57 protein-coding genes and 1 tRNA gene (1 of these 58 running past the window's edge) are annotated in these 57,671 nt (G+C 49.3%); 53 read left to right on the forward strand and 5 right to left on the reverse strand.

The annotated features are described in order from the left end of the window. Positions 1 to 229 precede the first annotated feature (229 nt). From H7U36_RS00005 to H7U36_RS00035, 8 genes are all read left to right on the forward strand, one after another. Positions 230 to 1,102 (forward strand): sulfite exporter TauE/SafE family protein, encoded by an 873-nt coding sequence (locus tag H7U36_RS00005; protein WP_033124594.1) that lies wholly within the window; start codon positions 230 to 232, stop codon positions 1,100 to 1,102. 189 nt (positions 1,103 to 1,291) lie between these two features. Continuing rightward, positions 1,292 to 2,089 (forward strand): PDDEXK nuclease domain-containing protein, encoded by a 798-nt coding sequence (locus tag H7U36_RS00010; protein ID WP_330636981.1) that lies wholly within the window; start codon positions 1,292 to 1,294, stop codon positions 2,087 to 2,089. After that, positions 2,082 to 2,516, forward strand: a complete 435-nt coding sequence (locus tag H7U36_RS00015) for a hypothetical protein (RefSeq protein ID WP_138305011.1) — start codon at positions 2,082 to 2,084, stop codon at positions 2,514 to 2,516. The genes H7U36_RS00010 and H7U36_RS00015 overlap by 8 nt, the downstream gene beginning before the upstream one ends. Before the next feature lie 79 nt (positions 2,517 to 2,595). Further along, positions 2,596 to 2,724, forward strand: coding sequence for a hypothetical protein (locus H7U36_RS15275; RefSeq protein WP_275951594.1), 129 nt, complete (start codon positions 2,596 to 2,598; stop codon positions 2,722 to 2,724). Continuing rightward, positions 2,712 to 3,785 carry an ABC transporter permease gene (locus H7U36_RS00020; protein ID WP_205155588.1) on the forward strand — a complete coding sequence of 358 codons (1,074 nt, stop codon included), beginning with the start codon at positions 2,712 to 2,714 and terminating at the stop codon, positions 3,783 to 3,785. The genes H7U36_RS15275 and H7U36_RS00020 overlap by 13 nt, the downstream gene beginning before the upstream one ends. Then, complete coding sequence (locus H7U36_RS00025) at positions 3,734 to 4,291, forward strand: FtsX-like permease family protein (protein WP_138305015.1); 558 nt, start codon at positions 3,734 to 3,736, stop codon at positions 4,289 to 4,291. Before H7U36_RS00020 ends, H7U36_RS00025 begins: the two co-directional genes overlap by 52 nt. Before the next feature lie 91 nt (positions 4,292 to 4,382). After that, on the forward strand, positions 4,383 to 5,075 hold the full coding sequence (locus H7U36_RS00030) for a response regulator transcription factor (RefSeq protein ID WP_138305017.1): 693 nt from the start codon (positions 4,383 to 4,385) through the stop codon (positions 5,073 to 5,075). Beyond that, positions 5,047 to 5,709 (forward strand): site-specific integrase, encoded by a 663-nt coding sequence (locus tag H7U36_RS00035; protein ID WP_330636983.1) that lies wholly within the window; start codon positions 5,047 to 5,049, stop codon positions 5,707 to 5,709. Before H7U36_RS00030 ends, H7U36_RS00035 begins: the two co-directional genes overlap by 29 nt. 37 nt (positions 5,710 to 5,746) lie before the next feature. On the opposite strand, the gene H7U36_RS00040 is transcribed toward H7U36_RS00035, so the two are convergent. Continuing rightward, positions 5,747 to 5,831: transfer RNA gene (locus H7U36_RS00040), tRNA-Leu, on the reverse strand. A 359-nt stretch (positions 5,832 to 6,190) separates the two neighbouring features. Here H7U36_RS00040 and polA point away from each other — a divergent pair. Genes polA through H7U36_RS00070 form a run of 6 tightly spaced genes read left to right on the forward strand, consistent with a single transcriptional unit; the run spans position 6,191 to position 12,842 of the window. Then, complete coding sequence (gene polA / locus H7U36_RS00045) at positions 6,191 to 8,806, forward strand: DNA polymerase I (protein WP_138303068.1); 2,616 nt, start codon at positions 6,191 to 6,193, stop codon at positions 8,804 to 8,806. Between the two features lie 12 nt (positions 8,807 to 8,818). After that, positions 8,819 to 9,430, forward strand: coding sequence for a dephospho-CoA kinase (coaE, locus tag H7U36_RS00050; protein ID WP_033124605.1), 612 nt, complete (start codon positions 8,819 to 8,821; stop codon positions 9,428 to 9,430). Positions 9,431 to 9,452: 22 nt separating this feature from the next. Beyond that, a complete protein-coding gene (locus tag H7U36_RS00055; RefSeq protein ID WP_033124606.1) occupies positions 9,453 to 10,250 on the forward strand; it encodes an MBL fold metallo-hydrolase in 798 nt (265 codons plus the stop codon). A 26-nt stretch (positions 10,251 to 10,276) separates the two neighbouring features. After that, the gene (locus tag H7U36_RS00060; protein ID WP_033124647.1) at positions 10,277 to 10,549 is read left to right on the forward strand and encodes an ACT domain-containing protein; all 273 of its coding nucleotides are present in this window, start codon (positions 10,277 to 10,279) and stop codon (positions 10,547 to 10,549) included. A 16-nt stretch (positions 10,550 to 10,565) separates the two neighbouring features. Beyond that, on the forward strand, positions 10,566 to 11,930 hold the full coding sequence (locus H7U36_RS00065; RefSeq protein WP_138303067.1) for a PFL family protein: 1,365 nt from the start codon (positions 10,566 to 10,568) through the stop codon (positions 11,928 to 11,930). Between the two features lie 54 nt (positions 11,931 to 11,984). Then, positions 11,985 to 12,842 carry a DegV family protein gene (locus H7U36_RS00070; RefSeq protein ID WP_033124608.1) on the forward strand — a complete coding sequence of 286 codons (858 nt, stop codon included), beginning with the start codon at positions 11,985 to 11,987 and terminating at the stop codon, positions 12,840 to 12,842. 69 nt (positions 12,843 to 12,911) lie between these two features. On the opposite strand, the gene H7U36_RS00075 is transcribed toward H7U36_RS00070, so the two are convergent. Further along, on the reverse strand, positions 12,912 to 14,192 hold the full coding sequence (locus H7U36_RS00075) for a nucleotidyltransferase (protein ID WP_033124609.1): 1,281 nt from the start codon (positions 14,190 to 14,192) through the stop codon (positions 12,912 to 12,914). A gap of 196 nt (positions 14,193 to 14,388) precedes the next feature. Here H7U36_RS00075 and mgtE point away from each other — a divergent pair, with 196 nt between their 5' ends. The 16 genes from mgtE to ilvA all read left to right on the forward strand — a co-directional run bounded on the left by mgtE (position 14,389) and on the right by ilvA (position 32,342). Continuing rightward, positions 14,389 to 15,723: a magnesium transporter gene (gene mgtE / locus H7U36_RS00080; protein WP_033124648.1), complete on the forward strand. Its 1,335-nt coding sequence runs from the start codon at positions 14,389 to 14,391 to the stop codon at positions 15,721 to 15,723. Positions 15,724 to 15,844: 121 nt separating this feature from the next. Beyond that, positions 15,845 to 16,861, forward strand: a complete 1,017-nt coding sequence (gene pta, locus H7U36_RS00085) for a phosphate acetyltransferase (protein WP_255349842.1) — start codon at positions 15,845 to 15,847, stop codon at positions 16,859 to 16,861. Between the two features lie 51 nt (positions 16,862 to 16,912). After that, positions 16,913 to 18,118, forward strand: a complete 1,206-nt coding sequence (locus H7U36_RS00090; RefSeq protein WP_033124611.1) for an acetate kinase — start codon at positions 16,913 to 16,915, stop codon at positions 18,116 to 18,118. 44 nt (positions 18,119 to 18,162) lie between these two features. Next, entirely contained in the window at positions 18,163 to 18,690 is a 528-nt protein-coding gene (locus H7U36_RS00095; protein WP_033124612.1) for a YceD family protein, read from the forward strand. A 3-nt stretch (positions 18,691 to 18,693) separates the two neighbouring features. Continuing rightward, positions 18,694 to 18,873: a 50S ribosomal protein L32 gene (gene rpmF, locus H7U36_RS00100; RefSeq protein ID WP_033124613.1), complete on the forward strand. Its 180-nt coding sequence runs from the start codon at positions 18,694 to 18,696 to the stop codon at positions 18,871 to 18,873. A gap of 171 nt (positions 18,874 to 19,044) precedes the next feature. After that, on the forward strand, positions 19,045 to 19,791 hold the full coding sequence (locus H7U36_RS00105; RefSeq protein ID WP_033124614.1) for a DeoR/GlpR family DNA-binding transcription regulator: 747 nt from the start codon (positions 19,045 to 19,047) through the stop codon (positions 19,789 to 19,791). 3 nt (positions 19,792 to 19,794) lie between these two features. Then, the gene (gene pfkB / locus H7U36_RS00110; RefSeq protein ID WP_033124615.1) at positions 19,795 to 20,715 is read left to right on the forward strand and encodes a 1-phosphofructokinase; all 921 of its coding nucleotides are present in this window, start codon (positions 19,795 to 19,797) and stop codon (positions 20,713 to 20,715) included. A gap of 15 nt (positions 20,716 to 20,730) precedes the next feature. Then, positions 20,731 to 22,662, forward strand: coding sequence for a PTS fructose transporter subunit IIABC (locus H7U36_RS00115; RefSeq protein ID WP_033124616.1), 1,932 nt, complete (start codon positions 20,731 to 20,733; stop codon positions 22,660 to 22,662). Between the two features lie 387 nt (positions 22,663 to 23,049). Continuing rightward, complete coding sequence (locus tag H7U36_RS00120) at positions 23,050 to 23,283, forward strand: hypothetical protein (RefSeq protein ID WP_033124617.1); 234 nt, start codon at positions 23,050 to 23,052, stop codon at positions 23,281 to 23,283. A gap of 167 nt (positions 23,284 to 23,450) precedes the next feature. Continuing rightward, positions 23,451 to 24,350 carry a tyrosine-type recombinase/integrase gene (locus tag H7U36_RS00125; RefSeq protein ID WP_138303066.1) on the forward strand — a complete coding sequence of 300 codons (900 nt, stop codon included), beginning with the start codon at positions 23,451 to 23,453 and terminating at the stop codon, positions 24,348 to 24,350. 96 nt (positions 24,351 to 24,446) lie between these two features. Next, entirely contained in the window at positions 24,447 to 25,469 is a 1,023-nt protein-coding gene (gene plsX / locus H7U36_RS00130; protein WP_138303065.1) for a phosphate acyltransferase PlsX, read from the forward strand. Positions 25,470 to 25,499: 30 nt separating this feature from the next. Further along, a complete protein-coding gene (gene acpP / locus H7U36_RS00135; RefSeq protein ID WP_033124620.1) occupies positions 25,500 to 25,730 on the forward strand; it encodes an acyl carrier protein in 231 nt (76 codons plus the stop codon). A gap of 52 nt (positions 25,731 to 25,782) precedes the next feature. Further along, positions 25,783 to 26,478: a ribonuclease III gene (gene rnc / locus H7U36_RS00140; protein WP_138303064.1), complete on the forward strand. Its 696-nt coding sequence runs from the start codon at positions 25,783 to 25,785 to the stop codon at positions 26,476 to 26,478. A gap of 7 nt (positions 26,479 to 26,485) precedes the next feature. Beyond that, entirely contained in the window at positions 26,486 to 30,067 is a 3,582-nt protein-coding gene (gene smc, locus H7U36_RS00145; protein WP_138303063.1) for a chromosome segregation protein SMC, read from the forward strand. A gap of 37 nt (positions 30,068 to 30,104) precedes the next feature. After that, positions 30,105 to 31,052 (forward strand): signal recognition particle-docking protein FtsY, encoded by a 948-nt coding sequence (gene ftsY, locus H7U36_RS00150; protein ID WP_138303062.1) that lies wholly within the window; start codon positions 30,105 to 30,107, stop codon positions 31,050 to 31,052. Between the two features lie 69 nt (positions 31,053 to 31,121). Then, complete coding sequence (gene ilvA / locus H7U36_RS00155) at positions 31,122 to 32,342, forward strand: threonine ammonia-lyase (protein WP_033124622.1); 1,221 nt, start codon at positions 31,122 to 31,124, stop codon at positions 32,340 to 32,342. A gap of 61 nt (positions 32,343 to 32,403) precedes the next feature. Here the strand turns inward: ilvA and H7U36_RS00160 are convergent, their stop codons facing one another. Then, a complete protein-coding gene (locus H7U36_RS00160; protein WP_081957938.1) occupies positions 32,404 to 32,628 on the reverse strand; it encodes a helix-turn-helix domain-containing protein in 225 nt (74 codons plus the stop codon). A gap of 186 nt (positions 32,629 to 32,814) precedes the next feature. On the opposite strand from H7U36_RS00160, the gene H7U36_RS00165 reads away from it, so the two are divergent. Further along, positions 32,815 to 34,230 (forward strand): sugar transferase, encoded by a 1,416-nt coding sequence (locus H7U36_RS00165; protein ID WP_330636998.1) that lies wholly within the window; start codon positions 32,815 to 32,817, stop codon positions 34,228 to 34,230. Between the two features lie 24 nt (positions 34,231 to 34,254). Further along, a complete protein-coding gene (locus tag H7U36_RS00170) occupies positions 34,255 to 34,875 on the forward strand; it encodes an immunoglobulin-like domain-containing protein (protein ID WP_033124820.1) in 621 nt (206 codons plus the stop codon). On the opposite strand, the gene H7U36_RS00175 is transcribed toward H7U36_RS00170, so the two are convergent. After that, complete coding sequence (locus H7U36_RS00175; RefSeq protein WP_033124821.1) at positions 34,870 to 35,964, reverse strand: acyltransferase; 1,095 nt, start codon at positions 35,962 to 35,964, stop codon at positions 34,870 to 34,872. The genes H7U36_RS00170 and H7U36_RS00175 overlap by 6 nt on opposite strands. A gap of 77 nt (positions 35,965 to 36,041) precedes the next feature. Between H7U36_RS00175 and H7U36_RS00180 the strand changes: the two genes are divergently transcribed. Genes H7U36_RS00180 through H7U36_RS00260 form a run of 17 tightly spaced genes read left to right on the forward strand, consistent with a single transcriptional unit; the run spans position 36,042 to position 52,944 of the window. Further along, positions 36,042 to 36,761 (forward strand): CpsB/CapC family capsule biosynthesis tyrosine phosphatase, encoded by a 720-nt coding sequence (locus H7U36_RS00180; RefSeq protein ID WP_033124822.1) that lies wholly within the window; start codon positions 36,042 to 36,044, stop codon positions 36,759 to 36,761. Between the two features lie 9 nt (positions 36,762 to 36,770). After that, entirely contained in the window at positions 36,771 to 37,472 is a 702-nt protein-coding gene (locus tag H7U36_RS00185) for a YveK family protein (RefSeq protein ID WP_033124823.1), read from the forward strand. A gap of 1 nt (position 37,473) precedes the next feature. Then, entirely contained in the window at positions 37,474 to 38,175 is a 702-nt protein-coding gene (locus tag H7U36_RS00190; RefSeq protein ID WP_243426663.1) for a CpsD/CapB family tyrosine-protein kinase, read from the forward strand. After that, positions 38,172 to 39,371, forward strand: a complete 1,200-nt coding sequence (locus tag H7U36_RS00195) for a glycosyltransferase family 4 protein (protein WP_138303058.1) — start codon at positions 38,172 to 38,174, stop codon at positions 39,369 to 39,371. The genes H7U36_RS00190 and H7U36_RS00195 overlap by 4 nt, the downstream gene beginning before the upstream one ends. 12 nt (positions 39,372 to 39,383) lie before the next feature. Continuing rightward, complete coding sequence (locus tag H7U36_RS00200) at positions 39,384 to 40,481, forward strand: glycosyltransferase family 4 protein (protein WP_033124825.1); 1,098 nt, start codon at positions 39,384 to 39,386, stop codon at positions 40,479 to 40,481. Next, on the forward strand, positions 40,468 to 41,508 hold the full coding sequence (locus tag H7U36_RS00205; protein WP_033124826.1) for a glycosyltransferase: 1,041 nt from the start codon (positions 40,468 to 40,470) through the stop codon (positions 41,506 to 41,508). The genes H7U36_RS00200 and H7U36_RS00205 overlap by 14 nt, the downstream gene beginning before the upstream one ends. Then, the gene (locus H7U36_RS00210; protein ID WP_205155590.1) at positions 41,489 to 42,904 is read left to right on the forward strand and encodes a hypothetical protein; all 1,416 of its coding nucleotides are present in this window, start codon (positions 41,489 to 41,491) and stop codon (positions 42,902 to 42,904) included. Before H7U36_RS00205 ends, H7U36_RS00210 begins: the two co-directional genes overlap by 20 nt. Then, on the forward strand, positions 42,879 to 43,940 hold the full coding sequence (locus tag H7U36_RS00215; protein ID WP_052083860.1) for a glycosyltransferase: 1,062 nt from the start codon (positions 42,879 to 42,881) through the stop codon (positions 43,938 to 43,940). The genes H7U36_RS00210 and H7U36_RS00215 overlap by 26 nt, the downstream gene beginning before the upstream one ends. A 2-nt stretch (positions 43,941 to 43,942) precedes the next feature. Beyond that, positions 43,943 to 44,512, forward strand: a complete 570-nt coding sequence (locus H7U36_RS00220) for an LbetaH domain-containing protein (protein WP_033124828.1) — start codon at positions 43,943 to 43,945, stop codon at positions 44,510 to 44,512. Next, on the forward strand, positions 44,497 to 45,471 hold the full coding sequence (locus tag H7U36_RS00225; protein WP_052083862.1) for a glycosyltransferase family 2 protein: 975 nt from the start codon (positions 44,497 to 44,499) through the stop codon (positions 45,469 to 45,471). The genes H7U36_RS00220 and H7U36_RS00225 overlap by 16 nt, the downstream gene beginning before the upstream one ends. A gap of 4 nt (positions 45,472 to 45,475) precedes the next feature. Beyond that, entirely contained in the window at positions 45,476 to 46,492 is a 1,017-nt protein-coding gene (locus H7U36_RS00230; protein ID WP_033124829.1) for a glycosyltransferase family 2 protein, read from the forward strand. Continuing rightward, a complete protein-coding gene (locus tag H7U36_RS00235; RefSeq protein ID WP_033124830.1) occupies positions 46,489 to 47,514 on the forward strand; it encodes a glycosyltransferase family 2 protein in 1,026 nt (341 codons plus the stop codon). Before H7U36_RS00230 ends, H7U36_RS00235 begins: the two co-directional genes overlap by 4 nt. 3 nt (positions 47,515 to 47,517) lie before the next feature. Further along, positions 47,518 to 48,585 (forward strand): polysaccharide pyruvyl transferase family protein, encoded by a 1,068-nt coding sequence (locus H7U36_RS00240; protein ID WP_033124831.1) that lies wholly within the window; start codon positions 47,518 to 47,520, stop codon positions 48,583 to 48,585. Then, entirely contained in the window at positions 48,578 to 50,131 is a 1,554-nt protein-coding gene (locus tag H7U36_RS00245; protein ID WP_052083864.1) for a lipopolysaccharide biosynthesis protein, read from the forward strand. Before H7U36_RS00240 ends, H7U36_RS00245 begins: the two co-directional genes overlap by 8 nt. Next, positions 50,115 to 51,269: a Coenzyme F420 hydrogenase/dehydrogenase, beta subunit C-terminal domain gene (locus H7U36_RS00250; RefSeq protein ID WP_138303056.1), complete on the forward strand. Its 1,155-nt coding sequence runs from the start codon at positions 50,115 to 50,117 to the stop codon at positions 51,267 to 51,269. The genes H7U36_RS00245 and H7U36_RS00250 overlap by 17 nt, the downstream gene beginning before the upstream one ends. Then, positions 51,215 to 52,255 carry an acyltransferase family protein gene (locus tag H7U36_RS00255; RefSeq protein WP_081957953.1) on the forward strand — a complete coding sequence of 347 codons (1,041 nt, stop codon included), beginning with the start codon at positions 51,215 to 51,217 and terminating at the stop codon, positions 52,253 to 52,255. The genes H7U36_RS00250 and H7U36_RS00255 overlap by 55 nt, the downstream gene beginning before the upstream one ends. Continuing rightward, on the forward strand, positions 52,252 to 52,944 hold the full coding sequence (locus H7U36_RS00260) for a YveK family protein (protein WP_138303055.1): 693 nt from the start codon (positions 52,252 to 52,254) through the stop codon (positions 52,942 to 52,944). Before H7U36_RS00255 ends, H7U36_RS00260 begins: the two co-directional genes overlap by 4 nt. Here the strand turns inward: H7U36_RS00260 and H7U36_RS00265 are convergent. Beyond that, positions 52,926 to 53,900, reverse strand: coding sequence for an O-fucosyltransferase family protein (locus H7U36_RS00265; RefSeq protein ID WP_033124839.1), 975 nt, complete (start codon positions 53,898 to 53,900; stop codon positions 52,926 to 52,928). The two genes, H7U36_RS00260 and H7U36_RS00265, sit on opposite strands and share 19 nt — an antisense overlap. Before the next feature lie 114 nt (positions 53,901 to 54,014). Between H7U36_RS00265 and H7U36_RS00270 the strand changes: the two genes are divergently transcribed. The 4 genes from H7U36_RS00270 to H7U36_RS00285 all read left to right on the forward strand — a co-directional run. Next, positions 54,015 to 54,884, forward strand: coding sequence for a metallophosphoesterase (locus H7U36_RS00270; protein WP_171031509.1), 870 nt, complete (start codon positions 54,015 to 54,017; stop codon positions 54,882 to 54,884). Positions 54,885 to 55,319: 435 nt separating this feature from the next. Further along, positions 55,320 to 56,723, forward strand: coding sequence for a hydroxymethylglutaryl-CoA lyase-like TIM-barrel protein (locus H7U36_RS00275; protein ID WP_033124841.1), 1,404 nt, complete (start codon positions 55,320 to 55,322; stop codon positions 56,721 to 56,723). A gap of 5 nt (positions 56,724 to 56,728) precedes the next feature. Continuing rightward, the gene (locus H7U36_RS00280) at positions 56,729 to 57,397 is read left to right on the forward strand and encodes a GntR family transcriptional regulator (RefSeq protein WP_033124842.1); all 669 of its coding nucleotides are present in this window, start codon (positions 56,729 to 56,731) and stop codon (positions 57,395 to 57,397) included. 46 nt (positions 57,398 to 57,443) lie between these two features. Beyond that, positions 57,444 to 57,671, forward strand: the 5' portion of a protein-coding gene (locus H7U36_RS00285; protein WP_033124843.1) for an NADP-dependent isocitrate dehydrogenase. It continues 972 nt past the right edge of the window; 228 of the gene's 1,200 nt are visible here — the first part of the coding sequence; the start codon lies at positions 57,444 to 57,446; the stop codon falls past the right edge of the window.

A 57,671-nucleotide genomic window follows, 5' to 3' on the forward strand; every position in this document is an offset into this window, starting at 1 on the left:
GGAGATTGTGAAGGGAGTGTTGCAGCCATAATAAAAACTGTGCGAATATAACAAGACTAATCTGACAAATGAAGTAAATATTGAGTTGTAAGAGGAATATAATCTGTCAAAATTGCATATATAAAAATAAAAACTAAAAATTTTCTTGACTAATTTTTGACAAAGAACTATAATACTTTCATGCATTAGTTAGTTACAATGCACAAAAAGGTTTTTGGAGGGAAAAAGTATGAGCGCATCAACAATATTACTCATTATCATGTGGATCTTTGCCGCAGTATTTTTTGTGGTGCTGGTCAGGGATATTCTGGCCCACAGAGATGAACTGGACAAGAGCAAAATGGGGTACAATGTAATTGTCAGCATGGTGGCAAACTTTTTTGACACACTGGGGATAGGAAGCTATGCTATTGCCACATCGGCCTGGAAATTTAATAAATCTGTGCGGGACGATCTGATTCCGGGGACTCTGAACGTGGCATTTGGTATTCCGATCTGCGTGGAGGCGACGATCACAATGACCAGAATCGAGATGGACTCCCTCACGCTTGTTCTTATGATCGCGGCGGCCATCATCGGATCTATCCTGGGCGCAAAGATCATTTCCAGACTGGACATTATGAAGATAAGGGTTGTCATGGGCGTAGCTCTCATTCTTGTGGCTCTCATCACCCTGTGCAAGATAAATGCTGTGGGGCCCTTTGGTATCCTGGGAACAGCGAGAGGGCTGGAGGGCGGCATGCTGGCTCTGGGCGTGATCGCGAACTTTATCCTCGGCATCTTGATGACGGCCGGCATTGGGCTGTATGCTCCCTGTATGGCTATTGTCCTTCTGCTGGGAATGAGTGCGGACGTGGCTTTCCCGGTCATGATGGGATCCTGCGCATACCTCTGTCCGGCCTGTGGCATTACATTTATCAAGGAAGGAAAATACAACCGGGCCTCAACAATACCCATGATCATAAGCGGAGCTATTGGCGTTTTGATCGCGGGCTTTATCGTTACATCTCTTCCTCTTACTGTGCTTACATACCTGGTGTGCGTTGTCATGGTGATCTGTGCGGTGATGTTCTTCCACGATGCGAGAAAGCAGAAGGGCTAGAGCGACGGAAACAAAAAACAGAAAGATGGAATCATGAGAGAAAATTGAATAGAGAGGATAAAGGCCTGCGGGTATCACCGCAGACCTTTTCCGCTTTTACTCCTGATAAATGCGATAGGTTTCTAGCAACTCCTGCGTGCCTTTGATTTCAGCAGCTACAATAGCGCTCATGCGCTGGAGATTTGCCACATGATATGGATGCGGCGCTTTTATCAGACCTACTCAATTCAACAGACAGTGTCTGTTAAATTGTCCTGGTCCCACTACTGCGAACTTTTAAGCATCTCTGACGCTAACAAACGCAGCTTTTATGAAAAGGAAGCCGTCAATTCCAACTGGTCTGTCCGAGAACTGAAACGGCAGATCGACAGCTCTCTTTATGAGCGCCTGTTGCTGTCCAACGGAGACGCCAATAAAGAAAAGGTCCTTTCTCTGGCGCAGAAAGGAATTGAGATCAACCAGCCAGCCGATATTATCCGCGATCCGTATGTATTTGAATTTTTAGGTGTGCCGGAAAACAAGCCCATGTTGGAAAGCGACTTGGAGAAGGCTCTGGTAGCGCAGATCGAAAAGTTCCTGCTGGAGCTGGGGCGCGGTTTTATGTTTGTGGGAACACAGCAGCGGGTTACATTGAACAATACCCACTATTATGTGGACATGGTGTTCTACAACAAAATTCTGCGGGCGTATGTTTTGATTGAGCTGAAAACCACAAAGCTGACGCCGGAAGCCGCCGGACAGCTCAATATGTACCTGAACTACTATGCGGCCGAAGTCAACGACCCTGATGATAACCCGCCTATCGGCATCATTCTCTGCACCGAGAAAGACAGTGTGGCGGCGGAATATGCGTTGGGCGGTCTTTCCAACAACATTTTTGCATCCCGCTATGTTCTCTATATGCCGGACAAGGAGCAATTGATTGCCCAGGTGGAAGCTGTCTTGAAAAACTGGCATGAGAAAAATGATGGTTCCTCCCATGAATGAGAAAGAGCTGATTGGAAAAGTCCATTCGTCGGTTTACCACCAATGCCAGCGGCGAGGTTACGCCACCCCGGTAGATGTGTTGATGGACATTGGCGTCCTGCCAAAGCAGAAGTATGAGGATTGGCGGTTTGGAAAGGTAGATTACCTGGAACGGGTCTGCACGGTCAATCTACGAAAGCTTTCTTTCATCATGCACCAGATGCGGGTGTATGCACAGAAAACCGGCTTAAAGCCTTCTTTCTGTTACTACAAGCGATGGGGCGTGAAGAAGAAAACCAGCCAGGGACGTAAGCCGGTTATCCCGCTGCGGTTCAGCAAAAGCGGCAACCCAGAAGTTGAAAAGTGGTATGCGACCCACTTTGTAGACAGCAAGCGGACCGCAGAACTGAAAACACAGCAGCAATCGAATATAGACCACGTTCAATGAAACAAGGACAGCTTTTACAGAGCCGTCCTTTTTCTTTTGCTTGTTGCTATCTTATTTTTTGAGGAAGGAGGTCGTCCACATGGCCACCACCCGCATCATCCCACTGCACGCTGGCAAGGGCCGCACCGTTGGCAAGGCCATCAGCGACATCATCGACTATGTAAAAAATCCAGACAAAGCAGAACTTACACGGTGGTGGGCTTTGTAGAACAACCGTTTTTTGAAAGTACCGACAGCGGTATTTATACCGGAATTACTTTGTTTCACGGAGATTCAGCTCACTTTAATGCTTCTTTGCAGTTGAATTTAAATCATACCCCGTCCAATTATCATGCAGAGTTGCGTGATTTGGCTGGGAGCCGAAAAATCGAGTTTAATGACAGCCTTTTGATCTTTACCGGAAATTCCTCAAATGGAACATTGGATCTTCTGGTAAATGCAGTTATGATTTTCGGCCTGATATTTATAGCAGGTGCATCTATCATACTGATTTACAATGTCTTTAATCTGTCTTTCCGGGAGCGGAGTATGTACCTGGGAATGCTTTCTTCTATTGGAGCGACGGGTAAACAGAAAAGAAGCAGTGTATATTATGAGGCTGGAATGCTTCTGATCTTTGCGCTTCCAGTAGGAATCCTGGCGGGATTATTTGCGGTCAAGATAGGAATCGGAGGGTTAATGCCCTATTTGATGAGGTTTTCAGGAATTGTGGGCATTTCTCTATCTGGACAGACGAGTTCATTAAAAGTCACTCCAGAGTCGATTCTGTTCATCGTTTTGGTGAGCGTGGGAACGGTGTTTATTTCCGCTTCTCTCCCGGCATATAAGGTAGGGAAAATAGGTGCTGTCGAAAGCATTCGAGGAAATCTGCAAAGCAAAGAGAAACAATATAGGACAAAATGGAAAAATTCCAAAAAACAAAATGCGGAAGTTTTCCTGGCTGAAAAATTTATTCACAGACAAAACAAACGTACAGCGGGAATTCGGCGCGCAGTGACAGTTTTCCTCGTTTTGCTGTTGGTTACAGCTGCTGGAACATCTATGTTAGTGCAGGTGGCAGAAAAAAAGGCGCAGGGGGATGGAGCCATCGGTACTGTAGCCATGAAGCAGGATGAATCAGGCGTCCTGTTTGTCCGAGGCACTGAAGGGGCCGAGGAGGAATATAAGGCTATTGTATCAGATTTGAAGAACAGTACGGGCGTAAATTGGATGGAACAATGGGAATCCGTCTGGCAGTCATTATATGTGCCAATGGGAATACACTTTTGACACAGCTGAAAAATTTGAACGAAGGAAGTCAAAATTTGTATTTTATAGACGCCGGTTCACTTGCCAATATGATGGATTTTAAGAATATTGCAGTGGGAATGCTGCGGCTTCTGGCAGGATGTTTTGTTGTGCTGGTTTCTTTAATCTGTCTGTTGAATCTATACAATTCTATCAGCGGATATATGCAGGGCCGTCGTCAGGAAATGGCGGCATTGATTTCCGTAGGTATGACCAAAAAACAGCTGGCTCAAATGGTGTGTTTAGAGGGGATATTGCTTCTGGGCCGAAGCCTGCTCTGGGGTATATTGTTCTCTGCCATCCTTATATATGGAATCCAAAAGGGTATTGTCTTATTGTTTGGAGGTATTCAGTTTCAAATTCCGATTGTACTGGAAATAGTGTCTGTAATACTCACCTTTGGAGCGGTGCTGTTCATGATGTGGTATGCTTTCAGAAAAATACGGATGACGAACATCCTTGAGAATATTCGTCAGGACAGTATATAATAAATAATCTGGGGGCATGAGATATAGGGGCCAGTACCCATCCAGCTATGAAACAACCCCTGATAAACAGCGAAAATGGAAGGTGAGTAATATGCGGATATTGATTGTAGAGGATGATGAAATTATTGCAGAGGGGTTGGAGTATTCCCTGATGAGTGAAGGCTATGAGGTCTCTGTAGCTGGAACGGTGAAGGCTGCCCTTGAATTTGTTCAGGAAAAACCATCGTTTGACTTTTGCCTCTTAGATGTGATTCTTCCTGACGGAAATGGCTTCGATATATGTCAAAAAATACGGGAAACAAGTCAGGTTCCCATCCTCTTTCTGACATCCTGTGATGATGAAGTGAGTACAGTCAGGGCACTGGATTTAGGAGCTGACGATTATATTGCGAACCCTTTTCGTGTCCGTGAATTACTGGCGAGAATGAAAGCTATTTTGCGGCGATACGGAATTGGAGAAACAAATCTCCAGCCCAAGATTGTGGCGGTAGGAAAGAATCAAGTGAATCTTAGCACTGGAAAAGTTTACTGTGGGAATGAAGAAGTAATTCTGACTGCTATGGAGTATAAGCTTTTGCTCATCTTTCTCAATAACCGTGGGCAAATCCTCACAAGGGATCAGATATTGAACAACATCTGGAAAGGGGCCGGCGAATTTGTCAATGAAAACACTCTGAGTGTTTATGTGGGAAGGCTCAGAAAAAAGCTGGGTGATACAGCATCAGAAGAAGCTGTGATTGAAACGATCCGAGGTGTTGGCTATCTACAATCAAGACGAGCTTGAAACTCTTTTCAATGTGGTGCGCGGCGATCCGATTGAACTGGCTGTTATTCTGGCCGCATTTTACGGCCTGCGCCGCAGCGAAGTTGTCGGTCTGAAATGGGACGCCATTGACTTTGAGAAAAAGACGTTCACAATCAAGCACACGGTTACACAGGTCACAGTAGACGGCAAGGAAGTCACGATCCAGAAAGACCGAACCAAGACGAAATCCAGCTATCGCACACTGCCGCTGGTTCCGCCCTTTGAAGAATTGCTGCACCGTCTCAAACAGGAACAGCTGGTCAATCAGAAGGTATGCGGAAACGCTTATTGCCAGAAGTATCTGGATTATATCTATGTCAACGCGATAGGCGAGCTTGTGAAGCCGAACTTCATCACCCAGCATTTTGAGACTGTGCTAAAAAAGAACGGTCTGAAAAAGATTCGTTTCCATGACCTTCGTCACAGCTGTGCCAGCCTGCTTTACGCAAACGGCGTCAGTCTGAAAGAAATCCAGGAATGGCTGGGACACAGTGATATTGGAACGACTTCCAACATCTACACCCACCTGGATTACAGCAGCAAGGTTTCGTCTGCAAATGCGATCCTTGCCTTTTATCCTGAGAATACTGGGGTACAGACCATCGGGCAGTAAAAAAGCCCTGAACCGTGAAGCTCAGGGCTGAAAATTCTGGTGCCGGTGGTGGGACTCGAACCCACACGGATTTCTCCACACGATTTTGAGTCGCGGTCGTCTGCCAATTCCGACACACCGGCATTTATATTTTAATTTCCCTTGTATCCCGCACATCTCAGATTTTGGAGGGATGTGCGGGAGGGATATTAAAATCAAATGAATTTATGAAGTTGTGAAAGTGCCGATTTATCAAGGGGTTTGCCAGGGTACTCAACATTCTACGAAGTAGATTTTGAGTCGTATGCGTCTGCCAATTCCGCCACAGCGGCGCACATAACAGGGTCCTGGGCGCACCAGGACTGAAATAAATTATATCATATGGAAAACCGGATTACAATCATTTTTTGAGTTATGCCTTTCAAAAAATGTCAGTTTGTTGTATAGTAAATAGCAGCAGCGTCTGAATAGACAGGGGCTGACAGAAAAATGGAGAGAAAGAATGGCTGAAAAGATAGTATTGATTGATGGACACAGTATATTGAACCGGGCATTTTTCGGACTCCCGGATCTGACTAACGCCGAGGGGCTCCACACAAATGCCATCTACGGCTTCCTCAACATTATGCTGAAGATACTGGAGGAGGAGAAGCCGGAATATCTGACTGTGGCATTTGACGTACACGCCCCCACCTTCCGCCACGAGATGTACGCGGACTACAAAGGGACGAGAAAGCCCATGGCAGAGGAGCTGCGCCAGCAGGTGCCGGTGATGAAGGAGGTCCTGACGGCTATGGGCATCCGGATCATCGAAAAGGCTGGCCTGGAGGCGGACGACCTGCTGGGCACCATCGCAGGAAGATGCGAGGCCTCGGGGATGGAAGTCTCCGTCATCAGCGGGGACAGGGATCTTCTGCAGCTTGCCACGGAGCACACCAAGATCCGCATCCCCAAGACGAAAAGAGGGGGAACACAGATCGAGGACTACTACGCGGCGGACGTGAAGGAGAAGTACGGCGTGACGCCCCATGAGTTTATCGACATGAAGTCCCTGATGGGAGATACCTCCGACAATATTCCGGGAGTTCCCAGCATTGGCGAGAAGACGGCGGCCAAGATCATAGCGGAGTATCATTCCATAGAAAACGCCTATGAGCACGTGGATGAGCTGAAGCCTCCCAGAGCTTCCAGAGCTCTGAAGGAGCACTGGGACATGGCGGTCATGAGCAAGACTCTGGCCACTATCTGTGTGGACGCAGATATAGACTACGACATTGAGGGGGCAAGGCTGGGAAATATTTTTACCGAGCAGGCCTATCCTCTTTTCCAGCGGCTTCAGTTCAAGAACCTTCTCGGCAGATTTGAGGTGGAAGGGCCCAAAAACGAGGTGGAGGATCACTTTCGTATAATATCCTCCAGAGCCGAGGCCGAAACCGTCTTTGAAAGGGCCCGGAAGGCGGAAAGAGTGGGAGCCGCCATCCTGAAGAATACAGCGGATGTGCCGCCTCTTTTTGCCTCCCAGGCGAAGGCCGGGGGCGCGGCGCTGTGCTTTGGAGAGGAGGAGATCTACTGCATCTGTGCCGGGGAGGAGCTTGCGGCAAAGGAGATTCTGGAAAAGCTGGGACAGACGGCGGCCGGGGCCGGCTGCTTTGCCATCTTTGGGCTGAAGGAGGCCATGGCCAGCTTTACGCCAGGCCGGCAGGACAACTGCTTTGACGGGATCATAGCGGCCTACCTTCTCAATCCCTTAAAAAGTGACTACACCTTTGAGGATGTGGCCAGGGAGCAGCTCTCCCTTCTCCTGGACGAGAAGCAGGAGGATGAGGCTCGGGCCTGCTACGAGGCCTACTGTGCCTGGAAATCCCAGCCCATCCTTGCGGATAAGCTTGAGGAGGCGGGGATGCTCCGGCTCTTTGAGGAGATAGAGATGCCTCTTGTGTTCACCCTGTTCGACATGGAGAGGAACGGAGTGAAGGTGGAGGCAGCCGAGCTGAAGGACTACGGCGACAGGCTGGCCGTCCAGATCGAAAAGCTGGAGCAGGAGATCTACCAGGAGTCCGGGGAGGTGTTCAACATCAACTCTCCCAAGCAGCTGGGCGTGATCCTCTTTGAGAAGATGGGGCTGAAGGGCGGAAAGAAGACCAAGACCGGCTACTCCACAGCGGCGGATGTGCTGGAGAAGCTGGCGCCGGATTATCCCTTTGTGGCGAAGATCCTGGAGTACCGCCAGCTGGCTAAGCTGAAATCCACCTACGCAGACGGGCTTGCCGTCTTCATAGGGGAGGACGGCAGGATACACGGAAAGTTCAATCAGACCATCACCGCCACGGGAAGGATCAGCAGCACAGAACCCAACCTGCAGAACATCCCGGTGCGGATGGAGCTGGGCAGGCTGATCCGGAAGGTGTTCGTGCCCGAGGAGGGCTATGTGTTTGTGGACGCGGACTACTCTCAGATCGAGCTGAGAGTCCTGGCCCACTGTTCCGGCGACCGGCAGCTCATAGAGGCCTACCGGGAGGAGAAGGACATCCACCGGATTACAGCTTCCCAGGTGTTCCACACACCCTTTGACCAGGTGACGGACCTGCAGCGCCGGAACGCCAAGGCGGTCAACTTCGGTATCGTCTACGGCATCAGCTCCTTTGGGCTGAGCCAGGACCTGAGCATCACGAGGAAAGAGGCAGCCCAGTATATAGAGCAGTACTTCAAGACTTACCCGGGCATCAAGGTGTTTCTGGACAACGCGGTGGCCCAGGCAAAGGAGAAGGGCTATGTGACCACTCTCTTTGGCAGGAGGCGCCCGGTGCCGGAGCTCTCCTCCAGCAATTTCGCCCAGCGCTCCTTCGGGGAGCGGGTGGCCATGAACTCGCCCATCCAGGGGACGGCGGCAGATATCATGAAGATCGCCATGATCGGCGTGGAGAGGCAGATGAAGGAGAGGGGCATGCGCTCCCGGCTTGTGCTTCAGGTCCACGACGAGCTCCTTGTGGAGGCCTGGGAGCCTGAAGTAGAGGAAGTCAGGAAGATACTGAAGAATGAAATGGAGCATGCGGCGTCCCTGGAGGTGCCGCTGGAGGTAGATATGCATACTGGCATGAGCTGGTATGAAGCAAAATAGGAGTGACAGAAGATGAAGATCATAGGAATTACCGGGGGGATCGGATCAGGAAAAAGCCAGGTGCTCACGTACCTGGAGAAGACTTATGGCGCCGCCTGCTGTCAGGCGGACCAGGTGGCAAAGAGGCTCCAGAAAAAGGGCACGAAGTGCTATAGAAGGATCGTGGATCACTTTGGAGAGGGCATACTGGACGGGGAGGGCAGGCTGGACCGGGCCGCGCTGGGGAACATTGTCTTTTCCAACAAGGCCCAGCTGCGCATCCTGAACGAGATCGTGCACCCTGCGGTGAAGGAGAAGATCCGGGAGATCATCCGGAAGGAGGAAAAGAAGGGAACTTCTGTCTTTGTTCTGGAGGCGGCGCTTTTTATAGAAGAAAATTATAATGCCATGTGCGATGAAGTGTGGTATATTTATGCAGATGAGGAGACGAGAAAAAGGCGTCTGACAGCCTCCCGGGGCTACAGTGAGGAGAAGATCGAAGGGATCTTTGCCTCCCAGATGTCCTCCTCGGACTTCTTTGCCGGCTGTGACAGAGCCATTGACAACTGCAACTCCTTCCAGGAGGCCTGCGGTGAGATCGACGATGTCATGGCGCAGATTGGCATTAAAAAAATACATGAATAACAGGCAGGAGAGATGACAGACAATGAGACTATGCAGCATAGCAAGCGGCAGCAGCGGCAACTGCATTTATGTGGGCAGCGATCACACCCACCTTCTGGTGGACACCGGCATCAGCAAAAAGAGGATCGATGAGGGGCTCCACACCCTGGGCATCAAAGGGGAGGAGCTGTCCGGCATCCTGATCACCCACGAGCATTCGGACCACATCCAGGGGCTTGGGGTGTTCAGCAGAAAGTATGGAATTCCGGTGTACGCCACAAAGGGAACGCTGAAGGGCATCATGGAGTACAGAAGTCTTGGAAAGATGCCTGAGGGGCTGCTCCACGAGATACAGACAGACACGGATTTCCTTCTGGGAGACCTCTGTGTCCACCCCTTTGCCATATCCCACGACGCCTACGAGCCGTCCGGATACCGGATCGTCTGCGGGGAGAAGTCGGTGGCGGTGGCTACGGACCTGGGAATATACGACGAGTACACGGTGGAGAACCTGAAAAATCTGGACGCGGTGCTTCTGGAGGCCAACCACGATATACATATGCTGGAGGTGGGCCCCTACCCCTATCCGCTGAAGCGCCGGGTCATGGGGGATAAGGGACATCTCTCAAATGAATTGTCAGGACAGCTTCTCTGTGATATACTGCACGATAAGCTGCAGCATGTCATACTGGGACATCTGAGCAAGGAAAATAACTATGCGGAGCTGGCCTACGAGACAGTAAAGCTGGAGGTGACGGTGGGGGACAACCCCTATAAAGGGGAGGACATTCCCATCATGGTCGCCGGGCGTGACGCTGTGTCAGAGGCAGTGACAGTGTAAGAGACTAAGGTATGGAGGACAGAAGAATGAGAAAATGTATTATCACAGTTGTGGGAAAAGACCAGGTTGGCATCATTGCGAAGGTGTGCAACTACCTTGCGGAGGCGAATATCAACGTTCTGGACATCTCCCAGACCATCGTGGACGGGTACTTCAATATGATGATGGTGGTGGACGTGTCGGCGGCAGACAGGGATTTCTCCGTGTACGCGGAGGATCTGGACAAGCTGGGCGAGAGCATGGGCCTTAATATCCGCTGCCAGAGATCAGAGATATTTGAGAAGATGCACAGACTGTAAGAAAGGACACCGGACTATGATCAATATATACGAAGTAAACGAGACAAATCAGATGATAGAGGAGGAAAATCTGGACGTCCGCACTATCACCCTTGGCATCAGCCTTCTGGACTGCGTTGACACAGATCTGGACAGACTCAACGAGAAGATCTATAAAAAGATCACCACGCTGGCGGAAAATCTCGTGTCCACCGGGGAGGAAATCGAGAAGGAGTTCGGCATTCCCATTGTCAACAAGCGGATCTCTGTGACTCCCATCGCGCTTGTGGGGGCTTCCGCCTGCAAGAGCCCGGAGGACTTTGTGACCATCGCAAAGACTCTGGACCGGGCAGCCCTGAAGGTGGGCGTGAATTTTATCGGCGGCTACTCCGCCCTTGTGTCCAAGGCCATGACAAAGAGCGACGAGGATCTGATCCGCTCCATACCGGAGGCTCTGGCCTGCACGGAGAGAATCTGCAGCTCCGTCAATGTGGGCTCTACCCGCACAGGCATCAACATGGATGCGGTGCGCCTCTGCGGCCAGATCGTGAAGGCTACGGCTGAGGCCACAAAGGAGAGAGACTCTCTGGGGTGTGCCAAGCTGGTAGTGTTCTGTAACGCGCCGGATGACAACCCCTTCATGGCGGGAGCTTTCCTTGGCGTGACGGAGGGGGACGCAGTCATCAACGTGGGAGTCAGCGGCCCCGGCGTTGTGAAGCACGCCATCGAGAAGGTGAGAGGGAAGGGCTTTGAGGAGCTCTGCGAGACCATCAAGAAGACAGCCTTCAAGATCACCAGAGTGGGACAGCTTGTGGCCGGTGAGGCATCAAAGAGGATGGGGATCCCCTTTGGCATCATCGATCTGTCTCTGGCGCCTACACCGGCGGTGGGGGACAGCGTGGCTGAGATACTGGAGGAGATCGGCCTCTCCCAGGTGGGTGCGCCAGGCACCACAGCGGCCCTTGCCATGCTCAACGACCAGGTGAAAAAGGGCGGCGTCATGGCATCCTCCTATGTGGGCGGATTAAGCGGAGCCTTCATACCGGTCAGCGAGGACAAGGGTATGATCGACGCGGTGCAGGCGGGAACCCTCACTATTGAGAAGCTGGAGGCCATGACCTGCGTCTGCTCCGTGGGACTGGATATGATTGCCATACCCGGAAAGACAAGCGCGGCCACCATCTCCGGCATCATCGCGGACGAGATGGCTATCGGCATGGTGAACCAGAAGACGACGGCTGTGCGCCTGATCCCGGTGATCGGAAAGGACGTAGGGGAGACTGCCCAGTTCGGCGGACTTTTAGGCTACGCACCTATTATTCCGGTAAACGAGGCGGACTGCACCGCCTTTATCAGCAGACAGGGACGGATCCCCGCGCCCATACACAGCTTTAAGAACTAGGCGGGTACACTCCCGCGGCGACAGCTCACAGAAGCAGAAAGGGAAGAATTCAGTATGAAGAAAGTGGCGGTCATGACAGACAGCAACAGCGGCATTACCCAGAAGGAGGCCCGTAAGCTGGGAATCCGGGTGGTGCCCATGCCGTTTTATATTGACGGTGAATTATATTACGAGGATATCACGCTTACACAGAAGGAATTTTATGAGAAGCTCTCCGGGGACGCGGATATTTCCACCTCCCAGCCATCCCCGGCGGATGTGATGGAGATCTGGGAGGAGCTGCTGGACGAGTACGATGAGGTGGTCCACATTCCCATGTCCAGCGGGCTCTCCACCTCCTGCGAGACAGCCATGATGCTGGCCAAGGATTTTGACGGGAGGGTGTTTGTGGTGAACAACCAGCGCATCTCCGTCACTCAGCGCCAGGCGGTACTGGACGCTCTGGAGCTTGCGGCGGCCGGGCGGTCCGGCCAGGAGATCCATGACATACTGATGAGGGAAAAGCTGGAGGCCAGTATCTATATCACTGTGGACACCCTGAAGTATCTGAAAAAGGGCGGACGGGTGACGCCTGCGGCGGCGGCACTGGGGACTGTGCTGAACCTGAAGCCGGTGCTCACCATCCAGGGGGAGAAGCTGGACGCCTTTGCCAAGGTGCGTGGGCTGAAGTCCGCGAAAAAGGTGATGAAGGAAGCCATGGAGAAAGATATCAAAGAGCGCTTCAGAGGAAAAAGGGTACACCTTGAGGCGGCCCACACCTGCACGGAAGAGGAGGCGGCCCAGTGGAAGAAGGAGCTGGAGGAATATTTCCCCGGCTATGACATCCACATGGATGCCCTCTCCCTGAGCGTTGCCTGCCATATCGGCCCGGGGGCCATGGCGGTGGCCTGCAGCAGGTACGTGGAATATTGATATAGGAAGCAAGGTATAGAACAGACCGGACAAAAAACAGACGGGAACAAAAAATGAGGGCAGCAGGCGTCAGACGATGACGACCTGCTGTCTGTATTCAGAGACAAAGGCGCGATGAAATTTCTCCGTGACCACTGACTCATACAGATCCGCGGCCAGAATGTCCGCCCTGAGCATGTCCCCGGCAAGCCCGCTCCAGGCTTTTGCGCTCTGGCCGGTTCCGGCCCTGGACCCGGTGCGGGGCAGCTTTGTGACAAGAGGGATGGAGCTGCTCTTTTTTATGGCGCCAAGGAGGGAGGATGCGTCCTTTCGAAAGCCGAGAAGGCGGGCGTAGCCGCAGCCCCCCTCCCCCTTGAAGCGGTCCATGTCCTCCCCTGTGATGCCGAGGAGGATGTGGAGCAGGGCACGGCTGATCCGGGAGTAGGTCATCTCCTTTGTCTTCAGGAGGCTGCAGAACTGGTCAAAGGAGAGAAAATCGTTCCGGCTTCCCATGATGCGGTTTGCCAGCTCCCGGCTGACGTCCGCATACCTGGTCAGGCTCTCCTTTGTCTCCTGAAGAAGCCGGTATTTGAGGAGCAGAGAAAGATCGTCTGCCCACACAGGGTACCTTGCCCGGTACGTCTCCTGCAGGATCTGTGCGGAGGAGGGGGGCATCTGTCCCTCCGGGAGGGACAGGCCCGAAGCCGCGGATGAGCAGCCTTCCTTTTCCAGCAGAAGCCGGCGGATGGCGGTGGCGGAGCTGTACCGGCCGGACAGCTCCTGGTCGTGATAGCCCGACTCCCGCCGCCGGATGGTGCAGAACTGAAGGGGGCTCCTCCGGCACAGGATGGCCTTGATATATTCCACACCCAGGATGTTGTTGGGCTCCTCCAGGACGCACCCGGCCTCCTCGTCTCCGAGAAAGGAGGAGAGGGCCTGCTGTCTGGCTCCTGGGAAGGAGAGGCCGCGGCGCAGCCCCTCTTTTAAAAGAGACTTGTAGGGCTCCGGTTCCAGGGCGGTGACCCGGGCGGCCTTCTCCAGAAGGCGGATGTCCCCGCACTCGCTCCCGAAGCAGACTGTGTCCACACATCCCAGGCGGTCCAGCAGGGAGATGGCGCCGGCGGCAAAGTATTCGGCGCTGCCGCAGGCACACCAGAGGGGCAGCTCGATGACAGCGGAGACGCCGGCCTCCAGGGCCATGCGGGCCCGCAGGTGCTTGGGCAGGAGGGCAGGGGCTCCCCGCTGCACGAAATCGCCGCTCATGACAGCAATCACAGCGTCCGCTTTGGTGGCTCTGACTGCCTCCTGCATATGGTATAGATGTCCGTTGTGAAAGGGATTGTACTCGGTGATCAGTCCGACAATTTTCATGGAAATCTCCTTGTATATCTTTTTGAAATTGATTATACTATATGAAGATGTTTACGGCAACCGCTGTAAATATGCCCTTTTTGCGCGCAATACGAAAAAGCGGCTGGCAGAATAACGGCGAAGAGAAAGGAGGATACGTATGGGAAGCACAGATGAAAAGGAAGAATATACGTATGAAAATGAAGAGCGGGAAGAGCTGACAGAAGAACGTATCCTCCAGATGCTGGATGAACGAAAATTCAAGGAGCTCAAAGAAGAGCTGGAGCACATGTACCCTGTGGACCTGGTGGAGCTGATGGAGGATTTCACCCAGAAGCAGCTCGTCATGGTGTTCCGTCTCCTGGCAAAGGAGGAGGCCGCGGAGACCTTTACCGAGATGGACAGCGACATGAGAGAGACGCTGATCGGCGGGCTGACGGACTCCGAGCTGGAGGAAGTCATGGAAGAGATGTATCTGGACGACACGGTGGACGTGCTGGAAGAAATGCCCGCCAACGTGGTGGACCGTCTTCTCATGGCCACCGACGAGGAGACCCGCCAGCAGATCAACCAGCTCCTTCAGTACCCGGAGGACAGTGCGGGAAGCGTCATGAACGTGGACTACATCGCCCTGCGCAAGGAGATGACAGTGGCGGAGTCCATCCTCAAGATCCGCCAGGTGGGTATCAACAAGGAGACCATCTACACCTGCTATGTGACGGAGAAGAGGAAGCTCATCGGCATGGTGGATGTAAAGGAGCTGCTGACCACCAGCGAGTCCAAGACCATTGAGGAGATCATGGACACCAATGTGCTCTACGCCCACACTACCGACGACCAGGAGGAAGTGGCCCAGATCATCAACAAATACGGCCTCATTGCCCTCCCCATCGTGGATCACGAGATGTGCATGGTGGGTATCGTCACGGTAGACGACGCCATGGACGTCCTGCAGGAGGAGACTACAGAGGATATCAGCATCATGGCCGGTGTCAGCCCCAGCGACGACTCCTACTTTGAGACCACTGTGCTGGAGCATGTGAAGAGCCGGCTCCCCTGGCTCCTGTTTCTGATGCTGTCCGCCACAGTGACCCAGATGATCATGAACCACTATGAGAGTGCCCTGGCTGTCATGCCCCAGCTGGCGGGATTTATCCCCATGCTGACGGGCACGGGCGGAAACTGCGGCTCCCAGAGCTCCACCCTGGTGATCCGGGGAATTTCCGTGGGGGAGATCGAGTTTGGAGACCTCTTCCGGGTCATCTTCAAGGAGATTCGGGTGGCCATACTCATCAGCCTGATCCTGTCCGTGGTAAACGGCATCCGCATTATCGTCATGGGACAGGGGGACGCGCTGGTGGCCCTCACCATCGGCCTGACCATGGCCTGCACCATCGTCATCGCCAAGGTGGTGGGCTGTACGTTGCCTCTGGTGGCAGAAAAGATCGGTCTGGACCCGGCCATCATGGCCACGCCGCTGATCTCCACACTGGTGGATATCAGCACCATCAGCGTGTATTTTGCCATCGTCAGCGCCGTGTTTTCCCTGTGAGAACAGGGGGGATACCTGACAGAAAATTAACATGGATTGTACTCCAAAAGAGACATCTGATCGACAAAAGAGCCCTTGTTTGCAAGGGTTCTTTGTATTATAATGAAAACAGTGAGAAAAAATGGAAAGGAGTCTTTCAGTCATGGGATTTATAGATGAGATGAAAGCAAAAGCAAAAGCAGACAAAAAAACAATCGTTCTCCCCGAGTCCGAGGACGAGCGCACCTACAAGGCCGCTGAGACGGTCCTGAAGGAGGGCATCGCCAACGTGGTCATCGTGGGAAGCCAGGAGGAGATCGAGAAGAATAAGGGAAGCTACGATATCAGCGGCGCGCAGATCGTAGACCCGGCCACAAGCGACAAGACTGCAGGATACATCGCAAAGCTGGTGGAGCTCCGTCAGAAGAAGGGAATGACAGAGGAGCAGGCAAGGGAGATCCTCCTCACAAACTACCTGTACTACGGTGTCATGATGGTGAAGATGAAGGATGCGGACGGAATGGTGTCCGGAGCATGCCACTCCACAGCGGACACACTGCGTCCCTGCCTCCAGATCCTGAAGACAAAGCCGGGCACAAAGCTTGTATCCGCTTTCTTTGTTATGTGTGTGCCGGACTGCGAGTACGGCGAGAACGGCGTGTTCGTATTTGCTGACTGCGGACTGAACCAGAACCCGGCGCCGGAAGAGCTGGCAGCCATCGCGGAGTCCTCCGCTCAGTCCTTCAGGATGCTGGTGGGAGCAGAGCCCAAGGTTGCCTTCTTGAGCCACTCCTCCAAGGGAAGCGCAAAGCATGCCGATGTAGATAAAGTGGTGGAGGCTGTAAAGATCGCCAAGGAGGCCAACCCGGATCTCATGCTGGACGGCGAGCTTCAGCTTGACGCTGCCATCGTTCCCAGCGTAGGAGAGTCCAAGGCGCCCGGAAGCCCGGTAGCGGGACATGCCAACGTGCTGGTCTTCCCGGATCTGGATGCCGGAAATATCGGATACAAGCTGGTGCAGAGACTGGCCAAGGCAGAGGCCTACGGACCCATGACACAGGGTATCGCGGCTCCTGTAAACGACCTGTCCAGAGGCTGCTCCGCAGAGGATATCGTGGGTGTGGTAGCCATCACAGCTGTGCAGGCCCAGAACCAGTAGAGCGGACAATCTGAGAGAAAGTATACGAAAAATTCCGGAGGAGAAAAGAAGATGAATGTATTAGTAGTAAACTGTGGAAGTTCTTCCCTGAAATTCCAGCTGATCAATTACGATAACAGAGAGGTCATGGCAAAGGGTATCTGCGAGCGCATCGGCATTGACGGACGCCTTGTGTATGAGCCGGAGGGCGGCGAGAAGGAAGTGACCGAGGCGGCTATGCCGGATCACACAACAGCCATCCAGATGGTGCTGGACGCCCTTGTGAACGAGAAGACAGGCGTCATCAAATCCCTGGAGGAGATCGACGCCATCGGACACCGGGTACTCCACGGCGGCATGAAGATCACCAACTCTGTTATCATCGACGACGAGGTTATCAAGGTCATCGAGGACTGCGCGGACTTGGGACCGCTCCACAATCCCGCCAACCTGATGGGGATCAACGCCTGCATGAAGCTGATGCCGGGCGTTCCCAATGTGGCTGTCTTTGACACCGCCTTCCATCAGACCATGCCTCCGAAGGCTTATATGTACGGAATTCCGAAGGAATACTATGAGAAGTATGCCATCCGCAAGTACGGCTTCCACGGCACATCACACAAATACGTGTCTGCCCGGACAGCCGCCTTCCTCGGCAAGGACATCAAGGATCTGAAGATCATTGTGTGCCATATGGGCAACGGCGCTTCCCTGTCCGCTGTGAAGGACGGGAAATGTGTGGACACTTCCATGGGACTGACACCTCTCGAGGGCGTGATCATGGGTACCAGGTCCGGTGACATTGATCCGGCCTTTGTAGAGTACCTGTGCAATAAAGAGAACCTGTCTGTGTCTGAAGTGCTCAATATTCTCAACAAGAAGTCCGGTATGCTGGGAATGACAGGCATCTCCAGCGACTACCGCGATGTGTCCGCCGCCGCTGAAGCGGGCAACCAGGACGCCATCAACTGCCTGGAGGCCTACGCCTACCGCATCATCAAGTACATCGGCTCCTACATCGCAGCCATGGGCGGCGTGGACGTGATCACCTTCACGGCAGGTCTCGGCGAGAACGCCATCCCGCTGAGAAAGACAATCTGCGAGGCCTTTAATTTCATGGGACTCGTGTTTGATGATGAGGCAAACAACAGCCGCGGCAAAGAGGTGATCATCACAAAGCCGGAGTCCAAGATCACAGCCTGCGTCATTCCGACCAACGAGGAGATCGCAATCTGTGAAGAAACCGTAGAACTGGTAAAGAAAAACCTTGACAAATAATGGTTGAAAAGATATACTTTATAAAGTGTGGTTAGGAGAGCGTTATGCTGATTGAACTGACAAAGGTTTTAGAGCAGGATGACAAGGTCATCCGGCAGGAAGCACACCTTGAGATGCAGGACATGAGAGTGTCCGGCAGGAAGTACCGGCTCGAGGAGCTGGAGACACCTGTGTTTGAGATCACCAATCTCGGAAAGAAGCAGGTGCAGGTGAAGGGCAGTGCCAAGATAAAGACCGTTGTCCCGTGCGACAGATGCCTGGAGGATGTGGAGCAGATCTTTGATCTCGCCTTTGAGCGGGAGGTAGATATGAAGCTCGACGAGGAAGGGCGCAGACAGTCCGACGAGGAGTACAGCTTCATGGACGGAACCTGTCTCGACACGGATGTGCTGATACGCAACGAGCTCCTGGTCAACTGGCCAATTCGGGTGCTGTGCAGGGAAGACTGCAAAGGTCTGTGCAGCATTTGTGGTGCTAATCTCAATCATGGTGAATGTGGCTGTGACAGAGAGGTATTAGACCCGAGGATGGCAGCCTTTCAAGATATATTCAGCAAGTTTAAGGAGGTGTAAAGTATGTCCATCTGTCCAAAGAATAAAACATCAAAAGCCAGAAGAGATAAAAGAAGAGCTAACTGGAAAATGAGCGCACCGAACCTGGTAAGATGCAGCAAGTGCGGCGAGCTGATGATGCCCCACAGAGTATGCAAGGCATGCGGTTCCTACAACAAGAGGGAGATCATCGCTCAGGACTAATTACAGCTTAGTGAAATGAAGGAGATCAGTAATGGTCTCCTTTATTTTTTTGCGTTTTGTGACTGAAAATGATTGACAATGACCGATATTGAGCGTATTATAGGGGTAAAGATGACTGAAAATGATTGAAACGTGATTGAAAATGACTGAGACGGAGAGGAAGGAGCACATATGCTGGCAGAAGAGAGAATGAACGAGATACTGGCCATCGTGGGCGACAGGGGGACTGTGACCGTGCAGGAGCTGACCCGGATCCTTGACACCTCCGAGTCCACCATACGCCGGGATCTGACGGAGCTTCACAGGCGGGGCAGCCTGGTGAAGGTCCACGGGGGAGCGGCCGCTGTGGGACTTAAGAGTATGACCAAGGATCCCTCCCTGAGCCTTCGGCAGGAGCTGCACAGGGAGGAGAAGGAGAAGATCGCCGCCAGGGCTGCCCGGCTGGTGGAACCGGGAGATTTCATCTACGTGGACGCAGGAACCACCACAGAGCTCTTCGCGGGGAGGATCAGGGGCAGGGACGTAGTCTGCGTCACCAACGCCATCAGCCATGCCAGAGAGCTGATGAAGCAGGGGGCCCGGGTCTTCCTTCTCGGAGGGGAGCTGAAGGCGGTGACAGAGGCCATCGTGGGAGCCGAGGCCGTGGAGTGCCTGAAAAAGTATAATTTTACAAAAGGATTTTTCGGAGCAAACGGGGTCGACCGGGAGAGAGGGATGACCACTCCGGACCTGACAGAGGCCCTGGTGAAGGCGGAGGCCTTCCGCAGGTGCAAAGAGCGCTATGTGCTGGTGGACAGCTCCAAGCTGGGACAGATATCCGGCGTCACCTTCGGGGAGGCGGATGAGGGGATCATCCTGACGGCCAGCGCCGCGGGAACTGAGTTTGAAGGCAGAGAAAATATCATGGAGGTGGAATAGACAATGATCTACACAGTCACATTTAACCCGTCCCTGGACTATGTGATCTCCCTGGATAAACTTGAGAAGGGGCAGATCAACCGGACCAGGCAGGAGCATATTTACCCGGGAGGAAAGGGCATCAACGTGTCCGTCATCCTCTCCAATCTGGGGTACAGCAGCGTTGCCCTTGGCTTTGAGGCGGGATTTACCGGGAAGACGCTGCGGGAGATGCTGGATCAGTTCGGATGCCAGACAGATTTCATCCACCTGGATGAGGGGATGACAAGGATCAATGTAAAGATCAACGCTGGGGAGGAGACAGAGATCAACGGCCAGGGCCCTGCCATCCCGGAGAGGGCGGTGGAGGAGCTCTACGGAAAGCTGGACGCGCTGCAGGCGGGGGACTACCTCGTGCTGGCGGGCAGTATTCCGGACTGCCTCCCCTCAGACATGTATGAGCGCATACTGGAGCGCCTGGAGGGAAGGGGCATCCACTACATCGTGGACGCCACAAAGGACCTGCTCCTGAATGTGCTGAAGTACCACCCCTTCCTGATCAAGCCGAACCAGCACGAGCTGGGCGACATGTTCGGAAGGACACTGACCACGGAGGAGGAGATCATCGCCCACGCCAGACTACTCCAGGAGATGGGAGCCCGCCATGTGCTGGTGTCCATGGCGGGGGACGGAGCCATCCTGGTGCCCGAGGACGGGGAGGTGATCCGGGAGCGGCCGCCAAAGGGAGAGGTGAAAAACTCTGTGGGGGCCGGGGACTCCATGGTGGCCGGCTTCCTGGCCGGATATCTGGGCACGGGAAGCTGCGAAAAGGCCTTCCGCCTGGGCCAGGCGGCCGGCAGCGCGACAGCCTTTGACTACTGGCTGGCGGACAGAGCCAGCATCGTATCCCTTTTGGGAGAACCAGCGGACAGCTATGGACTGTAGAGGAGTGTGGAAAAGATGAAGATTACAGATTTACTGAAAAAAGAGAGCATAGAGCTGAACGGAAACGTGCAGACAAAGGAGGAGGCCATCAACCAGATGGTGTCCCTCATGGTAAAGGGTGGAAATATCCAGGACGTGGAGATCTACCGGAAGGGCGTTTTTGCCAGAGAGGAGGAGGGCACCACAGGCATCGGCGAGGGGATTGCCATTCCCCACGCGAAATCGGACGCGGTGAAAGCCCCCGGCCTGGCCGCCATGGTAGTACCGCAGGGCGTGGACTATGAGGCGCTGGACGATGAGCCGGTACACCTGATCTTTCTCATAGCCGCCCCCAACACAAAGGACAACGTGCATCTGGACGTGCTCAGCAGGCTGTCTACCCTCCTCATGGACGACAGCTTCCGAGAAAATCTTTTAAAGGCGGAGACGCCGGAGGAATTCCTGGGCTATGTGGACCAGGCGGAGAAGGAAAAGTTTGCCGAGGAGGAGAGAAAGGCGAAGGAAGAGGAGGAGACGGCAAGGACCACCGGCTTCCAGATCCTGGCCGTCACCGCCTGTCCCACAGGCATCGCCCACACCTACATGGCGGCGGAGAGCCTGGAGAAGAAGGCGAAGGAGATGGGCTGCACCATCAAGGTGGAGACCAACGGCTCCGGCGGTGACAAGAATGTGCTGACAGCGGAGGAGATCGCTGCCTGCCAGTGCATCATCGTGGCTGCGGACAAGGAGGTGCGGATGGCCCGCTTTGACGGGAAGCCGGTCCTTGTGACCAAGGTGGCGGACGGCATCAATAAGCCGGAGGAGCTGATCACCAGGGCACTCAGCGGATCCGTCCCCGTGTACCACAGCAAGGGAGGAGAGGAGGAGACCTCCTCTGTAGAGGGCGAGAGCCTGGGAAGAAAAATTTATAAAAGCCTGATGAACGGCGTTTCCCACATGCTGCCCTTTGTCATCGGCGGAGGCATCCTCATTGCCCTCTCCTACCTGGTGGACGGGGCGAACGCCGGTACGGCGGACTTCGGAAACGGCACCCCGCTGGCCCATTTTCTGAACCTGGCGGGCAACACCTCCTTCAGCATGATGTTCCCCATCCTGGCCGGGTTTATCGCCATGGCGGTGGGAGACAGGCCGGCTCTGATGCCGGGTATCGTGGCAGGTCTTCTTGCAAAGGCCGGAACCTCTGTCTTCCTTCCGGAAGACCAGTGGATCGCCTCCGGATTTTTCGGGGCCCTGGCAGGCGGCTTCATCGCCGGCTACCTGATGGTCCTGATCAAAAAGCTGCTGGAGAAGCTGCCCAAACCCCTGGAGGGGACGAAGCCGGTCCTTCTCTATCCGTTCCTGGGGCTTCTCGGCATCAGCGCCATCATGATCTTCCTCATCAACCCGCCTCTTGGAGCCTTCAACACCTGGCTCAACAACAGCCTGGCGGGGATGGGAGAGTCCAGCAAGATCCTGCTGGGGATTGTGCTGGGCGGCATGATGTCCATCGACTTTGGCGGCCCCTTCAACAAGGCGGCCTACGTGTTCGGGACAGCCTCCATCGCGTCAGGACAGTTTGACATCATGGCGGCTGTCATGATCGGCGGCATGACCCCGCCTATCGGCATCGCCCTGGCAACCACCTTTTTCAAGAACCGGTTTACAAAGAGTGAGCGGCAGACAACCGTCACCAATTACATCATGGGACTGTCCTTTATCACAGAGGGGGCTATCCCCTTCGCCGCATCAGATCCTTTAAGGATCATCCCTCCCTGCGTGGTGGGCTCAGCGGTGGCGGGAGCTCTGTCCATGGCCTTTGGCTGCGGATCAAGGGCGCCCCACGGCGGACTCTTTGTCATCGGTATCATCGAGAACGCGCCCATGTTCCTGGTGGCTCTGGTGGCCGGAGCCGTCGTCACCATGATCGGCATCGTGCTTCTGAAGAGGCCGCTGAAGGAGGAGGCGTAGCCTCGTTGCAGGAAAATTTTTAAAAATCCCCTTTTGAAAATTCGGGAAAATTTCATTATAATATAAGTACAACGAGTGGCTTTCAGGCGTAATTCCAGTTGCGCCTGAGGGCCACTCGTCATTTTCAGAAAGAGAGGTAGGACAAGTGAAACGAGTAAAAGCCGCCTGCATCTGTCAGACACTTCACTTCATGCTTATGGTGAAGATCATCAAGCAGTACAATTCCAGCCCGGTTGGAAATTATCTGGACTAAGTGAAAAACCTCTTTCTTTTTTGCGAGTTAAACTGCTAAATTGTTTGAAATTCCACGAAAGTAGTGTATAATAAAATCAGAATACGTGAAAATTCTAACCAACAGCAAAAGCAAGAAAGAAAGAGGGTTCCATCATGGGAAGATATTATCGGTTAACAAAAAAGATCTCGGACGAGATGGCGCAGGAAATCCTGAAAGAGCTGCAGGAGCTTGAGAATGTAAAAAGCGTAGGCTTTTCAGAGGACCTGTCATTGCTGAAGGTTGAGACAAAGAACGGTCTGTTCCCTGAAGTTATGAACCGGGCAGTCAACATCTGCCGGCGCATAGGAGGAGGCTGTGACCTGAGCTTTGCCGGATTTGTCTGCTAGGGAGCCTGAAGGATCGATTTGCAAAGTGAAAACGGTTGAAACCGAAATAGGATTGCGCCTGGTGCGCAATCTCTTTTATAACCAAAATGTTATAGTATGAAGTATACAGATAACAATTTGAGTGGTTCCGCTTCGCGGAAAATACAGACAAGGCGGGAGGACAGGATATGGACAGCGCATGTGTATCTGAAAGGACCAGGACAATTCTCTGGCCCGATTTTGCGGCCCACTTTAAGAGCGCCACAAGCCGGGCTTCCTACTGGAGCGACCTGTGCGAGTTTTCCAGGATTGCCGGAAAGGACATCACGGAGGCCGGTGCGGCGGATGTACAGAGATACTACGACATCATGGCGGAGAAGACGAGGAGGGGAGAGCTGCAGCCCGGGACACCGGCGAAGAAGTTCCGGGAGCTCCACTCCATTGCGGATTTTCTCAGCCGGGAGAGGGAGCGGTACGGCCTGCCGGAGACCTTTCAGGACTATTTCTATCCCTACCTGCCGCGCCTGGCCAGGCAGGAGAAATACGCCCGGGTCATCCCGGTGGAGGATGTGGACAGGCTTTTTAAAGCCGCGGAAGAAGACCGGATGGCCTACACCATTTTTGTGCTCATGTACCGAGTGGGGCTCTCCTCCACAGAGATATGCGGCCTCTCCCCGGGGGATATAGGGATTTACGAGAACGGGGCCTTTGTGGAGCCGGAGGGGAGGCGCAGCGGTGTGTATGTCCCCGACGACGCCCTGGCCGTGCTGGAGAGCTACTTGGGGCAGAGGGAAGAGCGGCCCTTCCTCTTCTATAACAGGAGGGGCGGCCGGCTGAACACCATGTATATTTCCAGACTTATGAAAAAGTACACTGCCCTTGCGGGCATACCGTCCTACAGCAGCCAGATGCTGCGCAGCGCCTGCGCCTACAATCTGTTTTCCTACGAGGCCAGCCCCGGGCAGGTGGCGGCCCAGCTGGGGACGACGGACACCCACGTGAAGCGGTACAGAAAGATGGCCTACAAGGAGGAGCTGTCGCGGGCCGCCGGGAGCCTGGTGAAGATCCGGGTGGAACGGCCTCTGTAGGTCTTTTCCCCTTTCCGCTAACATCCCGTAAACAAATTATTGATTTTTGGGATAATGTCTAGTAGAATATTTCTAGTAGTTATGGAGGAAAGAAAAATGGCAGAACTTACAAAAATTGCCCTTGACGCCATGGGCGGTGACAACGCCCCGGTGGAGATGGTCAAGGGCGCGGTTGATGCCCTCTCCAGGGAGAAGAGCATCAAGGTGTATCTTGTAGGACAGGAAGAGGTTGTCAGGAAAGAGCTGGAAAAATATACGTTTGACAGCGACAGAATAGAGATTGTGAATGCCACAGAGGTTATCGAGACGGCGGAGCCCCCGGTCAACGCTATCCGGAAAAAGAAGGACTCATCCATTGTGGTGGGCATGAAGATGGTCAGATCCGGCGATGCCGACGCCTTCGTGTCGGCCGGCAGCTCAGGAGCTGTGCTGGTGGGAGGACAGACCATAGTGGGAAGGATCAAGGGAGTGGAGCGGCCGCCCCTTGCGCCCCTCATCCCCACGGAGAAGGGAGTCTCCCTTCTGATCGACTGCGGCGCCAACGTGGATGCCCGCCCTTCCCATCTGGTTCAGTTCGCCAAGATGGGCTCTATCTATATGGAGCATGTGATGGGAGTGAAGAACCCAAAGGTTGCCATCGTCAATATCGGAGCTGAGGAGGAGAAGGGCAACGCCCTGGTGAAGGAGACCTTCCCCCTCCTGAAGGCGGCAAAGGGCATCAACTTTACCGGAAGCATAGAGGCAAGGGAAATTCCCCACGGCCAGGCGGACGTCATCGTCTGCGAGGCCTTTGCCGGGAACATTATCCTGAAGCTGTTCGAGGGTGTGGGAGCTGTGCTGATCAGCAAGGTGAAGGAGGGCATGATGAGCAGCCTCCGCAGCAAGATCGGCGCCCTTCTGGTGAAGCCGGCCCTCAAGGAGACGCTGAAGGGCTTTGACACGAGCGAGTACGGCGGAGCGCCGCTGCTTGGGCTGAAGGGGCTCGTGGTGAAGACCCACGGAAGCTCAAAGGCGAGAGAGGTATCCAACTCCATCCTCCAGTGCCTGACCTTCCGGGAGCAGAGGATCAATGAGAAGATCCAGGAGTGTATTCAGGCGGATGACTCGTCCGATGAATAGATATAAAGCAATATAAAGGAGATGAAGAAAATGGAATTTGAAAAATTACAGGAAATTATCGCTGATGTACTTAATGTGAACGCAGATGAGATCACAATGGAGACAAAGTTTGTGGATGACCTGGGAGCGGACTCCCTGGATATTTTCCAGATCATCATGGGGATTGAGGAAGCATTTGACATTGAGATCGACAATGATGACGCAGAGAAGATCGTGACAGTGGGAGACGCTGTAGAGCAGATCAAAAACGCAACAAACTAGGCAGAAAGGAGAAAAAGCCCGGATGCGGGCTTTTTCTTTTATGAGGGTTTATATGAGTCGGAAATTAAAAGAGCTGGAAGAGCAGATCGGGTACACGTTCCAGGATCCCAAGCTCCTCCGGCGGGCTATGATGCACAGCTCCTATGTGAATGAGAAGCATCTGCCCAAGTACGAGTGCAATGAGAGACTGGAATTCCTGGGGGACGCGGTCCTGGAGCTGGTGTCCAGCGAATTTTTGTTTCACGAAAATGAAAGGATGCCTGAGGGAGAGCTGACGAAGACAAGGGCGGCTATGGTCTGCGAGCAGGCGCTTGCCTTCTGCGCGCGCCAGATCCATCTGGGCGAGTATCTTCTCCTTGGAAAAGGGGAGGACATGACAGGCGGAAGAAAGAGGGACTCTGTCACATCGGACGCCATGGAGGCGCTGATCGGAGCCATCTATTCAGACGGTGGTTTTGCTAGCGCAAAAGAGTTTATACACAGGTTTGTTCTGAACGACCTGGAGCACAAGAAGCTCTTTTATGATAGCAAGACTATCCTGCAGGAGCTGGTGCAGGCCGCCTTTGAGCAGCCGGTGGCCTATGAGCTCACCGGGGAGGAGGGGCCGGACCACGATAAGACCTTCCATGTGGAGGTCCACATCGGGGAGGAGGTCTACGGCACCGGAAGCGGGAGGACCAAGAAGGCGGCCGAGCAGGAGGCGGCCTACAGGACTATCCTGCTCCTGCACAAAAGGAATATAAAGTAGGTGTTACATGTATTTAAAAAGTATCGAGATACAGGGCTTTAAATCGTTTGCAAACAAGATCGTATTCGATTTTCATAACGGGATTACCGGGATCGTGGGCCCCAACGGAAGCGGGAAGAGCAATGTGGCGGACGCTGTGCGCTGGGTTCTTGGCGAGCAGCGCGTCAAGCAGCTGCGCGGCGGCAGCATGCAGGATGTCATCTTCTCCGGGACGGAGAACCGCAGGCCTTTAAGCTACGCCTCCGTGGCCATTACCCTGGACAATTCGGATCATCAGCTCCCTGTGGACTACGAGGAGGTCACGGTCACAAGAAAGCTGTATCGATCCGGGGAGAGCGAGTATCTCCTGAACGGCAGTCCCTGCCGTCTGAAGGACATCAATGAGCTGTTCTACGACACCGGCATCGGCAAGGAGGGCTACTCCATCATCGGGCAGGGCCAGATCGACAAGATCCTAAGCGGCAAGCCGGAGGACAGAAGAGAGCTCTTCGATGAGGCGGCGGGCATTGTGAAGTTCAAGCGCAGAAAGAATATGTCCGTCAAGAAGCTGGAGGATGAGAGGCAGAACCTTCTCAGGGTAAACGATATCCTCGCCGAGCTGGAGAGGCAGATCGGCCCCTTAAAAAGGCAGGCCGAGGTGGCAAGGGAGTACCTGCAGAAGAAGGAGCAGCTGAAGACATTTGACATCAACATGTTTCTTCTGGAGACAGAGCGCCTGAAGGAGCAGATCAGCGAGACTGAAAAAAAGCTGTCTGTTTCCCGGGAAGAGCTTCAGGAGGCGGACGCTTCCTACAGCGCCATGAAGGAGGAGTACGAGGCCATCGAGGCCCAGGTGGACGAGATCGACGACTCCATCGAGAAGGCCAAGGGCCAGTTAAATGAGACCAATCTCCTGAAGCAGCAGCTGGAGAACCAGATTGAGCTCTTAAAGGAGCAGATCAACAGCGCCCGAATGACGGACGAGCATTTCGGACAGCGATACCAGACCATTCAGCATGAGATCCAGGAGAGAAAGGATCAGCTCCTTCAGTTCCAGAAGGAGAAGGAGGAGATTGCCGGGGAGCTGCGGGAAAAATCCGCGGCCAGAGAAAGGGCCAGGGAGCGTCTCATCGAGGTGCAGAGCCGCATCGCCGGACTGACGGACCAGGTGGAGAAGAGCAAGAATGACATCATAGAGATCCTCAACAGCAGAGCCTCCACCCAGGCCAAGATCCAGCGCTACGATACCATGATGGAGCAGATCCAGGTGCGCAAATCCCAGATGAACCAGCGGCTCATCAGGGCCAGAAGTGAGGCTGAGGAAGAGCAGAGGAACGCGCAGGAGCACAGGGAGAAGCTGGAGGAGATCTCGGAGAAGATCCGAGGCCTTTCCGATGAGAACAAGGCCTGTGAGCAGAAGATAGAGAGACTGCAAAGGGAGCTCTCCGGACAGACGGAGAAGCTGCGGGTGGGGCAGACCGCCTACCACAGGGAGGAGTCCCGCCTGGAGTCCCTGAAAAATATCACCGAGCGGTATGACGGCTACGGCGGCAGCATCCGCAGGGTTATGGAGCAAAGAGAAAAGGAAAAAGGCATCCTGGGCGTGGTGGCGGACATCATCAAGGTGGACAAGGAGTATGAGATTGCCATTGAGACCGCCCTTGGAGGCAGCATCCAGAACATTGTCACAGACACGGAGGAGACGGCCAAGAGGATGATCGATTTCCTGAAGAAGAACCGGTATGGGAGGGCTACCTTTCTCCCGCTTACAGGCATCGGGGGAGGCAGGGGCATATCCCGGCCGGAGGCGCTGAGGGAAAAGGGGGTTGTGGGCCTTGCCAACACCCTCGTAAAGGTGGAAGAGCAGTACCGGGGCCTGGCGGAGAACCTGCTCGGCAGGACGGTCGTGGTGGACAATATCGACCACGGCATCGCCATTGCCCGGAAATACAGGCAGACCCTCCGCCTGGTGACTCTGGAGGGAGAGCTTTTGAACCCCGGGGGCTCCATGACAGGAGGAGCCTTTAAGAATTCCAGCAATCTTCTGAGCCGAAGAAGAGAGATCGAGGAATTTGAAAAGACCGTCCGCCGTCTGAAAAAGGAGATGGAGGAGATGGAGGCCTCTGCGGACAGCATCCGGAAGGAGAGGGCTGCCTGCTATGAGACGATAGATGAGATCCAGCAGAAGCTCCAGAAGGCCTACGTCATCCAGAACACAGCCAAGATGAACCTGGATCAGTCCCAGGAGAGGATACAGGCTGCCCTGGAGACTTCCCGGGCCATCCAGAGAGAAAGCCAGGAGCTGGATCAGCAGATCACGGACATCAGCAACAACCAGGAGTCCATCACGGTGGAGCTGGATACCTCCACAGCTCTGGAGCAGGATATCACCCGGAAGACGGAGGAGGATCAGCGGCTTCTGGAGCAGGAAAAGGAAGAGGAGATCCGCTGCCAGAAGGCCTCCGAGGAGGCGCAGCTGGCCTTTGCGGGTCTGGAGCAGAAGCACACCTTTATCCTGGAAAATGAGGAGCGTATCCAGGAGGAGATCGCCAAGTTCGAGGAGGAGCAAAGAGAGCTGGGCGAGAACAAGGAGGACGCCTCCCGGGAGATCCAGGACAAGGAGGAGCAGATCCGAAAGATACGGCAGACCATTGAGGACTCAAAGGAGCTGTTCCAGGAGATCGAGGAGCAGATCCAGGAGAGCGTGAAGCAGCGTGAGGAGCTGAGCCAGAAGCACAAGTCCTTCCTCGGGAAGCGGGAAGAACTCTCCAGGCACATGGCGGACCTGGACAAGGAGATCTTCCGCCTGGAGAGCCGGAAAGAGGGCTTTGAGGAGGCCTCGGAAAAACAGATCAACTACATGTGGGAGGAGTATGAGATCACCTACAGCCACGCCATGGAGCTGCGGGACAAAAACCTCACGGACCTGGCCTACATGCGCAGGCAGATCCAGACTCTGAAGAGCGACATCAAGGGCCTTGGCTCTGTCAATGTGAATGCCATTGAGGACTACAAGGACGTGTCCGAGAGGTACGAGTTCCTGAAAGGGCAGCACGAGGACCTGGTGGAGGCGGAGGCCACTCTGGAGAAGATCATCGCGGAGCTGGACGAGGCCATGCGCAGGCAGTTCACAGAGCAGTTCGCACGTATCGCCCAGGAGTTTGACAAGGTGTTCAGGGAGCTCTTCGGCGGCGGCAAGGGAACGCTGGAGCTGATGGAGGACGAGGACATCCTGGAGGCGGGCATCCGTATCATCGCGCAGCCGCCAGGCAAGAAGCTGCAGAATATGATGCAGCTCTCGGGAGGCGAGAAGGCGCTGACTGCCATTTCCCTTCTGTTTGCCATCCAGAACCTGAAGCCCTCCCCCTTCTGTCTGCTGGATGAGATCGAGGCGGCCCTGGACGACTCCAACGTGACCCGGTTCGCCCAGTATCTCCACAAGCTGACGAAGAACACCCAGTTCATCGTCATCACCCACAGGAGAGGGACTATGACAGCGGCGGACAGGCTGTACGGTATCACCATGCAGGAGAAGGGAGTCTCCACCATGGTTTCTGTCAGCCTTCTGGAAAATGAACTGAATGAGATGGAGAAGCAGCATCAGCAATAAAGGAGAGGCGGCATCAAAAAGAAAAAGGAGCAGGAATATGGCAGAGGAAAAAGGATTTTTCAGAAGACTCGTCTCCGGACTCACAAAGACGAGGGACAATATCGTGTCCGGAATGGACAGCATTTTTCACGGATTTTCCCATATTGACGAGGATTTCTACGAGGAGCTCGAGGAGGTTCTCATCATGGGGGACCTGGGAGTTGCGGCCACAGAGGACATACTGGACGATCTGCGGGCCAAGGTGAAGGAGCAGCATATCAAGGAGCCCTCTAACTGCAGGCAGATCCTCATCGACAGCATCAAGGAGCAGATGGATGTGGGCGAGACGGCCTATGAATTTGAGGAGCGGACCTCTGTGGTCATGGTAGTGGGGGTCAACGGCGTCGGCAAGACCACCACCATCGGCAAGCTGGCGGGCAAGCTGCGGGCTCAGAACAAAAAGGTCATCCTGGCGGCGGCAGACACCTTCCGGGCCGCTGCGGGAGAGCAGCTCAGGGAGTGGGCAAACAGGGCCCAGGCAGAGCTCATCGGCGGCCAGGAGGGCTCTGACCCGGCGGCTGTCGTCTACGACGCGGTGCAGGCGGCCAAGGCGCGTCACGCGGATGTGCTGCTGTGCGATACAGCCGGCAGACTGCACAACAAGAAGAACCTGATGGAGGAGCTGCGGAAGATGAACAGGATCATCGACCGGGAGTACCCGGAGGCCTTCCGGGAGACGCTGGTGGTGCTGGACGCCACCACCGGGCAGAACGCCCTCCAGCAGGCGAAGGAATTCAAGGATGTGGCCGACATTACAGGCATCATCCTGACAAAGATGGACGGGACGGCCAAGGGCGGTATCGCGGTAGCCATACAGGCTGAGCTTGGCATCCCGGTGAAATATATCGGCGTGGGTGAGACCATTGACGATCTGCAGAAGTTTGACGCGGATACATTTGTGGACGCGCTCTTCGCGGTTTCCCCGGACAGGGAGGAAGAGCAGTAGGCGGCGACCTTGCTGTGATCATATAATCGATATACAATAGACAATAAAAGAGAAAGGCAGGAGATTAGGATGGACAAACTGACACTGGAAAATTTTGAACAGGCAAGCGAACTGGTAAAGAAGGTGACCCTTCCCACGGATCTTGTTTACAGTGAGTACTTCAGCTCCCAGACAGGGTGCAAGGTATATCTGAAACCGGAGAACATGCAGTACACAGGAGCCTACAAGGTAAGAGGAGCCTACTATAAGATCAGCACCATGACAGAGGAGGAGCGGGAGAAGGGACTCATCACGGCTTCTGCCGGCAACCACGCCCAGGGCGTTGCCTTTGCGGCCCAGAAGTTCGGCTGCAAGGCCACTATCGTCATGCCCACAGTGACCCCGCTCATCAAGGTGAACCGCACAAAGAGCTACGGCGCCAATGTGATCCTGCACGGAGATGTGTACGACGATGCCTGCGCCTATGCGCTGAAGCTGGCCGAGGAGCAGGGCATGACCTTTGTCCACCCCTTTGACGACCTGGATGTGGCGACAGGGCAGGGAACCATCGCCATGGAGATTGTCCAGGAGCTTCCCACAGTGGACTATATCCTTGCTCCCATTGGGGGCGGCGGCCTGATCACAGGCGTGGCCACTCTGGCAAAGATGCTGAACCCCAAGATCAAGGTAATCGGTGTGGAGCCCGCGGCCGCGGCAAGCATGAAGGCAGCTCTGGAGGCAGGCGAGCCCGTCACCCTGCCAAGCGCCAACACCATTGCCGACGGCACGGCCGTGAAGCGGGTGGGCGAGAAGGTGTTCCCCTATGTGCAGGAGAATGTGGACGACATCATCACTGTGGAGGACGACGACCTGGTAGGCGCATTCCTGGACATGGTGGAGAACCACAAGATGGTGGTGGAGAACTCCGGACTCCTCTCTGTGGCCGCCCTGAAGCAGCTTGATGTGAAGAATAAAAAGGTAGTCTGCATCTTAAGCGGCGGCAACATGGATGTGATCACCATGTCCTCTGTTGTGCAGCACGGGCTGATCCAGAGAGACCGCATCTTCTCCATCTCTGTTCTCCTTCCGGACAAGCCGGGCGAGCTTGTCCGTGTGGCCACAGCCATCGCTGACGCCCAGGGCAATGTCATCCGGCTGGAGCACAATCAGTTTGTCAGCACCAACCGAAACGCGGCTGTGGAGCTGCGTATCACGCTGGAGGCCTTCGGCACGGAGCACAAGCACCAGATCATGCAGGCTCTGCGGGAGGTTGGATACGAGCCCAGGGAGATCGGGGCAAAGCTGTATTAGAATTTGATGATGTAAGATAATATATATTTGAATAAAAGAGAGCCATATCTAAGAAAAAAGATTATTTTTTCCTTGGATATGGCTTTCTTTCATCTGTGATACCAACTAAGTAATCTATACTGACATTATATAGTTCGGATAAATGAATGAGGAAATCAACAGGAATCTGTCGGGTGCCCTTTTCATATCTGCGATATACTTCTCTTTGACATCCTAGAAAAGAGGCGACATATGCCTGCGTCAAATCTTTATCTATTCTCAAATTTTCCAAACGTTGAAAATACATATAGTTTGTCACCTCATTGTGATGCTACCAAATAATTGCTTTTTTTTTACATTTATGCTACTATATGGTTGCACATAAACAGTGGATGCTGAGTATATGACACAAAATATAGTTGTTGTGGAAAGGAATGTGAGTGAATGTATGTATCGTAAGCCCTCGGAAGGCTGGCTGAAGCACTGGGATTTTATGTGTCTGGATCTGTTCTTTTTGCAAGCGGCGTATGTGATTTCTTATATAGCCAGAAATGGATTGCAGAATCCATATAAAATACAGCTGTATTTAAATATGGCGATTGTGATTTGCCTGATTGATCTGTGTACGGTTTTTTTTGCAGAAGGATACAGCGGTATTATGAGGCGGGGATATCTTCAGGAATTTAAAGCGGTGGTCAAGCACATATGCATTGTTTGTATGATGATGGTCCTGTATCTTTTTTTCAGCCAGACCGGAGCGGATTTTTCACGTATAAATTTTCTGCTTTTTACCGTAGTCTCTATTATTCTTCTTTATGTGGAAAGAACTCTATGGAAACAGTATCTTCTCAGGCGTCGGAAGACTTCCTTTGAAAGAAAGACACTTCTTGTGATTACAACGTTTGACAGAACAGAGGATGTTATGAGGAAAATGAAGAGGAGTTTTCCTTTTGAGATTGAAGTGATAGGGATTGTACTGTTGGATCGGGACGATTTAAAAGGCAAGAATGTTGACAATACAAAAATTGTATGTCTAAAAAGTGAAATTCTTGATTATGTGAGAACCAAATGGATTGATGGCATATTGATCAATGCTGATCAGGACAATGATGAACTGCGCTCTCTGAAGGATGCGCTCATCAACATGGGAATGACTGTACATACGGTGGTGGCTGTTGAGGAGGAGCGGAGCGGGATGGATAGTGAAGTGCAGAATCAACTTCTGGGAAATCTGGGAGGATATATTGTACTTTCTACAGCAATCCGCGTGGCTTCTTCAAAACAGTTGTTCCTGAAGCGAATGATGGATATAGCCGGAGGTATTACAGGACTGGTTGTAACTGGAGTTCTTACAATTTTTATTGCGCCAGCCATTTATTTTTCTTCTCCGGGTCCTGTGTTTTTTTCACAGACAAGAGTAGGGAAAAATGGAAAAACATTTAAAATCTATAAGTTCCGCAGTATGTATATGGATGCTGAGGAGAGAAAGAAGGAGCTTCTTAAAGAAAATAAAATGCAAGGCCAGATGTTCAAATTGGAGAGGGATCCTAGGATTATCGGAAGCGGAAAGAATGGAGATGGGCATGGTATTGGCTGGTTTATCAGAAAAACGTCTATTGACGAATTTCCTCAGTTTTGGAATATATTAAAGGGAGATATGAGTCTTGTGGGGACCAGACCCCCCACTTTGGATGAATGGGAAAAATATGATTATCATCACAGGGCAAGGCTTGCTACTAAACCTGGCCTTACCGGCCTATGGCAAGTAAGCGGAAGAAGTGATATTACAGATTTTGAAGATGTAGTTAAGCTTGATCTTCAGTATATACAGAACTGGAGTCTTGAACTTGATATAAAAATATTGTTTAAGACGATTTTTGTTGTGCTCTGTGGACAGGGTGCAAAATAGAAGACAATATGAGAGGATAAAAAAATGAGAACAAAGATAATTGCCGTATTATTGCTGCTGTCAGTTGCGCTCGGCGGAGTGCTGAGTGTTGTGAAAATCAGGCAGGATAGAGAGCCTCCGGTGATTTCAATTCCGGAAGTGCGATCATATTCGATGGGAGTATCAGACGAGGAGCTGCTTCAGGGAGTAACAGCAGAGGATGGGCAGGATGGAGATGTGACGGATTCTTTGAGAATAGAATCTGTATATAAGGAGACAGAAGAGGAAATGCTGACTGTCATTTATGTGGCTAAGGATAGTAGCAATAACGTGGCTAAATGTCAGAGAAGCTATACTATTGACCAGAGTGATTCTGACCAGAACATACAGGATCAACAGACAACAGTGGAGACGGCAAGTACAGTTCCACAGATTATTTTGACCACCAATGGATTGGAGCTTCCGGTAGGCTCCGTTTTTAATGCGCTTGATTATGTAAAGGAAATTATCGACGATAAAGATACAGAAGAAGACCTTTGGACTCGTATCAATGTGACAGGGCAGATAGACACGAATATAGCAGGACAGTATCAGGTGGAATATTATGTGGTGGACAGTGATGGTAATCAGTCACCGGCTGCCAGACTCACCGTCTCGGTTTTATAAGGTGAAGATTTTTGACAGAACCGGAATTTTGCTTGCCACAGAAGAGAGTAAAGCACAGATCCACAGAAGGACTAGTGCTGCCCCAATATTTATAAGTATGTTTCCGGAAATTGGAGTATGGGATAGTGCTGTGTGCATGAAGTCAGCCAGAATAGACTGCAGTAGGTATATTCCAAGAGAATGATCGGAAATAAATCTGACATATCTACAGATTCGTTTTTCAGAATACCTATAGGCAAGACTACACCTGAAAATGCAGAGCGTGCCGATGAGAACAAAAATTGTCTCCATTCCGCCCCACACAGGATCGAAATAGGTATCTTGTCCATACGAGCACATAACTCCGTATAGAGTCAGACACAACATGCTAGCAAGATATAAAATAAGAGCGAGCATAAAAGAAAGCTTTTGTGAAAGATGACGGATATGAGTGACTAACAGAGCGCCGACAAGGAAGTAGGCAAAGGAAAAGCCATATATGCCCCTGAAGGGATTAAATTGATTGAAAAAGTTTATGTCGGAAGTAGGAACAGGAGCATGAAAAAGAAATGCGACTAGGCGGGTACAGATTAGCAGCATATTGTTTCCGCAGACAATTACCAGCGATGCGGCTGTAAAAATTAAAAAGGTATGCTTTTTAGTATCGTAGGTCGCCTTCAGGATGGGAAAGAAAAAATACAGGACAAAAAGAGCCATAAGAAACCAGAGCTGATTGCTCCAGCCCGCGTCAAAGCTCCAAAAATGCCGGAGGATAGAAGCAGGGTCTGCAGTATGATACAGAAAAGTCGCTTTGACCAGTACATTTCCCATATCCCATACGATGACAAGAAATATCATATGTGCCATTTTACGGATATGTTTTTTTAAATGAAAAGATTTATTAAACAGGAGGCCACCATTTACTGCAAAAAATACGGGCATACATATTGAAAGACAGGAAATGATGAAGTAGTTGAAATAGGAAACTAGAGATCCTGATCTGACATTTCCTGACACAGTGAGACTGTGATAGAGAATAACACAGAAAATAGCAATTGTTTTTAGAAGATCAAGATAGTGGAGACGGGATTTTTCATTTGTTGTATTCATAAAAGTACCTCCTGTTTGTAAATGGTAATTTTATTGTAGACGGATTTCAAAAAATAAGCAAGTATAGGAGGTTATTTATGACAGGATTGTATGATATACACTGTCATCTGCTGCCGGGAGTTGATGATGGAGCAGAAACAGAAAAAGAGTCGGAGGGTATGTTGGCAATGGAGTACAACCAAGGGGTGCGTCATATTTTTTTGACGCCTCATTACAGGAGGGGGATGTTTGAGACAAAGCAGGAAAAACTGGATGTCCTTATCCAGCAGATCTGTGAAATGGCCCACAGAATCGGTCCTGACCTGACAGTCTATCCTGGATGTGAATTTTATGCGGATGATAGGCTTTTAGACACCTTGGAAGAGCACAGAAAATTCTTCCTGGGAGGATCTGACCATGCTCTGATTGAGTTTGGTGCAGGAACAAGTCAGGTGGAACTAAGAGAGACACTCTGCGGTGTGCTGAGTTATGGTTGGACTCCTGTTCTCGCGCATGCGGAGCGATATGACTGTGTAACGAAAGATTTTACATTTCTGGAGGAACTGTCAGACCTGGGAGTGTTGATATCTGTCAATGCAGGAAGTGTCTTGGGACAGAATGGCATATCTGCCAAGAAGTTCTGTCGGTCTCTTATTAAGTACGATCTGTTGGATCTGATTGGATCTGATGCACACGGACTAAGACGCAGAAAGCCTGATCTGGGAGCCTGTGCTGCGTATCTTACAAAGAAGTACGGTAGTAATTATATGCGGAGGATCATGATTGATCATCCACAAAAAATAATGGAAGGAAGATAGCTGACAAGTATGAAAAGGGACAATGAAAGATTTGAAATAGATACGAAAAAAATATTAACAGAAATATGGAAGAATATGGCAATTATTCTTTTAAGCGGTCTCGCGGCAGCCCTGGCTGCCATGCTGCTATCAGTAACGCTCCTGCCAAGGCAGTATGAATCAACGACGAAAATGTATGTTCTTGCAAAACAGGAGAGCGGCACAGTGACAAACGGAGATATGGAAGCTAGTACAGCTCTGACGAGAGATTATCAGGAATTGATCCAGAGCAGGACGGTGATTGAACAGGTGATTGTTAAGCTTCAGTTGGACATAGAGTATGAGGATCTCCTTAAAAAACTGACTATCCTTGCACCGTCGGAAACGCGGGTAATCTATATTACAGTGTCAGACGAAGATCCCTATCTGGCAGCGGAAATTGCAGATGAAGTGCGAGAAGTATCGGCGCAGCATATTCAAAAGGTTATGAGCACTCAATCTGTCAATGTCGTAGACTATGCCAATATTCCAGATACTCCAGCAGGCGTCGGATCTGTAAAGTACGCTCTGCTTGCCGGTATCGTCGCAGTCTTCCTGGTGCTGGTGACGGTGACCGTAAAAGGCCTTGTAAATGATAAGATAAAAAGTACAGAGGATGTGGAACGGTATCTGAATATCAGCACGCTGGGCATGATACCGGCTATAAATAAAAAAATAGGAAAAAAGAAATAAAATGCTGAAAGGCGGAGAAAAAATGAAAATTAAATTAGCATTAAAACAGCTGGATTATTTCAGTGATGAGGCATATAAAAAACTGCGTACAAATATACAACTTTGTGGAGGAAACAAGAAAGTAATCGCATTTACAAGTAGTATACCAAATGAAGGGAAAAGTAGTGTTTCTCTGAATCTGGCTCTTTCTATGGCGGAGGCGGGCAAAGGAACCCTGTTTATCGATGCCGACCTGCGAAAATCTGTCTTGAAGGCTAGAGTTCGGGTTAAAGATAAAGTGGATGGTCTTACCAACTATCTGACAGAGCAGGCGGAAATCAAAGAGATTATCTATTCAACGGAATTTCCGGAATTGGATATTATTTTTTCAGGACCGGTTCCACCGAATCCGGCAGAGCTGCTGGGAGGGGAAAGGTTTCAGGAACTGGTGCATCAGGTGAGGAAAGAATATGATTATGTGATTATTGATACACCGCCCCTTGGGAGTGTCATAGACTGTGCAGTCATCGCTAAAGAATGTGACGGAGCAGTGCTTGTGATCGAGTCAGATAAGATCAGTTATAAGTTCGCTCAAGAGGTAAAGGAACAGCTAGAGAAGACAGGATGTCCCATCTTGGGAGCAATCTTAAATAAAGTCGATATGACCCAAAATAAGTATTATGTACAATACAAAGAGTATCAACACAAGGTAAGCAGAAAATGAAAATTTTATTCGTCAATAAATTTTTGTACCAGCGGGGTGGAGCGGAGTCCTATGTTTTGAGACTTGGGAAATATTTCGAAGAACACGGACATGAGGTCATGTATTTTGGAATGCTTGATCAGAAGAATGAGGTGGGAAATAAATGGGGACTGTATACCTCTCACATGGATTTTCACAGTACAGGTTTAAGAACTCTCTTATATCCTGTCAAAATCATATACTCTTTTGAAGCATACAGGAAATTTTCAGAGCTGCTGGAACGGTTCAGACCGGATATTGTGCATCTGAATAACATAAATTTTCAAATTACTCCCTCGGTCATTGATGCTGCCTGGAAGAAAAATATTCCTGTTGTCCAGACGGTCCATGATTCCCAGATGGTCTGTCCCAGTCATCTTCTGTACAATGCAGAAAAAGAAGAAATATGCAGAAAATGTATTGAAGGAAGCAAGTGGAATTGCGTGCGTTACAGATGTATCCACGGTTCAGTTTTAAAAAGCTTGATCGGATCTGTGGAAGGGCTCTTTTATAGCCTGAAAACAACTTACGATAAGGTGGCTCTGTATATCTGTCCGAGCTCTTTTATGGAGTCTGTTCTGTGCACCAAGAAACGGTATCAGGGGAAGACAAAAGTTATCCCCAATTTTATCATGGTTCCATCTCACATGGAGAACTTCATAAAGAAAGATTATATTTTATATTTTGGAAGACTATCACAGGAAAAAGGAATTCAACTATTTCTGCAGCTGGCGTCCAGACATCCTGAATTGCAGTTTAAAATTGCGGGGAGCGGTCCTTTGAAGGAAAGCTGCTGTTCCCGCTCTAATGTCCAATATCTAGGCGTACTTACAGGCGAAAAGCTATATGAGACAATTGCAGGGGCTAAGCTGGTCGTTTTTCCATCGGTCTGCTATGAAAATTGTCCTCTGTCAGTACTGGAGTCCATCTCCCTGGGGACTCCTGTTGTCGCAAGCGGGAGAGGAGGCACAAGGGATTTGATTCGTGATGGGGAAAACGGGGTGCTGGTCCGCGAGCCATTTGGAATCGATTCTCTGGACAGGTCTGTGAAGTCACTTCTGGAGCAACCGGGGCAGATAGAACGAATGAGCAGATATTGTGCAGAAACCAGGAAATGTCTCTGGTCTCTGGAGAAATATGGAAAGGAAATGGAGAAAATCTATAGGAGCTTTCTCTGATATACAGAAGATATGAAGGTTGCAATGATTGGACATAAGCAAATCCCATCCCGCAGTGGCGGTGTGGAGATCGTCGTAGAAAAATTATCGGAACATCTTATGAAACGGGGAATACAGATTGATATATATAACCGCAGAATGCCCGAGGGGGAGCAGATCAGAGAATATAAAGGCATGCGTATGTACTATTCGTTTACTGTTCACAGGAAAAATCTGGATGCCATTATTGCAGCATTCTTTTCTACTCTCCGTGCCCTGACCCGGGGGTATGACATTCTTCACTATCATGCAGAGGGATCCTGCTTAATGCTCTGGCTTCCGCATCTGTTCCACAAGAAGATAGCTGTGACTATACATGGATTGGACTGGAGGCGGGCAAAGTGGAGCAGGTTTGCGTCAAAAATGCTCCTTGTTGGTGAAAAGTTTGCAGTTAAATATGCGGATCAGATTATAGTCTTGTCAAAAGATGTTCAGAGATATTTCATGGAACAGTATGGGAGGCGAACAAACTATATTCCGAACGGAGTTGATCCGATGCCTAAGCGCAGACCGAATCTAATTCGGAAAAAATTCGGCCTGGAAAAAGAAGGGTATATCCTTTTTCTCGCCCGGATCGTACCTGAAAAAGGGCTCCATTATCTTATAAATGCCTACAAGAATATAGATACAGAGAAAAAGCTGGTGGTTGCTGGAAACTGCCCCTATGCACAGGAATACGGCAGGCAGATCTTGGAGCTTGCAGGAAACAGTGAGAAGATTATCTTTACCGGATTTGTGGAGGGAGAACTTTTGGAGGAACTGTTTAGTAACGCGGCTGTATATGTTCTGCCTAGTGAGATTGAGGGAATGCCGATAAGTCTTCTGGAAGCCATGAGCTATGGACGGTGCTGTCTTGTCAGTGATATTCCAGAGAATCTAAATGTGGCAGAGGGATGTGTGGAGAGCTTTTGCACTGGAAACACTGATGATCTGCAGAGACATTTGGAAGAATTGCTAAGAGATCCTGAAAAATGCTGCCGACTGGGAGAGAAGGCTGCTGATTATGTGGGCAGGTGTTACAACTGGGAAATGGTTGCGGAAAGAACGGTGGAAGTATATGAAAGTAAGTAAAAATATGATCGTAACGGATACTGTGCCTGGGCCCGGATGGAATTTTGACAGTATACTTGCAGAGCTGACTGGTGAAAGGTGGACAGCCTCCCACGGCGGGCTGAAGTATAAATTGTCCGGACGAAAGGAGAAAATCCGACGCTATATAAATTTTCTGATCTTCCCATTCCGGCTTTTTTTACACAGGAACGAGATTGACAATCTAATCGCATTGCAACAGTATTATGGAATTTTTTATGCGTTTTATTGTTTGCTCTTCCATGTGAAAAAAAAGAATTACTGTATGGTCATGACTTTTATCTATAATCGGAGAAAGGGCGCAGCAGGTGCTTTGCAATACAGATTTATAAAAAAGATCATCAATAGTAAGTATTTGGATTGTATTGTTGTTTATTCGGAGTATGAAAAAAAATATTACGAAAAATTATTTGGCGTTCCGGCAGGAAAGCTCCTAAGCTGCAGGCTGGGTCTGGAAGATCTGACCGGAGGTATAAAGAGGAAGAAGACGGAGCCCTATATTTTGTCTGCAGGGAGAAGTAACCGAGATTATGAATTCCTATTTCGGGCACTGAGAGGTCACCCATACGAGGTGAAAATTGTCTGTGACAGTATAGACAGGAAAACCGAAGAAAATTTTACGGTCTATAAAAATACCTACTATGAAGATTTTTTCCAGATGATTGCAGAGTGCTTTTGTGTTGTCATCGCCTTGAAAGACAAAAGAATCTCATCCGGTCAGCTTGTCATTTTACAGGCAAAACAATTTGCAAAGCCTGTAATTGTGACAGAATCACGGGCCGTGGAAGAATATATAAAAGATGGGGTTGACGGATTTATTATCAGAAAGAGTGAGGGGGAACTGGTGGAGAAAATCTGTATGCTTTCCGAGGATCCGATCTTGTACAGGCGCATGTGCGAGGCTTCCAGGAAAAGTTATGAAAACAGTTTTTCTTTGTATGCGTTGGGTGAGCAGATTGTAAATTGTTTAAAAAAGACAGGCAGGCTATATGATGAAAATACAAGGTAAAAAGAAAACGTTTCTTCTTTTCATAGCGGGATATGCAATCGTCTTTGCTATGATGTTTATAGGAATCAGAGAAGATTATATGATACTGGAGACAGCAGCGCTTTGTGGTGGGGGATGTATTCTTTTACTTTTGAGGCGTCCGGCCTGGATCATCTACCTGATGATCTTTTACTGCTGTGTGGAAAAATGGATGATTTCTCAGTTCGGGATGCCGGATAGCCTTGATTTAGCTATGGATCTTATGATGCTCCTGTGCCTGGGACTGGCTTTGAAAACTCTGTTTGAAAAAAACGATAGATACTATTTTGTGTTTCCACTTGTTCTGGCCGGCGCCTTTTTTGTGATAGGTATGCTGTCAGCACTTTTCCAGCAGGTGGATATACTGCTGATCTGTTGGTCCTACAGAAATCTAATGAGGTTTTTTCTGTTTTTCTTCTCCTGTGTTGTTATTCTAGATGTCGATGATGTGGAAAATCTTATGCGGCTTTTTTCCTGGCTTTTTCATGCCAATATTCTTATCGTATCTTTCCAGTTCTGGATACAGGGATACAGTCAGGATAATCTGGGAGGACTATTTGGAACGCAGATGGGATGTAATGGATATATGAACACTTATTTGTGTATATATGTCTCTTTTGTCTGCGTGATGTATATGGCTCGGAGACTTTCGTTTTGGATCTTTCTGTATGTCTCTGCGGGAAGTTTGTATATAGCTGCTCTGAGTGAGTTGAAATTCTGGTTTATGGAATATGTGCTGATCCTGGCAGTAAGTATACTTCTGACGCGGTTTTCTTCCAGAACAATCTTGATGCTGATAGGGGCGGCCGCAGGACTCTTTATAGGATTGCAGTTGTTTAATGCAGTCTTTCCGGGATGGGAGTTCTCTGTGAATCAGATTCTGGATTATACGGGACAGGGGGGATACAGTACGGAGACAGACTTGAACCGTCTGACGGCTATATCCCGGATTTGCAATGAATTTCTGCATACCATTTCGCAGCGGTTGTTTGGATTTGGTCTGGGAAGCTGTGAGACTTCCACATTTTTTAACAGCGGCTTTTTCCAGCAGTATGGCGAGACGATCCATTATACTTATCTGCTGCAGGCGTTTTTGTTTCTGGAGACAGGATTTGTCGGATTATTCCTGTACCTTGGATTTTATATAAGCATATCTGCAAAAGCACTTATTATGCGCCGTTTTCTGGATGAAACGGCCCAAATCTATTGCGGGACAGCAGCCATATGTGCTGTTACTTGTATTTTGCAGGTGTTTTATAACAGTGCTCTACGTGTGGAAAACAGTGGTTATCTCGCGTATTTTATGCTGGCAGTGCCTTTTATCTTTATGAAGGGAAGGAGTGGGGAAGAGAATGATGAGTCCATTAAAAAAGATTAGTATTATTGTACCTGTATATAACACTGGAATCTATCTGGATAGATGCATGGAAAGTCTTGTCAAACAGTCTTTGAGAGACTTTGAAATCATTATCGTAGATGACGGATCTGAAGAAATATGCAGCCGGCAGTGCGATCAGTGGGCTGTTAAGGATAACAGAATCTGTGTGATACATAAAAAAAATGAGGGCCTTGGGTATGCACGGAATACTGGTATAGCTGCGGCAGAGGGAGAGTATGTTGCCTTTGTGGATTCGGATGATTACATAGCACCTGATATGTGTGAAAAGCTGTATGACAGAGCAAAAGCATCCAACGCGGATTTGGTCGTGGGCGGTTATATAAAAAAATATGACAGCGGATATGAGCAGTGTTTCCGAAATGAAGGGATTCCTGATAAGATTATCGGCGAGGATGTTATCAGGATCCTGCTAGCCAATATGTTGGGCTCCCGGCCGGAAGACAGATATGATGATCGTATAGGGATGTCTGTTTGGAAAAATCTGTATTCCAGACAGTTGTTTGATAACGAAGATGTTCGGTTTCCGTCAGAAAGGGAATATATTTCTGAGGATATTATTTTTCACATCCGCTGCCTGAAATATGTAAGATGTGCGGAAGTGCTCCATGCCCCGGTATATTATTATTGCCAGAATGCGGGAAGCCTTTCAAAGTCATACAGAAGCGATAGATTTGAAAAGATAATCCGGCTATTCTGCTATGAGAAAAAGCTTCTGAAGGAGATGGGAGCATACCAGTATGGGAAGTTGCCATTGCAGCGCACTTTAATTGCAAATGTGCGTACCTGCATCATGATGGAGGCATCTGTCGGCAGGAGAAATGGTGAAGCGGGAAAGTCAAAAAGAAAGATACTTGCATATTGCCGTGAGAGTCATATTTCTGAGGTCCTGCGGGAATATCCCTGGCAGAAGCTGCCGGTCAAGCAGAGGATATTTTCATTGGCAATGCTTTTAAAATGGAAGAACATTTTGTATATCCTTGCCTGTCTTCAAAATAGATACAGAGGAGGAAACTGACTGTGATTGATACAAGAGAAAAGTTAAAGGCATGCCTGAAAAAGGAAAAAGCTTTTTATATTACTGGAAAAACAAAGCGTACTCGGCTTGTAGAATGGGTTGCGCAGGATCCCTGTGTCAGAATATGGAAGTATCAGAAAGCGCTGAGATATACAGAATTTTTTTGCAGTCAGTCCGGCATTGTGAAGTGGATCATGTATCCTTTGATGAGAAGAAAGAAAAACCGGCTTGGGCTGAAACTCGGATTGGAAATTGTGGAGAATTCTTTTGATGAGGGCCTGATTATCTATCATACAGGGAATATCGTGGTAAACGGATATGCCAGGATTGGGAAAGACTGCCGTCTTCACGGCTCGAACTGTATAGGAAATAATGGAGTATCTGAGGAAACACCAAGGATTGGAGAAAGGGTGGATATAGGTGCAGGAGCAATTCTGATAGGCGGAATTACGATTGCCGATGACATTACGGTGGGAGCAGGCGCTGTTGTGAATACTTCTTTTACAGAGCCGGGTATTGTGATAGCGGGAATTCCCGCCAGAAAGGTGAAAAACAAATGGACAGAGGCATAATGAGAGGGAAGGAACAGCCGGTTTTGTCCATCATTGTTCCTGTTTATAATGTTGAGAAGTATATTAGGGATTGCCTGGACAGCATCCTCGCACAATCTTTTCAGGAGTTTGAAGTAATCTTAATCGATGATGGATCCAGTGATCAGAGTGGAGCAATCTGTGATTTGTATGCGGAGAAGGATGAACGGATCCATGTGGTCCATAAGGAAAACGGAGGACTTTCCTCTGCTAGAAATACGGGATTGGATCTGGCAAAAGGTCTATATGTGGGGTTTGTCGATTCGGATGACTGGATCTCTGCCACTATGTATGAGCACCTTCTTCAGGCGGTGAGAACAGAGGACGCAGATATAGCCGCCTGTCGCTGGGTGGAAGAGGAACATATACAAAAGTTTAAGAGTGTACATACATATACCTGGAATAGCGAAGAGGTCCTCAGACATTTTTTCCTGCGTCAGATTACAGAGAGCGTATGTGACAAGGTGTTTGCCGTAGAAATGTGGAGGAATGTACGTTTCCCAGAAGGTGAGATCAATGAGGATACGATTACTTTGTTCAGTCTGCTCCTAAAGTGCCGTCGTGCTGTCTTTGTGGACACAGAGGAGTATTATTACCGTGCGAGAGAGGGAAGTATCACAAAGTCTGGGTATTCACGGAAATTCCGTATTGTAGAAAGCCATCTGAGGAAAATGCGAGAAAAGGTTTTAGATCGACTTCCTTCGCTGAAAAAATATGTGGACTATTTCCTAAGCGTACATTACTATTGTTTGCTCCTCTCTGTTTTGAAGAGCGGGGAATTCCATACTTTTAGGGATGACTACAGATATTACCGGAAAAGATTTGCAGAAGTATTTCCAGCTTTTATGTGGAGGGGAACTGGGAAAGAAAAGGACAGGGTGATAGGGCTGGCTTTGCGTTATAGTCCGGTTTGCTTGATCAGACCTCTGCTTCGGAGATAAGACAATGGAAAAAGTTACAATCATAATACCGGCCTATAATGCCGAGGGAACAATAGAAAAATGTATACGAAGCGCCTGCGGACAGACATATCCGGAATTGGAGATCATCGTAATCAATGACGGATCTTCCGATAGAACGGAGGAAATATGCAGGTGTTTTGGGGAGAAAGATTCCCGTCTTATTGTCAGGACGACAGAAAATCGTGGGGTAAGTGCGGCAAGAAATCTTGGACTAGAGTTGGCTTCAGGAACTTGGATCGTCTTTTTGGATGCAGATGACATTCTTTTGGAGGACGCAGTAAAAGAGCTGATGAAATACCGGACAGGCACAGATTGGGTTATCGGGAACTACTATATGTCAGAGCAGGGCGGCAAGGGAACAATTATGAGACATGCACAGTATTTTACGGAAGCTGTCCACAGGGGTATGAAAAGTGAACTTCCTGAGTTGTGTTGTAGCAGGAATTTTCACTGTGTGTGGGGAAAATTGTTCAAGGCGAAGCTGATCTCGGAGTATGGCCTCTACTTTCATGAGGACAAAAGCTATGGGGAGGATCTGCTGTTCAATATGGACTATTTTTCTTTTGTGCGCAATTTTACTATTCTGCGGAAGGAGGTATATGGGTACTGTTATACATATGGAAAGGGCCTGGGGACCAGACTGATTGACAATGAGTGGGAGATCCAGAAGGATATATTCCGCGAAATGGAGTACCGCATAAACAATGTCTATCGAATCGATGAGACAGCATACGAAAGGATCAATCATTTTTATTTTTCACAGGCGGTTTCGGTCATCCAGAGGATTGCAGGGGAAAAAAGACTTGAAAGATTAGAGAGAAAGAGGAGAATACAGACTGTAACGGACTCTTGGGAATTTCGGGAGATCGTTCAAAGAGAAGCTGCGTCCGGAAGATTGCATCCTTTGGATCGGATTCTGCTGAGGCACGGTTTTTTATACAGCAAAATTCATGAGTTTTATGCTGCTCATAAGCTTAGACGAAATCAGGAGGAAGCATGAAGACAATTCATATCAGTATTATCATACCTGTGTATAATGGGGAACTCTATTTTCAAAGATGTGTGGATTCCATATATAGACAAAAGGAAGATAGATATGAGGTCATACTTATAGATGACGGGTCCACAGACAATTTTTATGAAAAATGCAGGGAATACATAGAAGGAAACATGAAGTTCCGCCTTATCAGACAGAAAAACAGAGGGGTAGGCGCCGCAAGGAATCTGGGCATATCAAAGGCCCAGGGAGAGTGGATTTATTTTCTGGATATAGATGACGAGTTGGAGGATGGTGCTCTGGAGGAAATGCTGCAAATGACAGATTCTGACATTCAGTGGCTTGTCATGAATTTTTATAAGCATGTGGTGGGAGAAAAAAAGAAGGCACCGCTTGCACTTTCTGACTATATCATAGGCATGCACTCCGGATATGATAATCTTCCTAGAATGTTGAATGAAGAGCTCTTCATGTATCCGTGTGCCAAGTTATACAGTAGGCAGATTATTGTGGAAAACGGGCTTCAGTTTCCGCAGGGGATCAAGTATGGAGAGGATATCAGGTTCAACCTGGAATACTTCAGATACGTGCGAAATTACAGAGTGGAGAGCAAACCAGTCATGACCTATCATATTGATCAAGGAAAAGGTGCTGGTAGTGCTTACTATAAAAACTCATTTGAAATGCAGATGGATATAGACAAAAAAATACTGGAAATGGATCAGACATACTATCATATCAGTCTGAATGCACAAAAGGAACTGAATCACTATTTCTTTCGTCAGGGGATCAATACGGCAGCCGCCTATCTGACTGTATGGAAGAGCCTTCCTTTTTTGTATCGTATCGGTCAGATACAGGAGGTTCTGTCAGATAAAAGATTTCAAACATTTCTTGAGAGAGAAAGAGAAAATGGGAGAATAAAAAAACTGGATCATTATCTGTTGAAAAAGAAAAAATTCTTGGTTTATTATGTGATTCATTATATGTATACAAAGATAAAAGCAATCAGAAAAGGAAGATAGACTGTGAAAATAGGAATCATTACGATTACAAATGGAGAAAATTACGGGAACCGGCTGCAGAACTACGCTGTCCAGGAGGCATTAAAGGAGACAGGTGCCGAGGTCGAGACTGTGCATAAAGTGACCAATGTCTTTGATGCAGAGAATTTTGTTTATCTGAATAAATTGCGTCTCAAGAAACTCTTACATTATCATCTTACGGTGGAAGAGAGGAGGAGACTGAGTTTTTATAGATTTACGAAAAGATACATAAAGAGGAGCAGATATGTCATCAAAGATTCGGCGCCGGAGAAACTGGACTCCTCCTATGACTGTTTTGTGGCAGGGAGTGACCAGGTATGGAATCCTTATCTTGCATATGTGACGTGTGATAATTTCCTGACTTTTACAAGTGCGGAGAAGAAAGTTGCTTTTGCCCCCAGCATTGCTGTGGAGGACATACCGGAGGAAAAGAAAAAAGAGTATGCTGCCTGGATCCAGGATTTCCGCCTCCTTTCGGTCAGGGAAAAAGAGGGGGCGACATTGATCTATCGTTTGTGTGGGAGGAAGGCGGAAGTACTGCTGGATCCAACTTTTTATCTTTCTGCTTCACAGTGGAGAAGGATAGAGAAAAGAGTGAAGATGAGAGAAAATCGATATATACTGGCTTATTTTCTGGGTGAATATACGCCAGAATACAAAGAGCGTGTGGAGGAGTTCGCTCGCTTTGCAGGATGCGTGGTCTACCGTCTTCAGACAGAGGAACATTTTCAGATAGCACCGGATGAATTTCTCTATCTTGTGGACCACGCGTCAATAGTATGTACAGATTCTTTTCATGGAACTGCTTTTTCAATCATATTTAAAAAGAACTTTGTCGTTTTCCGCAGAAAAGAGGCGTTTGCAGATATGGGATCTCGGCTTCATACTCTGCTGCAAAGATTCGATATGGAAGACAGATATTGGGAGAGAGTAGGTTGCAATTCCGTAAAGGATACAGACTTTTGCAAGTCAGAAGCAATTATAGAAGAGGAGAGAGAAAAGACCAGAGACTTCCTGTCCTGCATTTATAAAGGAGAGCGCTATGCTTAGAGCAAGATCATTTAACCAATTGAAAATGGGGACGTTTTTGAGTTATGTATCAATCGGCATCCAGAATCTGACGGCAATGATTTATACGCCGGTCATGCTACGACTTTTGGGACAAGATCAATATGGCCTGTACCAGCTGAGCAACTCAACGGTCGCCTACTTGGGATTGCTGACATTTGGGTTTGGCAGTTCTTACGTGAAATTTTATTATGATTATAGGGTACAAAACGATGAGGAAGGTATCCGGAAGCTGAACAGCATTTTTCTCCTTGTATTCTTGGCCATGTCAGTTCTGTGTGTGATTGCAGGAGCAGGTATGGTCCTGTCTGCAGATTTTCTGTTTGGAGGGAGCCTGACCCCTGGAGAAATACAGGAAGTGCGAATTCTTATGGTAGTATTGATCATAACCATGGCGCTCACCTTTCCCAATATTATTTTTGACTGCTACATAACGGCGCATGAGAGGTACATTTTTCAAAGAATGCTTCTGATTATGGTAAACGTGCTGAACCCTTTCATCGGGCTACCGCTTTTGCTGATGGGATACAGATCCATGTCTCTTGTAATGGCCAATCTGATTTTGTCGCTTTTGCGTGTGGGACTGAATGTCTATTACTGTGTGAGAAAGCTGCATATGAAATTTCAGTTCAAGGGAATGGAACGTGGCGTCCTGAAAAGAGTGGGGACTTTCTCTTTTTATGTTTTCCTAAATGAAGTGGCGAATCAGATTAACTGGAATATTGACAAGATGGTCCTTGGAGCATTTCAGGGAGCGGGAATCGTAGCGCTTTATTCTGTCGGAAGTCAGTTCAATCAGTACTTTATCAATATGTCCACAGCGGTATCCAATGTATTCATTCCTAGAGTGAATAAAATGATTGCAGAAGGCCAGGGCGATGACAAGCTGACAGAACTGTTTGTGAAGATAGGAAGAATACAGTATATTATTCTCGGGGCAGTACTCACCGGCTATTTATTGTATGGAAAGTTTTTTATCATCAAATGGGCAGGACAGGAATATGAAGGATCATATCTGATTGGGGCAGTCATTATGTTGCCGACTATGATTCCTTTGATTCAAAATATCGGTATAGAGATACAGAAAGCAAAAAACAAACATAAATTCCGGTCAGTCACCTATTTCCTGATTGCTCTCGCTAATTTGATTGTCAGCATTCCGTTAGCAATTCGTTTTGGGGCACTTGGATCTGCGGCAGGTACGGCTCTGGCTACGGTTGCAGGAAATGTTTTACTGATGAACTGGTATTACGATAGGCATGTCGGGTTGGATATCTATGTCTTTTTCCGGAGTATGCTGCGTCCGACGGCAGCCCTACTCATAGCGGCGGCAGTAGGGCTCTGTGTTCGGCTGTTTATCCCGGTTGATTCATGGCCTGCTTTTATCGGAGAGGCGGTCCTGTTTTTGGGAGTGTATCTTCTTTGTCTATGGTATTTTGGATTTTCATCTGATGAAAAAGAACAGGCAGAAAGAATCCTTGCAAACTTTAAGATAAAAAGAGAGGAGAAAAATGGAGCAGATTTATAGATATGACTGTACGGGATGTGGAGCCTGCCAAAATGTCTGCCCTGTGCATTGTATTTCTATGTGCCAGGATCAGGAGGGATTTCCCTATCCGAAAATAGATGCAGAGAGATGTACAGGATGTGGCCTGTGCAGACGGACATGTCCAGAGACTAATAGGTCAGAAGAAAGTTTTTGTAAGCCCTATGCGATGTATGCCAAAGATGAGGATGTCCGTCGCAGAAGTTCTTCAGGGGGGTTTTTCTTTCTCCTTGCAGCGTATGTCCTGGAAAGTGGAGGCATTGTGTTCGGGGTGAGAATGGAACGAGAGACAGCACGTTTTTGTTGGACGGACCAAATAGACGGCCTACGGGATATACAGGGGTCAAAATATCTGCAGGCTGATACAGGCCATTGTTACTCCAGCGTAAAGAGTTTTTTGGAAGCAGGTAGGCCAGTCCTTTTTTCTGGAACGCCCTGTCAGGTAGCCGCACTATACCGATTTCTAGGGAGAGAATATGACGGGCTGATCACCTTTGATTTTATTTGCCATGGAGTCAGCTCTCCGGAGATTTTTAAAAAATATCTCCGGAAAACAGCAGGTACACAGGAGGTGGAACGGGTAGAGTTTCGAAATAAGGCGTTGGGATGGCGGGAGTTCTCTATGCGCATTTCCTTTCAAAGCGGAGAGGTGTATGCAAGATCCATGAAAAAGGATGTATACCTGCAGTCTTTCCTCAGAAACCTAAATCTCCGTCCATCTTGTTTCTTTTGCAGATTCAGAGAAAAGAACAGGATTAGTGATTTTACGGGGGGCGATTTCTGGGGATGTGAATATCTTGCAGAGAAATGGCGGGATGATCGAGGGTATTCGGTTGTGATCGTGCACAGTAAAAAGGGGGAAAAGCTTCTGGAGAAAATCTGGCCTCTGGGCTGCTGGGACGAAATCAGGATAGATGACGTGACAACATATAACAGCAGTTATACAGTTTCCCCCTGGGATCTGTATTCTAGGAATCTTTTTTTCAAGTATACCGGTCGGTATTCTCTGGAAAAAAGCATAGAAATGGCTTCTAAAAATGGAATCCGAAAGAAGGCAGGAAGAAAATGGTTAAAGTGGAAAATGATGAACAGAAAAAAATCAAAAGAAACAATTCTATAGATATGATTAAACTAGTCTGCGCCTGCCTGGTTGTGTCTATTCATATCAAACCGCTCTTTGATCTGTCGGAGAGTGCGGGGATCTTTCTGACAGAAATACTTTCCAGAATTGCGGTCCCTTTTTTCTTTGCGGTGTCAGGCTATTTTTTCGCGTCTAAATGGAAAGGCGAAAAAAGGTATCTGGGAAAAGCAGTCTGTGGTCTAATGAGATACTATGCCGTTTTTTCTGTTTTTTATATATTATGGGATGCTTTAAAAGGAAGCTATGCTGATTTCAGCGCAGCGGAATTGGCAAAGCTTTTGATCCAGCGGATTCTATTTTATGGCGCTTACTACCACTTATGGTATTTCCCCAGTGCGATTGCATCTCTGTGTGTGCTATATATATGTGAAAAGAGAAAAATATGGAAATATGTGGCGGCTGTCTCCCTGCTTTTCTTTGCAGGGGGAGCGTTGACCTACACATGGAATGTGGCGGCTGTCAGTCTGCTTCCTGTCCTGGAAACACTGGAGGAAAATTTTTATTTTGATTATCTGCGGCGTTTTCTATGCGATGCTATACCTTTTACTATGATGGGTGCCGTAATCTGGCACACTCAAATACAGTGGCAGACAGTCAAAAGAAGCAGGTCTTTGCTATGCTGCCCATGGTGGCTTGTTGTGAATACAGCTGAAACAGGTCTGGCTCTCTTTATAGGAGCAGATAGAGGAACAACGCTCTCTTTCTCCCTTATGCCTCTTGTATGTACGATCTTGATGCTTGCGTTGCAAAGACCTGCCTGTAAATGGGAAAGAGTAGGGAGCTTTTGCAGGGAGACGTCCATTGTTGTCTATGGCATGCACCCGCTGCTTTTGGAAATAATCTGGAAGCTGATGCCTGCCGCCTGGAATGTTGGAGAGACGGCTGTTTTCAGCCTTGTATTGACGGTATGTCTGGTTTTATCTTTCTGCCTTTGGCATGTAGAGCAAAGGAGGTGTGAGAATTGAGGGAAAAGGATGAACTGATTCTACAGATAAAAGAAATTGTAGAATATATAAAAAAATATAAAAGAGTTGTTTTACTGTGGATTGTTCTGGCAAGTATAACAGGAGGAATCATAGCCGGATTTATGACACAGAAAGTATATTATTCTTCAGCAGAAATCTATGTGCGACCTATCCGGGCAGATGGAGAAATCCTTTCGGATGATTTGAATGCCAGCCAGCAGCTTACACAGGATTTTATTGAGATTATGCAAAGTAGATCGGTGTTGGAGAATGTGATTACAGACATGGGTATGGAAGATATTCTTAACGCCAAGGCGCTTCAGGACTTGATCTATGTGTCGTCAGATTATCAGAGCAGAATCGTTCACATTTTGGTGGCTGGAACGGAGCCATCCCAGACACAGCAGATTGCAGAAAAACTCTGCTTTCATGCGGTAGAAAAGGCTGAGGAGGCGACAGGTGTGCCGTGGGCTGTCGTCTCTGACGAACCCAATTTGCCCCGTAGACAAGCCTACCCTGTTTTGTGGCGGTCTGTCCTTCAGTCTGTTGCTTTGTCCGCCGCTTTGCTGTTTTTCTTTCTTATTATCGTTACATCTGGCCAGAGAAAAATTAATGATAAGGGAGATGTCCAAAGATATCTGGACATCTCTGTGCTGGGAGTGATTCCTGACTATTCCTTAAAGGGATAAAGTCCATAGTCGAAAATGTGGACATGTTCATATCTGCCGCTGTTCAGAAAGACAGCGGCCATTGTCCCTGTACAGTTTCCGCCTACCAGTGATGTGCATCTGGAGAGGAGAGTGATAGAAGAAAGGTACTCAAGTCCGGATAAATAGTCATCATTTTCTCTTTGGAAATGTACATCTTTTATATATTGAATGGAGTTGTCGCTATAATAGATATCATCATAATATTTTCTTTTATTTTCAAGTATTTTACCAGGAAATGCTGCTGCAAAGGCGTCTCGTATTTTTCTTTCCTCTGTGGCTAGATAGATGGCATCATAAGGTGTATTCTTCATATGCTCTTGGCAATAGGAAATCACTTCTTGGACGGAAGGCTGAACCGGATGGCCAGGCGGATGAAGAGAGGTGTAGTCTGTCCCCCTACAGATGATTCCCAGCACTCGTTTGTAGGGGGATATAAGAGAGCGGTATTCTTCTTGAATATAAGAGTATGTACTCGTGTTGAAGCACATACACTGGTTGTATATCTTTCCCCAGAGCTTTATCATTTCCGGATTATATATATCTTCAAAATGGGGCTGGAAGGAAGCACTGCGTCGAGGGCAGATTTCCTCCTGACATGGGATAGTCGGTTCTATATGGAAAGGCTGCTCGAAATACCAAGTCCACTGGATTTGAGAGGATTTTGAGTGATTGATTTCTATAGAGGGCAGGAACCCACTGCGCAGGCAGAAGATGACAAGCGACAGGACATTATTAAGGTAGCAGAAGTTGAAATATTCATACTCGTACTCTCCTTCGCAAATGCGCATAACTTTCTGGTATTTTTGACTGATATCAGAGGCAAAGTTTTCCGGAAGAGAGACAACATAATTTCTGTATTTAACAGAGTCAAATTTTGTGAACAGGTATTGAAGATTTGGATATATTTTCTTTTGATATAATTCGATTAATTTCATTATTAAAGATTTCCTTTTCAATATTTTCTGTTTTGTTATCTATTATTATATAGGATAAAAGACAGTATAACAAGCATAACAGACATTAGAATGTGTGAAGAGCAGGAGGATTTTATGATTAGAAAAATTAGAAAGAAGAAAAACAAGCTTTGGATATATAGCAGAATTTTATACCTGACAGTAATCGTTGGCGTCTGTATCTGGATTTATCTATCGCAATATCAGCTGGTTGTAGAGAAGTATACAGTTATTTCACCCAAGATTCAAGAGACTATCCGAGTCGTACAGCTCTCAGATCTGCACAATCGAAGCTTTGGAAAAGATAATGAGAAGCTGATTAAAATGGTAGAGGAGCTGACTCCGGACATCATCTGTATGACAGGAGATATGCTCAACAGGAACGAAGAGTCTCTGGATGTTGTTGAAAATCTTGTTAAACAGTTATCTGATATGGCACCAGTCTATTTCTCTTATGGGAACCATGAAGAAGACTATGAAGATTATTATCAGACATCCATACGAGACAAAATAGAAAAAGCAGGAGCAACTGTATTAGACAATGAATCTATAGAGACAGTGATTGGCAATACAATGATAAATATAGGCGGAGCGTCCCAATATGGTATGATCGAACCGAGGGGCGACGGAGATGAATATCAGTTTTTAAAGCAGTATGAAGAATCAGATGATTTTAAACTCCTTTTGTGTCACATACCAGCAGGCATGCTTCTATGGAGAGGCCTGGAGCTGTGGAATGTTGATCTGGTCCTTTCCGGACATGAACATGGAGGACAGATTATCGTTCCGGGAATAGGTGGGCTTTACAGTCAGGATGAAGGTTTCTTTCCTGAATATACAGAGGGAATATTTACAGAAAACGGCCATACATTGATCTTGTCCAGGGGACTGGGAAGTGGAAATATAGTTCCAAGAATTAATAATACATCGGAAATCGTCTGTATAAATCTTGAGCCATCAGCATAGCAGGGTCAGCCCTTTCTGTGAAGCCGAATATATTTTTCCTGCTCCTGGTCGGAACTATCCTGCTGCCCATTTCTTTTTGAAGCGGCAGCACAGACAAAACACAAGAAAAGAAATATAAAAAAGAGAAATAATAAAACAGTAAATAAAACAACCATATTTACCCCTTCTTTCTCATCTTATTATTTAGGCAAGTTCAAGGATTATTAAAATTATAAACTGAAAAGACAGTATTATTCAAAAGAAATGCGTGTATTGATTCAAAAGAATAATGTGTTGTATAGCAATAGTGAATTATATTTATTATATTATAACACGTAATATGTATACTGGCAACTGCAATATCATCTATTATTACAAGTTATCGGAAATTGTTATTGACATCAATTGTATGATTGTATACAATTATACAAGAATAATCTAAAGGAGAGATGACACATGCAGGACAGGAAGGTTTACCTTGATGAACACACAAATCTGCTTCAGCTTGAGGAGCATATGTATCCCCTCGTGGACGTAAAAGAGCCGAACGTATTCAGAAATCTTTTCCACTACGACGAGATACCGAAGATTGCATTTAACGACAGGATCGTGCCCCACAGCATGCCGGACGAGATCTGGATCACAGACACCACGTTCCGCGACGGACAGCAGTCCAGGGCGCCCTACAGCACGAAGCAGATCGTGGACATTTACGACTATTTTCACAGGCTGGGCGGGCCGAAGGGCAAGATCCGCCAGTGCGAATTTTTCCTGTACAGCAAAAAGGACAGGGACGCCGTGTACCAGTGTATGGAGAAGGGCTACCAGTTTCCGGAGATCACGAGCTGGATCCGGGCCAGCAAGAAGGATTTTGAGCTGGTGAAGGAGATCGGCATGAAGGAGACGGGTATCCTTGTGAGCTGCTCGGACTACCATATTTTCTATAAGCTGAAAATGACGAGAAGGCAGGCCATGGAGCACTATCTCTCCGTTATAAGGGAGTGTCTGGAGACCGGCGTCAGCCCCAGGTGTCATCTGGAGGACATCACCAGGTCAGACATTTACGGGTTTGTCATTCCCTTCTGCCTGGAGCTCATGAACCTGATGAAGGAGTACCAGATCCCGGTGAAGATCCGCGTCTGCGACACGATGGGATATGGCGTCAACTACCCCGGAGCCGTGATCCCAAGGTCCATCCCGGGCATCATTTACGGGCTTAGGGTCCACGCGGGCGTGCCCAGCGAGCTCATTGAGTTCCACGGACACAATGATTTTTACAAGGCGGTCAGCAATTCCTCCACAGCCTGGCTCTACGGGGCAAGCGGCGTGAACTGCTCCATCTTCGGCATCGGGGAGAGGACAGGAAACACGCCTCTTGAGGCCATGGTCTTTGAGTACGCCCAGCTGAGGGGTACCCTGGACGGCATGGACACCACCGTGATCACAGAGCTGGCCGAATATTACGAGAAGGAGATCGGTTACCACATTCCCTCCAGAACGCCCTTTGTGGGAAAGAATTTTAACGTCACGAGAGCCGGCATCCACGCGGACGGCCTTTTGAAGAACGAGGAGATCTACAATATATTTGACACGGACAAATTCCTGAACAGACCGCCCCTTGTGGCTGTGTCCAACACCTCCGGGCTGGCGGGCATTGCCCACTGGATCAACACCTACTTCCATCTGCCGGAGGGGAAACAGGTGGACAAAAACACAGAGCTTGTGTCTATCGTCAAGGACTGGGTAGACCAGGAGTACGAGAGCGGACGCGTCACGGTGCTGACAGACGAGGAGCTCTTAAAGGTCATTGACGACGCGTGCCGCAGGACAGGCGTGACGCTGACAGCGCAGGAGGACTAAAGGCAATGGAAGAGTACCAGGACCAATCTCTCCGGGGAAGGGTGTTCCGCAGACTGCGGGAGGACATCCTCTCCGGTGTCTACAAGGAAAATGATGAGCTCCGGGAGGCCGCCATCGGGGAGGAGCTGGGGGTCAGCAGGACTCCGGTGCGGGAGGCGCTGCGCCAGCTGGAGCTGGAGGGCCTTGTGTCCATCATCCCCAACAAGGGAGCCTACGTGACCGGCATTTCCCTGAAGGACGTGCACGATATTTACATGATCCGGTCCATGCTGGAGGGACTCTGCGCCAGATGGGCCACCAGGTATATCACGGAGGAGCAGATCGAGGAGCTGGAGGAGGTGATCCTCCTGTCTGAGTTCCATCTGAAGAGAAAGAGTGCGGACAAAAAGGGTGCAGAAAAGGCACAGCAGGTGTCAGAGCTGGACGGAAAATTCCACAAGGTCTTGTATCACGCCTCCAATAGTCGTATACTGGAACATGTACTGTCAGATTTTCACAAATATGTGAAGATGGCCAGGACCATGTCCGTGGAGGAGGAGAGCCGGGCTGAGAAATCCATCGAGGAGCACCGCTCTATCCTGGAGGCCATCAAGTCCAGAGACGAGGATCTGGCAGAGCGACTTGCCAACGAACACATCATGAAGGTGATGAAAAATCTTCATATAGAAGAATAAAAACGCTGATCCAAATAATTTATTTAAAGAAAAGGAGAATACGAACATGGAAAAGATCAAGATGACCACCCCGATCGTGGAGATGGACGGAGACGAGATGACAAGAATCCTCTGGAAGATGATCAAAGAGCATCTTCTGGAGCCGTTTATCGAGCTCAACACAGAGTACTATGATCTGGGACTGGAGCACCGCAACGAGACCAATGACCAGGTGACCATTGACTCCGCCAACGCCACAAAGAAATACAAGGTGGCAGTGAAATGCGCCACCATT

Origin of the sequence: Faecalicatena fissicatena (genome assembly GCF_016900595.1) — a bacterium.
Classification (GTDB): domain Bacteria; phylum Bacillota; class Clostridia; order Lachnospirales; family Lachnospiraceae; genus Claveliimonas; species Claveliimonas intestinigallinarum.

Coding starts and splice junctions, on each gene's coding strand:
- H7U36_RS00005 (WP_033124594.1), top strand. CDS start 230: ATGAGCGCATCAACAATATTACTCATTATCATGTGGATCTTTGCCGCA.
- H7U36_RS00010 (WP_330636981.1), top strand. CDS start 1,292: ATGATATGGATGCGGCGCTTTTATCAGACCTACTCAATTCAACAGACA.
- H7U36_RS00015 (WP_138305011.1), top strand. CDS start 2,082: ATGAATGAGAAAGAGCTGATTGGAAAAGTCCATTCGTCGGTTTACCAC.
- H7U36_RS15275 (WP_275951594.1), top strand. CDS start 2,596: ATGGCCACCACCCGCATCATCCCACTGCACGCTGGCAAGGGCCGCACC.
- H7U36_RS00025 (WP_138305015.1), top strand. CDS start 3,734: ATGGGAATCCGTCTGGCAGTCATTATATGTGCCAATGGGAATACACTT.
- H7U36_RS00030 (WP_138305017.1), top strand. CDS start 4,383: ATGCGGATATTGATTGTAGAGGATGATGAAATTATTGCAGAGGGGTTG.
- polA (WP_138303068.1), top strand. CDS start 6,191: ATGGCTGAAAAGATAGTATTGATTGATGGACACAGTATATTGAACCGG.
- coaE (WP_033124605.1), top strand. CDS start 8,819: ATGAAGATCATAGGAATTACCGGGGGGATCGGATCAGGAAAAAGCCAG.
- H7U36_RS00055 (WP_033124606.1), top strand. CDS start 9,453: ATGAGACTATGCAGCATAGCAAGCGGCAGCAGCGGCAACTGCATTTAT.
- H7U36_RS00060 (WP_033124647.1), top strand. CDS start 10,277: ATGAGAAAATGTATTATCACAGTTGTGGGAAAAGACCAGGTTGGCATC.
- H7U36_RS00065 (WP_138303067.1), top strand. CDS start 10,566: ATGATCAATATATACGAAGTAAACGAGACAAATCAGATGATAGAGGAG.
- H7U36_RS00070 (WP_033124608.1), top strand. CDS start 11,985: ATGAAGAAAGTGGCGGTCATGACAGACAGCAACAGCGGCATTACCCAG.
- H7U36_RS00075 (WP_033124609.1), bottom strand. CDS start 14,192: ATGAAAATTGTCGGACTGATCACCGAGTACAATCCCTTTCACAACGGA.
- pta (WP_255349842.1), top strand. CDS start 15,845: ATGGAAAGGAGTCTTTCAGTCATGGGATTTATAGATGAGATGAAAGCA.
- H7U36_RS00090 (WP_033124611.1), top strand. CDS start 16,913: ATGAATGTATTAGTAGTAAACTGTGGAAGTTCTTCCCTGAAATTCCAG.
- H7U36_RS00095 (WP_033124612.1), top strand. CDS start 18,163: ATGCTGATTGAACTGACAAAGGTTTTAGAGCAGGATGACAAGGTCATC.
- rpmF (WP_033124613.1), top strand. CDS start 18,694: ATGTCCATCTGTCCAAAGAATAAAACATCAAAAGCCAGAAGAGATAAA.
- H7U36_RS00105 (WP_033124614.1), top strand. CDS start 19,045: ATGCTGGCAGAAGAGAGAATGAACGAGATACTGGCCATCGTGGGCGAC.
- pfkB (WP_033124615.1), top strand. CDS start 19,795: ATGATCTACACAGTCACATTTAACCCGTCCCTGGACTATGTGATCTCC.
- H7U36_RS00115 (WP_033124616.1), top strand. CDS start 20,731: ATGAAGATTACAGATTTACTGAAAAAAGAGAGCATAGAGCTGAACGGA.
- H7U36_RS00120 (WP_033124617.1), top strand. CDS start 23,050: ATGGGAAGATATTATCGGTTAACAAAAAAGATCTCGGACGAGATGGCG.
- H7U36_RS00125 (WP_138303066.1), top strand. CDS start 23,451: ATGGACAGCGCATGTGTATCTGAAAGGACCAGGACAATTCTCTGGCCC.
- plsX (WP_138303065.1), top strand. CDS start 24,447: ATGGCAGAACTTACAAAAATTGCCCTTGACGCCATGGGCGGTGACAAC.
- acpP (WP_033124620.1), top strand. CDS start 25,500: ATGGAATTTGAAAAATTACAGGAAATTATCGCTGATGTACTTAATGTG.
- rnc (WP_138303064.1), top strand. CDS start 25,783: ATGAGTCGGAAATTAAAAGAGCTGGAAGAGCAGATCGGGTACACGTTC.
- smc (WP_138303063.1), top strand. CDS start 26,486: ATGTATTTAAAAAGTATCGAGATACAGGGCTTTAAATCGTTTGCAAAC.
- ftsY (WP_138303062.1), top strand. CDS start 30,105: ATGGCAGAGGAAAAAGGATTTTTCAGAAGACTCGTCTCCGGACTCACA.
- ilvA (WP_033124622.1), top strand. CDS start 31,122: ATGGACAAACTGACACTGGAAAATTTTGAACAGGCAAGCGAACTGGTA.
- H7U36_RS00160 (WP_081957938.1), bottom strand. CDS start 32,628: ATGTATTTTCAACGTTTGGAAAATTTGAGAATAGATAAAGATTTGACG.
- H7U36_RS00165 (WP_330636998.1), top strand. CDS start 32,815: ATGTGTCTGGATCTGTTCTTTTTGCAAGCGGCGTATGTGATTTCTTAT.
- H7U36_RS00170 (WP_033124820.1), top strand. CDS start 34,255: ATGAGAACAAAGATAATTGCCGTATTATTGCTGCTGTCAGTTGCGCTC.
- H7U36_RS00175 (WP_033124821.1), bottom strand. CDS start 35,964: ATGAATACAACAAATGAAAAATCCCGTCTCCACTATCTTGATCTTCTA.
- H7U36_RS00180 (WP_033124822.1), top strand. CDS start 36,042: ATGACAGGATTGTATGATATACACTGTCATCTGCTGCCGGGAGTTGAT.
- H7U36_RS00185 (WP_033124823.1), top strand. CDS start 36,771: ATGAAAAGGGACAATGAAAGATTTGAAATAGATACGAAAAAAATATTA.
- H7U36_RS00190 (WP_243426663.1), top strand. CDS start 37,474: ATGCTGAAAGGCGGAGAAAAAATGAAAATTAAATTAGCATTAAAACAG.
- H7U36_RS00195 (WP_138303058.1), top strand. CDS start 38,172: ATGAAAATTTTATTCGTCAATAAATTTTTGTACCAGCGGGGTGGAGCG.
- H7U36_RS00200 (WP_033124825.1), top strand. CDS start 39,384: ATGAAGGTTGCAATGATTGGACATAAGCAAATCCCATCCCGCAGTGGC.
- H7U36_RS00205 (WP_033124826.1), top strand. CDS start 40,468: ATGAAAGTAAGTAAAAATATGATCGTAACGGATACTGTGCCTGGGCCC.
- H7U36_RS00210 (WP_205155590.1), top strand. CDS start 41,489: ATGATGAAAATACAAGGTAAAAAGAAAACGTTTCTTCTTTTCATAGCG.
- H7U36_RS00215 (WP_052083860.1), top strand. CDS start 42,879: ATGATGAGTCCATTAAAAAAGATTAGTATTATTGTACCTGTATATAAC.
- H7U36_RS00225 (WP_052083862.1), top strand. CDS start 44,497: ATGGACAGAGGCATAATGAGAGGGAAGGAACAGCCGGTTTTGTCCATC.
- H7U36_RS00230 (WP_033124829.1), top strand. CDS start 45,476: ATGGAAAAAGTTACAATCATAATACCGGCCTATAATGCCGAGGGAACA.
- H7U36_RS00235 (WP_033124830.1), top strand. CDS start 46,489: ATGAAGACAATTCATATCAGTATTATCATACCTGTGTATAATGGGGAA.
- H7U36_RS00245 (WP_052083864.1), top strand. CDS start 48,578: ATGCTTAGAGCAAGATCATTTAACCAATTGAAAATGGGGACGTTTTTG.
- H7U36_RS00250 (WP_138303056.1), top strand. CDS start 50,115: ATGGAGCAGATTTATAGATATGACTGTACGGGATGTGGAGCCTGCCAA.
- H7U36_RS00255 (WP_081957953.1), top strand. CDS start 51,215: ATGGTTAAAGTGGAAAATGATGAACAGAAAAAAATCAAAAGAAACAAT.
- H7U36_RS00265 (WP_033124839.1), bottom strand. CDS start 53,900: ATGAAATTAATCGAATTATATCAAAAGAAAATATATCCAAATCTTCAA.
- H7U36_RS00270 (WP_171031509.1), top strand. CDS start 54,015: ATGATTAGAAAAATTAGAAAGAAGAAAAACAAGCTTTGGATATATAGC.
- H7U36_RS00275 (WP_033124841.1), top strand. CDS start 55,320: ATGCAGGACAGGAAGGTTTACCTTGATGAACACACAAATCTGCTTCAG.
- H7U36_RS00280 (WP_033124842.1), top strand. CDS start 56,729: ATGGAAGAGTACCAGGACCAATCTCTCCGGGGAAGGGTGTTCCGCAGA.